This is a genomic window from Prevotella fusca JCM 17724 (assembly GCF_001262015.1).
GTDB lineage: Bacteria > Bacteroidota > Bacteroidia > Bacteroidales > Bacteroidaceae > Prevotella > Prevotella fusca.
In genome coordinates, this window is record NZ_CP012075.1 from 1,095,757 (window position 1) to 1,153,427 (window position 57,671).

Genomic DNA, 57,671 nt, shown 5'->3' on the forward strand with positions numbered 1-57,671 from the left:
CCGCCAGCTACTTCAATGACATACTGGCCGGGCACATCGAAAGAAGAAACCACCTTACCATCACTGTCCTTAACGGTGAACACAGGTGCTTCCGTGAGTTCCACGGCCGTTTCGTTGTTCTGCAGTCCGTCCACAGTGTAGCCGAAGACCGGCGTTTCCCCTATGCCCACAGTCAGGTTCTTTGCACGGAGATTGGCAGTGGCTTTCTGTACATAGAGGTATCCGCTGGAAAATTCCACCTCCTCTTCCGTGATGGAACCACGGGAAACACTGATAACATATCTTCCCACAGGAGAAGCAGGCGTTGCCTCGCATGTCAGCAGAGGCGTACCATCGACATAGTCACCCTTCATCTGCCACCCGAACTTCGGATTTGCCTTGCCATAAGTTCTTGAGGCATTGCGCACCTTAATGGTAGTACCGAATTCAACGACGTTGAAGTCCTTCCACTGGTCACTGCTTTTATAGAGATTCTTTGTACCTGACGGAATCTGGAGCCGGGTAACAATCCTGTTAAGGTCGGCGAACACGTTGCGCCCTAACGCTGGCACTTTCCTTGCATAAAGACGGATAGCAGAGAGGGTGTTATTGCCGGCAAATGCCTCATCACCAATTTCCTTGAGCGTATTGGGCAGCGTTACCTTCGTCAGACTGCTGCAACCTGCAAGCCCATAGCTGTGAATCCTGACAACACCTTTCCTCACTGTAAGTTCTCCTGTATTGCAAGGCAGCACGGATATGATTTCCGTTGTGTCCTTTGTCATCAGTATCCGCCCGTCAAAGATATAGTTCCGGCTGTCGTCTGCAGGTATGGATATGGAGTCAAGGCGTGACAGCTTGCCAAACGCCCCGTCTGCGATGGAAACAGTTGTCTTGGGAAGAATGAGCCTGTGCAGGGTCTTGCAGCCATAGAATGCACGCTCTGGAACTTCATGCTTCACGGTGGTCAGCTGCCGTTTACCATCTATAAGGTAAGGCTCTCCCCCATCAATAATCTCCGCATCACCGAGGTCGAGTTCTGTAAGTGAACTGCGCAGCATCATTCCGTTCACGTCACATCCCGCAATCTGACGGATGGTGCGCAGGTCGGTTGAGTTGATTCTGCCGTTCACCTTCAACTTTGAAATCCTGTTATAGGTGGAATCACTGATGAGTGATGACAGCTTTCCGGGTTCGCTGACACTGACAGTATCCTGGAGCAGTTCGCCATGTATCCCCTCAAAGCCTATAATCATGTCCTGATGTTCCGAAAACTTATTGCCTGTAGGGTTCAGAAGACTTATATCATAGAATCCATCAAAGTTTCCTTCCCATCCCCAGTTAACCCACACCTTGCCGCTGGCATCGTATCCGCACAGCACGAAAGCGTGTCCGCCGTTCTTGGAATCCAGTCCTGTATAGAGGATGGCACGGCGTGCGTTGAGCTCGTTGAACACCATGTCCATCCATGCTTCCTCACTGTAGTCCTCACGCACGAGCATCTGGGTTGTCTCCGAGTAGCCGAAGTTACGCCTTAGTCCTTCACAGGCATTCTGCATATAGGTTCCCGAAGCATCAGTGGCATACATCATATCGGCTGCCACACCGCAATCAAGCATCAGCTTTGCCACAGCCTTTCCCTGCGCCTCGCTGTACTTACCCTTGTAGCTGTCAATCATGTTTGCCCAGTCATACACACTCTCGTCATAGTTGACCGTCACCAGCTTCTTCGTTCCGTCAGCCTGTTTGACGCTCACGGAGTGCGTGCCTGTCCCCTTCTTAGGATAGCCGTTGTAGCTCATTATCTGCGCCATGGCTGTAGCCACACATCCCGTTACGGCTCTTCCCGTACCGCCATAGCCCTGCCAGGCACCTGTTCCTGAGGCTGTTGCTTCAGGACAGAGGTCATTGTAAGGTCGTTCCTGTCCCCATTCCGACGAGATGAACGAGGATACCTGCGGGGCATACTTGTCAGCATTGGGCATGACCATCTTACTTGGAGTGCCCTTTGCCACTATGTTATTGATGGCGTTCTCGGCAGCAGTGAGATACCATTTGAAGCCCTCGTTCTTAGTGTTCTTGTCGAAAACAGTGCTCGAACAGGCAATAACAGCCGGGACGAGGTCGTCATTGCTGATGATAACGAACCCTCCTTTCTTATATCCCATGACGGTATATGCCTTGTTCGCCTGTAGCGTCTTGAGCTCGTCTCTGTGCGCACCGCTCATACTCAGTGCCGGCGACTGGCTGAACACCTGTGCTGCTGCGGCTCTGATGGCAGCCTTTGTTCTTGGTGCGGCTGAGATTGACAAAGCTATGCTTAGTGCCAACAACAGACTCATGGATAATCGTTTTCTGAAGTTCATCATACTGAATGGATGTGATTGTTTCTGACTTTCCTGCCTGCCGACAGCATTCCTGTGGCAACTGGTTCTCAGCAAACAGGTATTTTTCTTATTGTATTTTTACTGCTGTCCTGCCCCCGACACCATTGGTGCTTACCAACAACACCACATGTGACAGGCAAAAACACACTGGTCGGAAACGGTAAGAAAGTTCATTGTTGGCATTATATAGTCGGTTTCTTGTCCGTCTCTGGAACTCGGCGTGATCCGCTACGCCTTCGTTACAAAGACCGACCACCTGCCCGACTGTAGAACAAAACCTGTTCAGGCACTAATGAACGATTGGGGATTACCAGACAGCATAAACTGTAGTTATAAACACGAAGATATGGAACCGCAACCCTTCAATGAGGGTTCCGGTTCCATTAGTGTCAATTATGTGACTGCATCAGATGACTGCATTTTATCTGATGACTGTCTTTCTGCCATTGACGATATAGATACCCTTTGCCAAGGTGCCCAGACTCCGGGCTCCCTTCAGAAGCTGTTTGCCGTCGATGGTATAGACATCGTAGACTACTTCACCGTTGGCATTGACTTTCTGGATGGCTGTCGTAATATCAATCTCCACTGGCTGCGACTCTGCTCCATCCGCATAGACTGCTGTAACGCTGTACTTATGCGCCGCATTGTCATACTGCATCTCATCACTGGTTACCTTGTAGGAACTGCCGATGCACACGCCATCACGGTAGATGTTGTATGAAATCGGACCAGAACCCGTCTCGAAAGTAGCGTCATCAACCATGAATACAAACACGTTGTTCTTACCGGTAATGTGATGGATGGCAAAGAACTTGGTGCCTTCAGGAACATCAACGCTGATTTCCGTCCACTCGCCAGAAGCCTGTACATACGTATCACCCTTCTTGACGAAGTGTGCCGTATCATTGTCTGTCTCTGAAACGAGCACGTCGAAGTTCTCCGTACCATAGCTTGCATCCTGTGCCTTGAGGTTGTTGACCCAGAAGCGTACGGTCTGTGCCTTGCCTGAAAGCTGTGGACTGATGAGCCAGTTGTCAGCATCGACATAGTCGTTAGCCGACTCGTCTACCTGATAAATAGCAACTGCGGCCTTCCCACCGGAGTGTGCATTGAACTCCTTACTTGACTCGAAGATGTCAGCCGGCTGCCAGTTGATGAAAGCAAACTGCTCACCCTGGTGCTGATAGCGTGCCCCCTCGATGAGTCCACCTGCATATCCATGGTCATTGTCGACGGTCGTCCAGTCGCCGAAGTCAGTCCCCCAAGCCTCATAACGCTCGAAGTCATCCGTCCTGTCAGCAGCTTCCGATGCCGGTGCATCCCATGCCAGCTTCACGGTTGAAGCATTCCCACCTACCGCACGGAGATTCTGTGGTGCAGGAACATCAGGTGTCTCTAACTTGACGGTAGCATCCGATTCGTTGTTCTCAAGGTCGAGGTCGCCGTCTACAGTAACCGTTGCCTTGACGTTGAGCTTCTCGGAAGCCTCGAGACTTGTGGTCTTATAGCTGATGAAGACTTCTTCATACTGAAGCAGTGAAAGGCTCTTGCTGACGGTTTCTTCCTTGACAACCTTACCATTGACCGTAAGGGCAACCTTTACATTCTCGATCTTGTCAAGACCGAGATTGGTCACCTTCACATTGAACTTGGCAGTCTGTCCCTTCCTTACACTTTCAGGTGCAGTCAGTTCTACGGCTGCATCCTTCTGGAACGGGTCAGCAATGTTGATATTGTCAACATATACAGGGTCATCGGAAACAGCATCCGCCGTGCCGACAACACGCAGCAGGACATAGTCTTCCTCTGTCAGCTCCTCTGGAATATTCACGGTATAGGTCGTCCATACGCCATTCGTAGAAGCCTGTGTGTTTACCCATATAGGTTCGGTCTTACTGCCATCCTTCTTCTGGAAGAGCATTTCAACCTTTTCCTTCGGTGTACCGTCACCTCGATAGTCGAAGACAAGTTTCGGGCTCATTGCACCACGAAGGCTTATCTTACCTGTGAGGATAGTCGACACACCCGGCTCTGACGGGCGGAAGATGATGGCGCCGTTGTCGTTATCAGAAGATACATCATTCGTGACAGCCCATGTCGTATTTCTTCCTGACGACTCGAGCCCTACAAACTGATCCTCGATGGTACCACCCTTGAAACTGTTGTGGAACGGGAGTGTGTAAGGAGCACCTACGACAACCGCTCCTGCTACCCAGTTACCTGGTCCGGCGACATTCTCAGCATTGACAGCCCATCGCTGGTACTTCTGTTCACCTTCGTTGGTGTTCAATCCGGTAACGGTATATTCCGTCGTACCCTTGATTTTGGCAATCTGATCACTGAGTTTGCCTTCGTCACTGATATTATGAATCTTGTATGATACCTCTGCCGGCAGTATGACACCATCGTGGACTCCTGTCGGAACTTCCCACTTGAGATTGACTGCCGTAGTCAGGTCAGTAGCCTTGACCTTTCCCAACAGCGGGGTATCCTGCCCCACATAGACTTTGGCAGTAGCTTTCAAACCGAAGTCATGAGCATTGTATGCAATGACGGTATAGATATTCTCACCGTTTACGGCAGCCTCATCAACAACTGTCTGCATACTGCCCGGAGCCGGGTTAGAGATGGTCTTCACCATACGGTCGCCACAGCTCACCTTAATCTCCGTGATGTCCGTAAGTGCTGAACCGTCAACCGCCTTGGCAGGAGCATTGAACTTCAGTGTAGCCTTCAGTGCAGCCGTTGCATCGGCAGTAGCAGCCAGATTGTCAACAGCGGCAGGTGCTTTCGCGTCGGCAGCACATTCCACAGAGATGGAATCAAGAACAATCGTATATTTGTCAGGAGCGGAGATAGCATGGAAGCCCAGACAGTAATCACCGTCAGCAGCCGGCTTAATCGTTCCCGTGAACGTCTTGTTGTTGATACCTGTCAGCTCAGTTGCAGGAAGCAGCACTCCTTCCATGTTCTCAACGGAATTTCCTGCGCCCCACTTCACTTCCAGGCGTTCAGCATAATCCTTCAGTCCTGCCGCAGCCGTGAATGAAACGTTATAGGTCTTGCCTTCCTTCATGTGGATTGGAGGTGACATCAACCAGTCATCACCGCTGTTTTCCTTATTGAAATGATACTGGTAGACACCACCCTTGGCACCGGTCCATTCCCATGTACTCCGGTCATTGTTCTCATCGAGAACCGTATAGAGTCTGGCACTTGCAGCAGTCGCAAGGTCATCGAAGAAAGGTACTTCAAGCGCATAGCCGAAAACCCTTCCCTCGGTCGTTGCCAGTGCACTCTTCTTTGTCGTATTGACAGCCTGTACCGAGTAGGAGTAAGATGACAGCTTCCCCTTGGAGATTTCCTCACTGAACATGGTTGCGGAAATACCCTCAGCCACCTTCTCGCTTTCTCCGTTTACGTTGCGGAAGACATCATAGGTGAGACTGCCAAGATAACCCTTGTGGATACCTTCCGTCGGTTCAGTCCATGTCACGACGGCATTACCCGATTCGTCAATATCCAGCAACAGATTGTCAACAACATCCGGCACATCATAGCCGACATAGGTTGTCAGCTTGGCTCTCGGACTCTTACCGGCATCATTGCTGAGGACGATGATGAAGTTGACAACACCCTCGTTTACAGTCACGTTGGCAGTCGCCTGCTTGCCAGCCTCAACACTGCCCTTGGCTACCTCTGCATCATTGGCAAACACGGTGTATGCCAGATTTCCAGTCAGATTACTCCCGTCATACTTCTTGTCAGGAGCCATAAAAGTTACCGTACCGCTGTTGGCTGCCTTAACAAAGTTGGCTGCGATGCCTGTTGCGGCAGCTGGTGCGCCGGCGGCGGTCGGTGCCTTCGGGAAGGTAAGTGCCATGACTGATGCCGTCTCCGAATAACTGCCTACGGGCGTTGCATGACCGTTGGTCAGGTCAATGGTATAAAGCTGGAACTTACCGTCTTTGTCAGTTGAAGCCCAGTAGAACTCATTGGTTCGTGGATCAAACTCTCCACTCTGGGTGTAGTATTTCCCGTTGGCATCAGACACCTGCACGCCTGTTGAGCCTTTCAGCGTCTCAGTACCCGTTGTACGGTCAATCTGGTAGAGGTCGCCATCGCTGGAAACGCCATAGGCAAAGCCGTCATTGGCAATTCCCAACGCCACATACTTATGAGTGGCAGGGGCAATGGAGGTGCGCTTGAGAGTGGCATAATCAATGACACCCCACTCATGTCCGCTGAGATCAGACTTGAAGAACTCACCGAAGATTTCACCCGTAGCAGGGTCGGTGGCAGTCTCGGTGGCAATCAGACTAAAGTCGTTCAGCTCCTCGGGCTCTATCGCCACCTTCCATGTCTCCGTGTCGAAGGCGTAGTGATACAGCTTGATGATACCGAAGCTGGCATAGCTGGTATCAAGGAACATGCCGTGCAGCACACCATCAACCAGTCCACTTCCGGCATTGAAATAGCCTTTGTAGTAGTCGGAAAGAAGTTCAAAGTTAATGGTGGACGTAGGATGGAACGAATAAATTCCCAAGAGGTCATTGGTGAGAAGATTACCCCACATGGTCAGGTCGGGATTGACCATCAGCATGTTCTTCGGTGCCGGGGGCTGGATAGTAACTGTCGGACTACTGAAGGGCGACTTGACACCTCTCGGCAGTGTCTTCGCCAGCAATGTGGGAAAAACCTTCAGCGGGTCAACCTTTTGCTGTACCGCTTTCTGTCCGGACAGCTTTCTGGAAGGACTTAGTGGCGTCTTGTTTACTGGCATCACTTGTGCGGATGCAGGCAATATCGCCATTGCCATGGCAAATACTGCAATCAGTCTGGTAATTTTTTTACTCATGTCCAATTGATTTAATTAACAATTAAGGTTTTCCAGATTAGGGAATATAACTGGCGCAAATATATAAATATATCACAAAACATCCAAGAAAAATTGCAAATTGTTTTATACTCTCCTTAAAATATTATTAAATATTGCTCAAAAACATCTTTCCGTGCTATTTCAGTCCTGCCTGTCCATGCCCTCATAATGCAATATTCAGCCTGTGATTACATCTGGGATAGAGAGCCGAAACAAATTCATAACCTAAGCCGATGCCCTTCCTGTATGCCCCTGCCCCGCCCTCCTTGCAGGCAGGATAATCCGTTACGCTCCGGACAGTGGACTGACATGTCCGTGTTTCGTCATTGTTCTACAATCTGAAATATGGTTCATCCGTTAAATGCGTGGACACATTTCGTATAGCTTTAACGGAAGAACTGGAATTATTCATTAAGCAAAACATAGCCAAGAAGGTCTTGGCTGTCTATCCTGTTATCATCCTCCGACGCAGAAACCTTTTCATCTTAATACGTTGAAAAGCGCAGACAACAGTTTGAAAATTCATGACATAATTCCGGGTAAAACATCTACAGATAAAGGCAAAAATACGCATAAAAAGCAAGTTTGCAACCAACAGTAAATCAGCTGGTTATAAAGCAGTGCAAGAAAAGGTGCTTAATTGGACTTCAAAAGGGCGTCAGTTAGACCTCAAAAGGGCGTCTATTGCAAGTCAATTGGGCGTCTTTTCAAAGCCAAAAGACCATGTATTGGTTTTGAACTGTATGAAAATAGTTTACAAACGTTGGTCGGCATGGCGTAAACAGAGCTGGAGACAATCAAAAAAATCAGCCCGGTTTCTAATGAATGATTGGGGCTAACGGTCTCAAAATCTTGCCTTGTTGGCATAATTTAACGTATATAAAGTTTTGAAAAACAAATAATTCATGTAATTTTGCACCGTAAAAAGATTTTTTAAGGAAGAAAGGGTGCACGTTTTCACACAGGATAAGGCGTGCCCTGCATTTGGGATAACCTGTCAGAAAGAACCATTAAGAGTTATCTACAAACATGATTTTCCATAACTCAGAATTCTCACAGGAAACAGCAATTTGTCCACGTATATAAATCATATAACAATGAGGAAAGAACAAATCATCAGAACAGTTTACTCCAAGCCGGAGGTTGAAATCATGCGCATCCACATGGATTGCCAGTTAATGGAAGCATCCTACCCGGGCGACCACAAAAAAGGAAACCACAAACAGGGACCACAGGAAGAGTCGAGTGAGGGAGCAAAGAAAGCGTTTTTCACCAGCGAAGAAAGCACAAGTATTTCATGGGAGGAATAAAAACAACAACGTAAGACGACAAAACAAAACACGAATGAAAATGAAAATATCATATCACTGGGTGCTGGCAACACTGCTGGCGGTAGCGGCTGTGGGCTGTTCGAACGATGACATGACGACGGAAACACCGACAAAGCCAGAAACCGACAAGGGCGGAACAGCACAGGCAACCTTCCTTGCCGGCAACGAAGGCACACGTACATCGCTGAACTACGACAACAGCAACTTCTACTGGGAAGCTGGAGACAAGATCTTCGTAAAGGATGACGACAACAAGTTCTATGGCAGCTCCAATGCCGTAACGGGCACGAACGTGCCGAGCTTCAAGTTTATGATGCCTGGAAAATACAGCCAGAACAAATACATGGTCTACTATCCAGGTAAGGACAAGACGAATGACAACGTGACAATTGCCGCAACACAAACGCAGAATGGAGCTGACAATACGATGCACTTTGGCACGTCAGGCGACTGTGGTGTCGGCGAGGCAACGCTGGAGGGCGGACAGTACAAGTTCAAGCTGACACACGCTGCCGCATATCTTTGCTTCAAGCCGTCATACGACCACCCGCTGGAGACAAGCTATGTAACCAAGGTTGAGGTGACTGCCGACCAGAACATTGCGGGCAACTACACGCTCGGAAGTGACGGCAAACTGACGGCAAAAGGCGGAGGTAGCAAGACCATCACCCTCACTCCCAAGGAAACAGGCAGCACCGAGGGCTTCCAGCTGAAGAATAATCTGTCTACAACAGGCTGTGAGACAGGTCGCATGTTCATGGTTATAGCACCGGGAAAGTACAAGCTGACAGTTAAATACTACATAAAGGATACACAGACGGGCACCATGGGAACTATCACCAAAACCTTCGGCTCATCTACCTACGAGGCTAATGGCTACTATGACATGCCTGCAAAACTGACCATGAGGGCGTTTGATGCAAAGTACTACACATGGGATGCAAAGCAAGATTACTGGTTCGGACACGAAAATGACCAGCCAAAGGTGAATGGGATGAACAACATCACGACCTACCCGACCAGCGGTGACGCCCAACGCTGGTACAACGCTGTTAAATACAAAAAAGGTACCAATAACTCTGCCAGCAACTCTGCCAAGAACTGCCCGAACATCAACGAGCTTCACTGGTACTGTCTGAAGGGTGGTCCACGCTGGGACACCACAACGATGTGGACAGTATGGGGACATATCTATACAAACGGTATGTGGTTCAAGAAAGCAGAGGTCATTGCCAAAGAGAATAGTAAACCCAATGCTGCTGCACTCAAAGCCGTATCTCCTGATGGGAGAGATCGTGTTAAAGCTGGTATTTACGAAACTCCACCTAACAACAATAATGTTGCAGTGGGTCCACCAACCAATCGCAATGACTATTTCTTCATACCTGCTATGGGATTCTATGAGAAGAATGAGTTTAAGGACTTCAGAACTGCTGGATACTTTTGGACGAGTACGCCAGAGGCTGTCATTTCCAATAGGGCATATAATCTTCATTTTGTAAGCAATAACGTGACAGTAAGTAACCTCCGAGACAGAGAGAACGGACTCAAGTTATGGACTTCTGAATAATATTTTTTATCATCTATATATATTAATGACAGGTGTGTGGTTTGGGGATTTATCCCTGTCCGCACACCTGTTCCTGTCTTCTGAAACAACTGTCAGGAAGGCTGTAACTCCAATACTACGAATGACACTTATTACACTAAGAAAGGATATAACAAAGACTACGAATGACACGAATAGATGTACTAAAAGACTACGGATGGAAATGAGAAGATAAAAACGGTGGAGGCTTCAAAGGATCTGTCATAAGCCATTCTCCGACTGTCATTCGAGTAAGTCGGACAAGTCGTAGTCAGAAGAAACATTCGGGCAATTCGCAATCCGTCAACAGTGGTTTGCAGGAATGAAGAAAGGCTGCCCCAAAGGTATTACCCTTTGAGACAGCCTCATTGCTGTATTGTAAGCCTTTATGAGCACATCAGAAGTCCACACGCCAGACACCTCTGTCAAAGACGAAAGAGATGTTATCGTCGCTGTTGCAGGTCATGCGCAGCATCGTAGGGTTCTTAGGATTATTGGTTGTGAGAGTATAGGTCGTAGGAGCACCGTTGACCAGAAAGGTCTTAGCTATCTCATCCATCTTGTACTTATTGTAGAAGACGGCACCGTTCTTCTCGCCAGTAGTTCCCTTTTTATTGATTTTGAAGCCGCTGATAGTGAGCTGGTCAGTACCACTGACACTATAGAGCGTCCTGATGTCGCCCCAGGCATTCCCCACATACTCTGCCAAGCTAAGGAAGCCCGGCTGCGTGCTGAAGTAGACGGTAAATATCTTCATGTTCTGACTTAAGGCATAGTCAGCTGCCGTTTTCCAGATGTTCATCTCCGCAGTACTGCTATAGCCCACGTTGATGGTCCAGTCATTGGCAAAGAATGCCTCAAGCGGTGTTGTAGGACGAGGCTGGAGCTGGATGGTCTTGTCGTTCTCATCGAGCCACTTATCGTCAGAAGAATACACGAAGGTAGTCAGCTTCTTGCCGTTCAGCGACTTATCCTGCATCGCCCTGAGTCCCTTCGTCGTATAGATGAAGGGGATAGCAACATCCTTTCCTGCAGCATCCGTTACATGCAGGGTGTGCTGGTTCATCCTTGCCGGGAAGGTATCATTGCCGATGATAACATTATAATGTTCGGCATACATTGCCTGAATGACGCTTGACAGCTGGCTGAAGTAGCTGTCCCATGTGAGGTTCTCCGGCATCGGCGTCATGACGACACGGTCGCCGTGCTTGCGCCCCTCCAGTACGACACTGTCCTTGGTACATGACATGACCCGGAACTCGAAGTCGCCAAGGAAGCCTTTTCCGTTCTTCCCGACAGCCTTTCCGTTGAGGTTGCCCACAGGGTCGGAATACTTGTGCAGGGCAGCATTGAAGGAGTCAAAGGAAAGGAGTACGCCCTGTCCCTGCAGCACCGTATAGTGCGATGTGCTCTTGACGTTCTGCGTTTCCTCCTCACAGCTCACACTGTTATCAGCTCCGAACTTGCAGAGGATGTTGTAACCACCGAAGCCGCCAGAGCCCTGATAATCCATCCGCCAGCCGTTCGGGGCAGCCACCAGGACCTCCTTTGTATTCTTGATAGCCTCAGCAATGCGTTCAGCAGACGGCTTGTCGAAAGCGTCATCCACCTCTGGCGTACATGAAGCCACGAGTAAGAATGCCGGCAAAGCAAACAGTAAACAAAATATCTTTTTCATAATCCAAGTCTTAATTTAAAGTTTCGAGATTCAGTGTACTCACTTCATTCGCACGGCGCAGCACGATGGTACGCAGCTTGTCGATGTCGACACCCCATGAATCCTTGAGGTAAGTGCGGATGATGCTCAGCTTGGCAAGGATGGCTTTCTTGCCGCTCTCGTCGCCATTGGCAGCCGTAACAGCCTGCTCAAGCCGCATCTGCCACATGGCATCCGTATCGGTCACATAGCAGGAGAACACCTCGGCAAAGTCCTCATTGTACTCACTGCTGGCATAACCCGTCACGAATCCTTCAGCTCCTGACTTCTTGTCCGTCACGTTCACCCAGTCGGCAGAGTGATACACCTTTGAGATGGTGCGGAAATCAGTTGAATAGTCTTTCAGCTGCGTAAGGATATGCGCAAACTCATGGTGCATCGTATGGAAGTAGGCACGGTTCAGGTCGAACGCACTGGACGTACTGTACGGTGTCGACTGCTCGATATAGATGTTGGCAGGGTCAAGGGCATTCACCTGGAAGAGGTTTACACGGATACCGCCCTCGGCAAATCCAAGGACGATAGACCCGTTGCTGGTATACTCCGCCGAACCGATGAGCTGGAACTCACGGAAGCAGTGCTGCTTGAGGAAGTCGGCACCCATCAGCTCCGTATAAGCATCAAGCCACACGTGTTTGATGATCTTTGCCAGTGCAATGGACTTCTTGATGTCAGCCGGACTGACATTATAAGACATGTCACTGTTCTGGTCAATATAGAGATAGTTGAAGCGGATGTTATAAGGGTCAGTATAGTTCTTCCGCAGCCACTTGTCGAAATCAGTCTGCCCAGCCGTCGTACCCTGCTTCGGGAAGATGGAGTTGGCAGTATCGACATCGTCGTTTGAACATGCAGCAGCCAAAGCAACAACCACTGCGATGAGCAAGAATTTTATTGTTTTCATACGTTATGTCCTCCTCTTGTTTAGTTCGTACGTGGGTTTGGTTCCATACCTGACTCAATGACGTCAGCCGGCAGCTGCAAGGCACCACGCAGGTCGCCAGCCTTGAAGTAGATGGGCTTCTCGCCGTCAATCAGATGAGGGAACTCAATGCCATAGCGTTTGATGTCCATGAAGCGCAGTCCCTGCATGCAGGTCTCTATGCGGCGCATCTGCAGCAAGGCATAGAGCAGGTTGGTCTGTGTCTCGTCAATCGTAAATCCCTGTGGATGCAAAGGCTTCTTGATACCCATGCTTTCGCTCGTATCATACTCGGCAGGGACGGTTGTCTGGGCGTCGAAGAACGACTTGACGGAAGCGACGGTCAGCGTGGGACGCGTCATGTTACCGTAAGAGGGAGAGCAGTGAACCGTTATCCACGTGTTCATATCGTTCAGTGCCTCGGTGTACTTCTTCTGCATGATCTCAGCCTCAGCACGGACAAGGATTGTCTCGTCAGCCGTCAGTACCGGGTTGACCACATGCACATATCCCCTGCTCTTGGCATTATCAATGTACTCCCACTCGTCTGCCAGCTTCGGATAAACCACCTGCTGGTTGGAACCGTAGAGGAGATGTGACTCATAGAGCGTGTTATTGGTCGTACCCACGCCCCAAGGCATCTTAGCCCAATAGATTTCCTTGCCGATGAGGAAGTTGGCGAAATTATATCGGGCAAAGGAACTGTAACGGGTGGCATAACCTAAATAAGAGACAGCCGTCTGGAGCATGAAGTTGGCATTCTCACTGGAACTGATGTAGTTGTCGTGGATTTCCTTACGTCCTCCTGACAGGGTTCTGTAACGTGCCACATTACGCATGAGCGATTCAGGCTGTGTGCCGAGTGCCTTGGAAGCATACTCTGCCGCCTTCTCCCACTTCTGATAATAGAGGTTGAAACGAGCTGCAAAGGCATAGGCAGCACGTGGATTGAAGTGGTACTTGGGAACAGCCATATACTCCTCGCTGACATAAGGCAGTGCAGCTTCTATGTCGGCGTTGATGTTCTCATAGAGTTCACGCAGCGTTCCACGCCTGTCAACCGTCTGGTTCGCCTCTTTCGGATAAGGCAGCCCGAGGAATTTGTCAGCCTTCGACTCATCGTAAGCCATACAGAAAGCATTTGACAGACAGAACAACGCCCATGCACGGCAGAGGAGAGCCTCGGCACGCACAGCAGCCACGTTGCCGTCCGTCACCTTGCTGAGGTCAGCCAGTGCCTGATTGGCATTGCCGACGGCATAATAGGCATATCCCCACACCTGCCGCGGGTCGTCATTACCGTTTGTATTGACATCCTGCCAGCGATATACCTGGTCCTGGCTCGGCTGATAATAGAAAGTCTTACCGTTATCCGTGACGTTGTCGCTGCTCCACTCCATCAGGAAACCCGGAGAAGCCGTCGCATAGGCTGAGGACACGAGCTGCGTAACCTTCTCAAAGGTGTTCACCTCGGCACGGTCATCAGGCAGCTTGTCCAGGAACTCGTTGCATGAAGAAAGGCTCAGAAGCCCTAATCCAAAAAGCAAAACACTTATCTTTTTCATTTTTATTTCTCCTTATAGTTTTTGAATGTATCAGATTCCAAGACGCAGTGTCAGCGTGAACTGACGTGGAACAGGCAGTGCCACACCACCGGAATTGAAGAACTCCGGATCCTGACCGTTGAGTTTCTTGTCAGAATAGATCAGGAAGAGATTGGTAGCCTGCAGCTTCAGACTCAGCGAACTGAGCGCAAGATGGCGTACCAGCTGCACGGGGAAGTCATACGCCAGGGATATTTCCTTCATACGGATGAAGTCGCCCTTTGCAATGCGTTCGGTCGAATAGTTGTAAGCATTGTATGCACGGCTCAGATAGCCGTCCTGCTGGATAGAACGGAGGTCAGCAATGGCAGGGATATTTGTGTAAGCCTCATCGCCCGCCTTTGTCCATCGGTTGCGGAACTCCTTCGGCATGGCTGACATGTCAGAATAGTGTGTGCTGAAGAACGGGTCGAGGCGCACCTTGTTGCCGAAGGCATAGGTGGTGAAGATGCTCAGGTGCCATCCCTTATAGGAGAAGGTGTTGCCGAACGAGCCGGTAACGGTCGGGTCAGTAGGACCTTCATATACAAGATGGTCAAGGTCATAGCTCTGGAAGTCCACCCCACTCGTCGTCAGCTTTCCGTCCTGATTGATTACCTGTGGTATGCCGTGCTTGTCGAGTCCCTTGAAGTCCCATGAGAAAAGGGCACGATAAGGATAGCCCACCATGGTGAAACCCGATCCGCTCACCATTGACATGATGCGTGAACGGCTGTCGAGGTCTGTAACACGGGTCTTCACATGGGAGAAAATGAAGTCAGTTGTCCACTGGAAGTTCTTCTTCATAATGTTCTTGCTCGAGATAGAGAGTTCCTCACCATGCGACTTCATGCTGGCAACGTTGGCATACTCGGTGATGGTTCCCTTTGTTCCGTTGGTTGTACGCGGACCGATGAGGTCATAGTTGTTACGTGTGTACCAGTCAAAGACAATGTTCAGACGGTTGTTCAGGAAGCCGAGGTCGATACCGAGGTTGAACTCATGCTTCTTCTCATAGGTCAGGTCGGGGTTGGCAAAGCGTGAAATCTGCAGTCCCGACTCCTTGTCAACAGCGAACGGACGCCATATATTCTTGCTTCGGATGATTACCTGCGAGTTGGTGACGGCAGGCTTGTCACCCGTCAGCGAGTAGGATGCACGCAGCGTGGCATGTGTCACGGCGTTCTTGAAAGTCTTGCTGAACCACGGTTCTTCATGCGCATTCCATACACCCGAGATGTTCCATGTAGGCAGCCAGCGTGCCGAACGTGACTTGCCCAGACGGTTACTGCCCTCGTAGCGGGTTGTGAAGTTGGCCGCATAGCGTCCCTTCCATGAATAGTTGGCTGTACCGAAGAACGACACATCACGGTTATAACTGTTGTAGAGGTCGTAATACATGTTGTTATCCTCCAGCGCATGCTTGAAATAATGGTAGTCATAGTTGGCAAGATAACCCATGCCGTACTGCATACCTATACCCTCGAAATAGCTCTGTGTGCGGATGGTGTTATTGATTTCCATACCACCATAGAGGTTGAGGATATGCTTCTCATTGAAGACGTCATTGTAACTTGCCGTCGCACGGAAGTCCCAGCTGTTCATGCGGTACTTGGTTTCATTATAGAAACCACCCTTTGGCAGCACCGAGAACTTCAGCGAGTTAGGCTGGTCGGGGTCAAGGTAGAGCCATGGGTTGGCATTGCGGATTGTGGCATCGTCCATGGCACGGTAAGCCATTGCCATGTTGGACTGCTCCCTGATCTGTGAAGCCTGCGATGTGATGGAATACTTATAAGCTCCGAGGACAGCAAGCTGCACCTTGCTGACAGGCTTGTACTTCAGCTCAGCCTGCATCTTCAGGTCGAGGACATCGAAGTCGATGAAGTTGTTTGCCAGCTCATTGTGTATATTGAACGGTGCATAGTTGCGTACGTAGAACGTATTGGGATCCAATGCACGTGATGAGTTGATGGCATAGGAGTAAGGATTAATATCAAAGTTACGGTTTACAGCTCCCGACACGACATCCACCTCCTGGTTCACCGATCCCGGTGCACGCTGCTTGCGGTAGGAAGTATTGCCGATGAGGTTCAGCGTCACCTTCTTGCTGATGTTATAGTTGGCATTGATGGAATAGGTCATGCGGCGCACCTTGCTCTGCTCGCTCCATCCCGGGTCGTCCATGAAGGAGAAGGAGGTGTAGTACTGCGCCTTGTCAGTTCCTGAAGACATTGAAATAGAGTGGTTCATTGATACGGAATTCCTGAACAGCTCCTTAAACCAGTCCGTATTCCGCATCTCAGCCTCCCGGAGATAATCGTTGATGGCTTCCTCCGTATGTGCAATACCGAAACGCCCGTTGGTGGAATCGTAGGTATTGAGGAGGTTGTACATCTTACCGTAGATACCGCTCGTGGCTGCACGGAGCGTACGTGAGAAGGAGAACAGTCCGTCGGCAGCCATCTCCTTGTAGATACCCATCTGCTCCTGGGAGTTCATGATGTTGAACTGGGAGTAGCTCGGACGCAGGCGCATGGTGTATTCGCCGGTATAGCTGATGCGGTTGCTGCCCGCCTTACCCTTCTTTGTCGTTACGACAATCACACCACCCATGGCACGTGCTCCATAGATGGAAGTTGCCGAACCGTCTTTCAAAATCTGGAAACTCTCGATGTCGTCAGCATTCAGTCCTGCAATGGCTGACGAAATCAGCGTGGCAGCATCACCTGACGAGAGGTTGTCAGCATTGACCTCGGTAACGTCTTCCATGATGACACCATCGACAACCCACAGCGGCTTTGACGAGCCGTAGATTGACGTGGCACCACGCACACGGATCTTCGGGGCCGTACCGAACGTACCCGACACATTCTGGACACTCACACCGGCAGCACGTCCTTCGAGCGAACGGCTCACGTCTGCCACACCGTCGAGCTTCGCCTTCGTGGCATCAATCTTCGTGGCAGCACCCGAGAAGAGGCGTTTGTCCTGCTGGGTCATACCTGTCACGACAACCTCGGTGAGCTGGTGGTTGTCATTGGCAAGCCCCACCCTCATGCCATCCTTGGCAGCAAGGGTCTGCGTGACCATACCGATGTAACTGACTACGACTTTCTTTCCCGCAGGGACAACGAGTGAGAAGTTTCCATCGATGTCGGTGACAGTACCCGTCGAAGTACCTTGTACCATGACTGACGCACCGATGATGGGTTCACCATCGTCCTGAGAAAATACAGTACCATTGATTTTTGCCTGACCGAACGCTGTACCTACTGACAGGACGATCCCTAACAAAAAAAGAACAAATCTTCTCTCCATAGATTCTTTAAAATTAACTGAATTCTTACTGTAGCATAATTCAAACGACTTCACCTTTCCTGTACTGACAGGAAAGCAAGACTAACGGAACAGTGGCTAAGATAATAGTCTGTGGGGCTACACCTTATTATATATCGGCATTGTAATATTGATTGTTTAGGTTCCTTTATATTTATCACTGCCGCTGATTGCAAAAATAAATAATATTTGGATAAAAAGCAAGCAATAAGTATAAAAAAATAAGCGGTAGTTATTTTTTCTTAGGACAACTTGTTCCCACGTCATCGGCACTTGTAAACTATTTTCATACAGTTCAAAACCAATACATGGTCTTTTGGCTTCCAAAAGACGCCCAATTGGCTTGCAATAGATGCCCTTTTGAGGTCTAACTGACGCCCTTTTGAAGTCCAATTAGGCACCTTTTCTTGCACTACCTTATAACCGGTTGATTTACTGTTAGTTGTGAACTTGCTTTTTACACGTGTTTTTGTCTTTATCTGTAGGTATTTTACCCGGAATTATGTCATGATTTTTCAAACTGTTGTCTGCGCTTTTCAACGTATTAAGATGAAAAGGTTTTGTGTCGGAGGATGACAATAAAGTAGACAGCCAAAACCTTCTTGGCTATGTTTTTGCTTACAGATAACTTCGGTTCTTCCGTTAAAGCTATCCCGAAAGTCACCCACGCATTTAACCCAAACGGTCATATGGGCTTAACGGAAGAACCCTGTAAAACATTGGTTGAAAAGGGGAAGGGAGGCTCATTATCATGACACATTATATAACAAGACACGCTAAAGACCACCTCATGCGGAAGTGTTTACCTGACTGTACTGACCTTCTTATATGAACAGCATGCCCACCTGGAACACAACGGCACTGACCACCCACGCCAATACCGTGGTGTAGCCGGCGGCAAAGAGTGCCCATCCCCAGCTGCCGGTCTCGCCCTTGATAGCCGCTATCGTGGCTATACAGGGGAAGTAAAGCAGGACAAAAAGGAGGAACGAGAAGGCTGTCAGCGTGGCTACCGGCTCTGCCTCTTCGTAGCTGATGCCGTGGAGACTGGCAACGTCCTTCGTTATCAGCTTGTGCAGCTTGGAGTATTTTCCCGTCTCGCTGCTGTAGCCGTTATCGTCGGAGAAGCTGTCGTCATTGGAGTAGAGCACGCCCATCGTCGATGCCACGATCTCCTTTGCAGCCACGCCGGTCAACAGACCGACATCCAGCTTCCAGTCAAATCCCTGCGGACGGAACACCGGCTCAACCGTCTTTCCTATCCGCCCGATAAAGCTCTGCTCCTGTCGTGCCTGCTTGTCCATGTCCGGATCATCGGGAAGAGGGAAATAGCCCAGCGCCCACACGATGATGGAGGCAACGAGGATGATGCCTCCCATCTTCCTGAGATACTGCTTGCCCTTCTCCCACGTATGCCGTCCGATGGCTTTCCATGTCGGGAATCGGTAAGGCGGCAGCTCCATCACGAACGGCGTGTCCTCACCCTTGACGACGAAGGCGGAGAAGAGGCGGCTCATCACCACCGCCATCAGCACACCTATTACATATAAGGAGAGCATGGCTAACGAGCGGTACTTCAGTGCGAAGAACGAGCCTGTAATCATGACGTAAATGGGCAGACGTGCCGAACAGCTCATCAGCGGCAGGATGAGCATGGTTATCAGGCGGCTCCTACGGCTCTCAATCGTGCGTGTAGCCATCACTGCAGGCACGTTGCACCCGAAGCCCATGATGAGCGGGATGAATGATTTTCCGTGCAGACCCATCTTGTGCATCAGACGGTCCATGATGAAGGCGGCACGCGACATGTAGCCGCTGTCCTCCATATAGGAGATGAAGAAGTAGAGAATCAGGATCTGCGGCAGGAAGACGATGACTGCTCCCACACCACCGATGACGCCGTCGACGAGCATATCCTTCACCGGTCCGGCAGGCATGTACGTTGAAATGAAATCGCCCAGCCAGCCCACACCAGCCTCAATCCAGTCCATCGGATACTGTCCGATGACGAATGTTGCGGTGAACATCACCAGCAGGATGAGGAAGAAGATAGGGAAACCAAGGTATTTGTTCGTAAGAATCCTGTCGATAAGATGTGTCGTCTGGTAGGTGTCTTTCTTGTCACCTGTCGAGAATTCGGCCTCTTCCAGCGCACCGTGTATGAAGCCGTACTTGGCATCCATGATAGCCGTTTCGCTGTCGTTGCCCGTCTCTTCCTTCACACGTGCGGCAGCCTTGTCACGGTGCCGGAATATCTCAGCCGACTCGTCCAGCGGTCTGACGAGCTGTTCCACATCCTTATCGTGCTCCAGCAGCTTGATGGCGAGGTAGCGGGTGGAATAGCGGCGGCACAGTTCAGGGTACTTCTTCAGGTGCTCCTGCATCTCCCTGATGCCGTACTCAATTTCATGTCCGTGGTTGATATGTATATGACGGAACTTCGGCGACTCGTCCTCCTTGCCCTCATAGACGGCGATGACCTGACGGAAAAGCTCCTGCACGCCACGCCCGTTAGTGAATACCGTCGGCACCATCGGCGCACCGAAGAGCTGCGACAGCTGCTGATAGTCCACGTGGTCGCCACGCTGTTCGGTCTCGTCGAACATGTTAAGCGCACAGACCATACGGATGTGCATGTCGATGAGCTGTGTGGTGAGGTAGAGGTTGCGCTCCAGATTGGAGGAGTCGATGACATTGATGACGACATCGGGAGTTTCATCGACCAACTGCTTGCGCACATAGAGTTCCTCCGGACTGTAGGCTGAGAGGCTGTAGGTGCCGGGGAGGTCGACGAGGTTGAACTCGTAGCCCTCGTATTCAGCACGTCCCACCTTCGCATCCACCGTCACACCCGAGTAGTTCCCCACCCTTTCGTGTGCCCCTGAAGCAAAGTTGAAGAGCGAAGTCTTCCCGCAATTCGGGTTTCCCACGAGTGCCACGTTGATGCTGCGGCGTTTGCGTCGGGCAGCATCCGACAGCTCTTCGGGCGTAAGTTCCTTGTCCGTGCTGTCATCCTGTGCAGCGACAACCGCATCGTTGCGGTCAGCACCGTCGCCACCGCTCTCCAATGCACGTGCCTCCTCTTCCGACAACACCTCAATCTGGTCAGCCTCACTGTGTCGCAGACTGACCTCATATCCCATAATCTTATATTTCACCGGGTCCTGCAAGGGTGCGTTGAGCAACACCTCAACGGTCTTTCCCTTGATGAATCCCATCTCAATAATTCGTTTCCGAAAGCCACCGTGTCCCAAAACCTTCACGATGACGCCGGTCTCGCCGGTCTTTAACTCTGATAGTTTCATAAAAACCTACTCGCTCCTCACTACTCGTATTTCAAAACTCATAATTATGATTATTCTGTCAATGCATAATTATGATTACTTCCAATTCACCGTTCAGAACTTGCCATTCAATATTCATGAACCTGTTTCCTTATTGACTGGTCAAGCAACTGGTCCACTTGTCAACCCGTAAATCCGTCAACTTAACAAACAAAGGTAGTTAAAAAAAACAGAATAGAACGCTTTTACCGCTTAAATACCTAATAATGGGTATAACTCAAGTCCACATCAGATGCGTTTGCGCATCATCATACAGAAGTGGTTTCAAAAGCGACAGTTTACTTTTAAGTTTTAATTTTGGTTCTTCCAAAGATGCTTTTCGCATAGCTTTAGCGGAAGAAGCGGAGTTGTTTATTAAATAAAAACATAGCCAAGACGGTCTTGGCTGTCTACTTTATCATCATCCTCCGATGCAGAAAACCTTTCCATTTTAATACTTTGAAAAGCGCAGACAAAAGTTTGAAAAATCATGACATAATTTCGGGTAAAACACCTGCAGATAAAGGCAAAAACACGTGTAAAAAGCTGGTTTGCAACCAGCAGCAAATCAGTCAGTTACAAGGTAGTGCAAGAAAAGGTGCTTAATTGGACTCCAAAAGGGCGTCAGTAAGGCCTCAAAAGGGCATCTATTGCAAGCCAATTGGGCGTCTTTTGGAAGCCAATAGACCATGTGTTGGTTTTGAACTGCATGAAAATAGTTTACAAACGAAGAAATCGGACGCTATCATGGTCATGAATTATGAAAATCTATCGCTGTGCTTTCGCACATTCCAACAATTATTAGTAAATTTGCACGGCATAAAGAAACTTATTCATCCCCATACCTATGGCAGAAAAAATCAGAATAAAAGACATTGCAGAACGTGCAGGCGTAAGTGTCGGAACCGTTGACAGAGTATTGCATAAACGACCGAATGTGTCGGCAACAGCACTGAAACGGGTGGAAAAGGTATTGAAGGAGATGAATTACCAGCCCAACGTCTACGCCAGTGCGCTGGCTTACAACAAGAGCTACACGTTCTATTGTCTGATTCCGAAGCATACCAGCGAGGCTTACTGGGAAGAGATTGAGATTGGTGCAATGAAGGCTGTAGAGGCACGCAGGGACTTCTATATTGACCTGGAAATCATGTATTACAGCCGTCTGGACCCGCACTCCTTTGTCGAGACCTATCAGAAATGTCTCAGAAAGAACCCTGACGGCGTGATTCTTGTGCCGACGACGCTGGAGCTGACACGGCAGTTCACTGACGAGCTGCACGAACGGAACATCCCATTCATACTGCTCGACTCCTATATGCCGTCGCTGCAGCCGCTGGCATTCTACGGACAGGACTCCATTCAGAGCGGGCGTTTTGCGGCAAGGATGCTCATGCTCATCGCACGCAACGAACAGACAATCATGCTCATGAAGCAGACGAAAGACGGGAAGATGGCAAGCCGCCAGCAGGAGAACCGTGAGGTGGGATTCCGCCACTACATGGAAGAACACTTCCCGAAGGTGAAGATTCTTGAGGTGAACCTGCCGCTGGACGAGGAGCGGAAACGCTATGACCATATCCTGGAGAAGTTCTTCAGCGAGCATCCGGAGGTGCATCACTGCATCACACTGAACTCAAAGGCGCACATCGTGGGCAAGTTCCTGCTGAAGACGAAGCGGCATGACGTACAGATTATGGGCTATGACGTGGTACAAAAGAATGCCGACTGCCTGCGGGCAGGGAGTATTTCCTTCCTCATCGCACAGCATGCTTACCAGCAGGGCTACTTCAGCATCGACTCGCTCTTCCATGCCATCGTACTGAAAAAGAAGGTGGAGCCGGTCAACTACATGCCCATCGACCTGCTGACACCCGAGAACATTGACTTCTACCACCGCTCATGGGGATAGGAAATGACCTCCCCAGCCCCTCCGAGGGAGGGGAGTGCCTAACGGGATAAGGGTTCTCCCTCTCCTTCAAAAGACAACATCCCAATGACAGAAAACAGGAAAGGGCTCCTGGCTTTGAGCCCACTACTCGTCTTCATCGTCCTTTATCTGGTCACTTCAATCATATCGGGCGATTTCTACAAGGTGCCGATTACCGTGGCATTCATGGTTTCGAGCATCTTTGCCGTTGCCGTCTCGGGAGGCTATCCGCTCTCAAAGCGCATAGAGATATACAGCAAGGGCGCCAGCACGGACAACATGATGATGATGCTCTGGATATTCGTACTTGCCGGAGCCTTTGCCAACTCAGCCAAGGAGATGGGCAGCATCGACGCTACTGTCAACCTCACCCTCTCCGTCCTGCCTGACAATATGCTGCTGCCGGGGCTCTTCCTTGCCGCCTGCTTCATCTCCATCAGCATCGGAACGAGCGTCGGCACCATCGTTGCACTGACGCCCATAGCCGCAGGAATAGCCGGGTCGACGGGAACTGACCTGCCTTTCGTGGTGGCTGTGGTCGTGGGAGGCTCGTTCTTCGGCGACAACCTCTCGTTCATCAGCGACACAACGGTCGTGGCTACAAGGACACAGGAATGCAAGATGGCAGATAAATTCAAGGTCAACTTCTTCATTGTCGCACCGGCTGCCGTCCTGATTCTCCTCGTCTACATCTTCATGGGAGCTGACATCCACACGACAGGGCAGACACCATCTGTCGACATTCAGAAAATCATCCCTTACATGGCAGTGCTCATCTGTGCGGTCTTCGGCATGAACGTGATGGCAGTACTGACCATCGGACTCGTCCTGACGGGTGCCATCGGCATGCTGGACGGCACTTACGACATCTATGGATGGTTCTCAAGCATGGGGTCGGGTATCACGGGCATGGGCGAACTCATCATCATCACGATGATGGCAGGCGGCATGCTGGAGATTATCCGTGAGAACGGAGGCATAGACTATCTCATCCGAATCATCACACGACACGTCAACAGCAAGCGTGGAGCCGAACTCACCATCGCCTTCCTCGTGAGTCTGGTAGACATCTGTACGGCAAACAACACCGTGGCAATCCTCACCGTGGGCGGCATAGCCAAGCAGATCGGCAACCGATATGGTGTCGACAAGCGGAAAGCTGCCAGCATCCTCGACACCTTCTCCTGCTGTGCACAGGGGCTCATCCCCTACGGAGCACAGCTGCTGATGGCTGCCGGACTGGCGAAGATAAACCCCGTGAGCATCGTCCCCTACCTGTATTATCCCATGGTACTGGGCATCACGGCACTCCTCTCAATCCTCTTACATTATCCCCGCCGCTACTCATAACTGCCCATCAACACCCATCATTCACCACCCAACACCCAACACCCATCACTATGCAACCAATAGAATCATCCGACATGGACGTCATACAGCGCAACTTCTTCCGCATACTATGCTCGGGAGCCTTCGGCACACAGTCAAGCATCGAGCCGATGTCGCCTTTCAAATGGCGAAGACTCATGCAGATGGTGGATGCACAGCAGGTGATGCCGATATTCATCAACGGTGTCGCCAAACTTTCCATGGACGAGGGACTGAACCTGCCTGACAGCATCATCGCCGACATCAAGGCGAAGCAGGGCGAAAGAAAATCACTGGCAGCAAGGATACCGGCATCTGTCAAGCTCAGCAACAGACTACTGAACCGACGACTGCGCAACCTCATGTACAACGAGCTGCACAGCATCGACACCTCCGTCGAGGCACTCGACATGCTGAAACTCATCGTATCGAACTCCGAACTGATGTTTACACGCGGCATGAACTTAGGGGGAATCATCACCATGGGAGAATATCTCAGGACACGTGGTGACAAGGTTGACTTCGTGAAACTTGAGAACTGGCTGAACTCCCTGCAGCTCCACGCCATGGCAGAACTGCAAGGAAACGTCCTCATATCGGTATTCGGATTTGAAGAAGACGAGCTGCCCTTCGTCACAAAGAGCGACCCGAAAGCATACCGCCTGACGCTCCGCAGCATATCGGATCTGGCGAAGGACACGGCACAGGAGTGGCACTTCAAGCAGAACTCCGCCGGCTTCGTACAGAACAACAACGCCGTCCTGCGCCGTAACCTCAGCCGAAGCCTGCGCTACGTGGGCTATGCTCCGATTGAGACGACCAGCAACTTCTTCCACAACTTCGTAAGAAGTCTCTCGGAAATAGAGGAATAGTCACAGATTACCGTCTTGCCAATGCTCTTTTTAAAGACAGAATGACATAATAACAGAATATCATTTCATCGCTACTCTATTAAAGACAGGATGGCATAATAACAGATAACCTTTTACATTTTCCCGTCTTTCTCTGCCCTTTCCTGCTTCTGTGAGAAGATGAAACCCCACGGATTGGTGCAGATTTCTTACAGATAAACACAGAAGAACAGACTGGACGGAGCAAAAGACATACGGAGGCGCGGAGGGAAAACTCACTGCCGCCAACAGTTCATATCAAAGGAAATACCGATGAAAAGCACGGATTATCAATGGTTTTGTAACCGAAAGGAAATCAATGAATTATAATGGTAACGCCCGATGAACATTACCGTATTAGTCAGTCTTTAGTACCTTACAATATGCTATAATGACCTCACTTGCCGTTTTCAGCTGATGTGCTAAGGGCTAACACATGTGGTGTTACTGGTAAGCACCAATGGTGTTGAGGGCTGAACACATTGTAACATGCTACTGAGAAGACAGCAGACCTTGGTTTGCAGGGGGTTACCGGACAGCTATATTACTAAAACCATACCAAGAAAAAAGGGGTTACTTGCAATACAAGTAACCCTCTTTCCATAGTTCAAAGCCCAAGGCTCAGAGTTCCTCTTTACGCCTGCTTCTTGCCTTTCAGCAGGTGCCATGCCTCTCTGACCCACAGAACCAATGAGGAACCGACGAGGATGATGACCCAGTCTTCCAGTGTCAGACCGCCCTTTGCAATATTGAAGAACTCCTGCAAACCGGGAATCTCCACCATAGCTATCTGACCGACGAGGATGACGGTAGCAATGAAGAGCAGCCCACGGCATCCCTTGAAGTGGAGCGCACTCTTCCCTGTCTCGAATGCACGTGCATTGAACAGATAGAAGAAGTGGGTCATCACGAAGACCGTGAAGAACAGCGTCAGCTCGTATGGACTGAGTCCGCCGGACTCGCCAAGCTGGAGATGGAGCAGGTCCTTCAGTGCCGTTATGTGAGCATGCTCGAAGATGTACAGCAGTACCAGCAGCATGACAAAGAAGAATCCGCCCACGCCTATGATGTTCCATCCCATCGGACGGTTGATGATAAAGGCATTCCTGTCGCGTGGCGCATCCTTCATTACCGACTCTGACGGCGGCAGGGAAGCCAGTGCCATCGCAGCGAAGGTATCCATGATGAGGTTCACCCACAGCATCTGCGTTACCGTCAGCGGCGACTCCGTACCCATGAAGGCACCGGCAAGCACAATGAAACATGCTGCCACGTTCACCGTAAGCTGGAAGAGCAGGAAACGCTGTATGTTCTGATAAAGCGAACGTCCCCACATCACTGCCTTGCCGATACTGCTGAACGAGTTGTCGATAATCGTAATGTCAGATGCCTCCTTTGCCACGGAAGTACCGTCACCCATTGACAGACCGACATGTGCTGTGTGAAGTGCCGGAGCATCATTCGTACCGTCGCCTGTCACGGCTACCACCTGATTGCATCGCTGCAGCGATTCCACGAGACGCTTCTTGTCCATCGGACGGGCACGGGAGATGATCTTCATGTCCATTACCCGCTTGTCGAGCTCATCATCTGAGAGGGCTGCAAACTCCGGACCGGTGATGATGTTCCTGTCGCTGTCCGCATCCGTCCAGAGCCCGATCTGCCTGCCTATCTCCTTGGCTGTGCCCGGAGTGTCGCCGGTAACAATCTTCACTGCGATACCTGCGTTCATACATTCAGCTACGGCATCAGGCACATCTGTACGCACAGGGTCGCTGATGGCTACGATGCCTTGGAATGTCAGGTTGTCTGCACACACCTTCCCGTCTTTCAATACGGCAGCATCGCCGTCCAGTATCTGGTAGGCAAAGCCCAATGTTCGCATAGCCTGCTCCTGATATTCCTTCAGCTGACCGTCAATCTCAGCCTTGGAAACATTCCCTTCAGTCTGCTTGCAGAGACCATAGACAATCTCCGGTGCACCCTTCACGTAGAGAATCTGCCTGCCGTCGACCAGTGCTGACTTCACCACCACAGCCATATACTTCCGCTCGGTAGTGAAAGGCAGTTCCTCCAGCACCTCAACGTTCTCCCTCATCTCCTGATAAGACTTCTCCTGATTGTTCAGCCACAGGAGCAAAGCACCCTCCGTCGGGTTGCCCAGTGCCTTCGGCTTGTTCACGTCCGAGAAGTCAATTGAGGCGGTAGAGTTGACCGCAATGCCCTCTTGCAGCAGTCGTGCAGTCTCGCTGTCGTCCAGCTGCTGGTCCTTCAAGGCATAGAATCTGGTCTGGTAGACACGCATCTGATTCTGTGTCAGCGTACCCGTCTTGTCAGTACAGATAACCGTCGTTGCGCCCATCGTTTCGCAGGCATGCATCTTACGCACAAGGTTATTGGTCTTCATCATACGGCGCATACTGTAAGCAAGGCTCAGCGTCACAGCCATAGGGAGTCCTTCAGGAACGGCAACCACAACGACCGTTACGGCAATCATCAGCGTGCTCAGCGTGTGGGCAAGCAGCCCAGCCATACCCGCATCAGGCATGAGATAAGCGTGGAGCGCTATCACACTGCCCATCAGGACACAGAAGTAAGCTATCGTGACGAACGTGTTGACATACCACTTCCAGTCTTCAAACTTCCTGATGACCATCCAGAAGAAAGCCACCGTAGGTATGGCCAGCGTCCATACAACAGGCACCCAGTGGAAGAAAACCATCAGTCTGCCGACGATGATGAGTCCTGCAAAAACATAACTTACCTTGGTGATGAGTTCGCTCAATCCGTCAAGCTGCTCATTGAGCGGCGTCTTGGTGCTGTCGTCAATCTGTGCAGCCTCGAACACCTTGCCGTTCTCGGTCTTGTCGCCTACAGCCTCAACCTTGAACACACCATGTCCCTCCATCACCTTCGTGCCACGCAGCACATGGTCGGTGGGATAGGAAGCGTCCTTCTCAAACTCCTCTTCATGCGTCGACTTATAGGCAGGAACGCTCTCACCGTTCAGCGTCGACTCGTCAACATGCAGTGAGACCGACTCCAGCAGCTTTCCATCAGCAGGGATTTCCGCACCCGTGTTGATAACGACAATGTCACCCACAACAATATCCTTCTTGGCAACCGTCGTGGTGTTGCCGTTTCTTATCACCTCAACTTCCTCATCATCATTCACCTGATTGAGGATGGAGAACTCCTTGTCAGCCTTCAGCTCAAAGACAAAGGCAATGCCCGTAGCCAGCAGGATGGCAACGAAGATGCCCACAGGCTCAAAGAACACGGTCAGTCCCTCTTCGCTATGAAGTCCCCAGTATTCCCAGCAGGATATACAGATAGAGAGAAATCCGGCAATAAGCAGGATGATGATAAGAGGGTCACCGAACTTCTCAAGGAATTGCTTCCATAGCGGCTCTTTCTCGGGAGGCGTCAGAATGTTCGCCCCGTGCTGTTCGCGACTTGCCAACACCTCTGCATCGGTCAGTCCTTTGTAATGTTTCTTTTGTTCCATAATTATTTGTATGTTGTTTTATTATTATTTCCCCAGTAAATGATTTTGTACTGCAAAGTTACGCATAATCCCACAAATTCCCTGCATTTCTGTAACATTGCAGAACAGAACAATCCCCCGTCACTATTACCCCTGCAAGGTTGCAGGACAAACAAGAACGCCCTTCCAAGGGCTCTTACTTCTCCGCTTCATCCATGAGCACCGCATCATAGGCAATCCGCTGATGACTGGTTGAGGGTAAGCCTGAATTAATCATCAGGGCGTTTTGAGGGCATAACGTCACACAAAAAAAATGTTGGTGCATGATGACGGGGCGGACATTCGTTAGCGTGCAGAGGTATAAAAGAGTATTCAAGGAGATGAAATGGGTTCATAGACGAGTGATTTGGGGTAATGAAATATCTTTACATAATATATAGAAAATTATGCTTTTAATCATCAATGGACAACGTTAAAACACCAGCATGCAACCGTCAGACTATCAGGAAATTACAAAGCAGCTGACTTATCAGTGCTTAATTGCGTTCCAAGTAACGCCCTTTAAGCCTTCAATTAAGGCTTAGTTGCAGGTCAATTAAGGCTTAGTTGCAGGTCAATTAAGGCTTAGTTGCAACGTTATCGGGCATCTTTAGTTTTCTTCAATTGATTTTTTTCTTACAAAACAATGCTCTCTCCGTCTGTCCAACAGGATGCCGGAGTAGTGAGGTGATCATGTCATTCCGTCTTTGAGAAAGCCCATCTCCTGCCGTATGAAGTACGGTTCCTTTCACTCCTTACGTCAAAGGCGTCTCCGCATCTTCACCTTTCGCCCCCGTCAACTCCGTGCCTCCATGTGCTTTTTGACATTGCTGATTGTTCCGTATGGGGCTGTTGCGAGTTGACAGGCAGATGGCTCTACAAGTATCTGGTCAAACCTGTAAACCCGTCTACCTGCCAACTTACTTTCGCTCACACGGAGTTGTATGGAGGAATTGAAATAGTATTCGCAACGATCATGTACATCCGCCTGCCCTGACTGTTTAATTATTCACGAGCTGGACAACGATGAGCCGCCCGCCATCCTCTGCCGAAAGCAGAATCTTGCGCCCTTCAGTCAACGGCACATACTGCCCTACAGGTATCTGCTGCTTGGACCCGTCATTTGAAATATCGAACATCCCGGGCAGGCGGCGGTTGATGAGAATCCACTGTCCGTTGTGGAAATGGAAGTCACCCACAGGTTTCTTGTCCTCATCCTTCGTCTTCTCGTTGGGTTCAATGAGGCGGTTGGCGTGCCACATGTAGAGCGTCTGCTTGTCATAGACCATCAGACGTGAATTCTCCGACATGAACTTTCCATGGCTCGGGGAATAATAGAAGTTCAGGACTGGCAGCTGCCCGTGGTAAGCCTTCCCACAGAAAGGACAGCGAGGCTTCGTCGTATTGTCGAATACAAACCAGTGAGCCTCACATCCGGGGTTCTGACACGGCTGCACAAGGTCGGTCGTCCTGACGAGTGCATCCTCCCATTCAGCCGCACTGGGACGCATGGACGGATTATGCAGACCGTCAATGAAGACACGGTCAAACAGGCTCTTCAGATAAGGTCCGCAGAGGGTATAAGGCATCTTCACCGGGTCGCCCTGCGGCAACTGCGAGCTTGCCAGCTGGTCGCTCTTCACCCTGTTGGTGGCATCGGTGGGATGCTCAACGAACAATGCGTGCGAGCCGAAGCGCATGTCATCGTCCTTCTGCGGGTCGGTATCCCACACCTTGCCGCCGTCCAGTGGATGCCTGTTCAGGAGGAAGGTGTAGATGAGCACCGCCAGGGCATATCGGTCAGTCGTTATCTGCGGCAGGTTCTTCTTCGGGTCATCAATCTTCAGCCCCTTCGTCGCCAGCACTTCCGGCGCAATGAAGCCCGGTGTGCCCACAACCTCAGGCGGGAACTTGTGGGGAACGACCAGACCGTCGCAGTCAATGATGCACGCACTGCCCGACAGCGGGTCGACCAGTACATTATTATAGGAGAGGTCAGAGTGCGCCAGACCAGCTGCGTGAAGCCGCCTTATGGCACGTGCAATCTTGATGCACATGTGCAGACGTGTAAGGAACGTACCCTTCTGGCTGGCAGGTACGAACCTGTTAATCAGCTTAGCCGATGAGAACCACTTTCCGTTCTTCTCCTGTCCGTTCTTGATGAAAGCCCATGACGGGTCGATACCACTGAAAAAGAACTTCTTATCGTAGAAAGGAATCACAATGCCCGTCAGTCCCTTCCACTCCACAATCTTCGTAGGCCAGGCAAAGAAGTCAGTCCAGTACTGCCCTGCCTTGTCGGCAGTGAAGATGCGCGGACGGTGAATATTGACGATGTCATTGATACGTGCCTTGTCGTTTGCATTGACAGGCTTACGGTAAAAGGCAACGACATAGGTCTTGTCTACCGAGAAATAGACATCCTTCACTCCCCCCTGCGCCTTTATCTCATCATAGAACTCTACGGTAGAGCCGTCCGTCGCCGTCAGTGTTACTTTATTTGCCATTTCCGATTAATATAAGATTGCAATGGTTCTGTCATCATGATTGCCCGGTGACCAGAAGTCGAGCCAGTCCAGGAGCTGGTCTGCAGCCGCCTCATTGTCGTCCGACAGGTCAACAGGATGCTCCTTGTCGTGCAGGAGATTATCCCACAAGGCATCCCATCTTTCGGGATTATTGAGGTTAGCATCCGTCTCAAACATCGGGTCTGACACACCGTCAGTCATGAGGAAGAGCGCCGTGAAGTCGGGTACTATGCAGAAGCGCAGCCGCTGGTAGATGGCTGATGGGTCCCGGAAGATGTCAGGCATGGTGAGGAAACGGGTCTGTCCGGCATACTCTCCCTCATCAGGAACGCCCAGCAGCTTTGCCGTATGCGTTGCACCCTTGTTGTCATAAAGGCAGATGGCACCGTCACCCACCCAGAAAGAAGCGATGAACCAGCCGAAGCTGAACTTCTTGCTGATGGTCAGGAGGAAGGTCGTCGCATAGTCCTTAGCCCGCATATTGGTCTTATCAGCCTCAGCATAGATGGCCTTCTGCGCCTTGTAGGCAGCCGTAGCCACGATCCTGTAGATGTCATCGCCCACATACTTCCGTGCCTGTGCCTCGTCCTCATCCTTGAACATATCGTACTGCTGGATGTTCTCCTCAAACTTCCTGCAGTCGGCGAGCTGGGTGATACAGTGGCTGACAGCCGTCTCACAGGCAATGCGTGACCCCTCACGGGAGAACCTGGCAGAGCCTGCACCATCGGCAACGGCAATGACATACCAGTTGTTCTCCTCATTATGGAAGAGCTTGAAATGGTCGTCACGCGGCTTGCCTTCCTGTGCATGCGAACGTCCCCGCTTGCTTGCAGCCACAATGTCTTTCTGTGGTGTACCGTCATCGAGGGCAGGCACCTTCACAAACTCCTTCTGTGTGTCCTCCTTCGGATATTCAATATCCTCCGGAACAGGAAGCTCCTTCCACAGGTCACGAGGGTCAGGATTGACAATCAGGAGCAACTTCCTGTAAGGTACATCCTCGGGACTGCAGCCGTCAAACAGGTATCGCAGCTTCAATTCAAAGTCACCTGCCTTTGCAGGCGTGCCCGAGATGGTAAACGACTTCAGGTCGTCAGCCACCTTACATTCCAGCCCTGTCTCCTCCAGTCCTTCTATCCAGTAGCGTGTTATTCCGTCTATTGCAAAGGAAACCTCCGCCACATACTCCTTCTTGTTTGAAGCATTGGGAATATAGATGTTGGCATCATTCACCATTGTTTCAAACATTTTATTTCTATCTGCCATGAAATTATCCCATAAATTTGAAATAGAAGAACTGATAAAATCATTCTTCAACTGTTCTGAAGCACCTGCACAGATGCCGTCAATCATTTCTTTCAGTCCGTTCATCATTATCCCCTTCCCCTGTTGACATTCATTCCTCCTTCACCGATTGAGCCCAGCTGTCCTCTCATACCGCACCAAGGGCACTGCGTGCTGCCGTCAGTTCCGACACACATCACACCGCCGCAGTCGCATATGACGACTCCCCACTGATTGCCGCAGCAAGGACAGGCAGGGAAGCCCACCAGCGAATTCGTGTTTACATACTGGTTGGAACTGCCTTCGGAAAGGCTGTTGTAAGTCTCCTCGTCAACAGGATACCCGCCAACGAGCTTGAAGTCGACTCCCCTGAACTCCTCCAGTCCCGGTATGGGGTTCGTGCGCTTGGCATACTTGACAAGATACATCTTCCTCGTCGTGGAGCATTTCCCGACAAGTACCGTGTAGTTCTCGTCCACGATGCAAGGGCGGGCAACATCCACTTTCTCCAGATTGATGCCTGCGGTAGATGCCAGTCTGACCTCGTCAACTCCCATATCAGCAACCGATACGCTCGTTGTCTTGATAGACGCTGTCACCCACTTGAAGAATGCCTGGAACGACATCTCGTCCGTACTCGTCAGCCGCAGGACATTTTCCGTCATCTGTCCCAGCAGCTGTGTGTTCACGTTATCGCCGATAGAGATGGCTACCAGATTGGCAGAACGGCGATACCTGCTGTTCCACCGGTCAATGGCAGCCCTCGCATCGTCCGTCGGATTGCCATCCGTAAAGAGGAAGATGATGGGCTTCCAGTCACCTTTCCGCTCCAAGGTAGTCTTGACTATCGTCCTGTCCAGGTCATCCATCAGGTAACTCATAGCCACGCCCAATGACGTTCCGCCACCGATCGGGAACACGGGAGGATAGAACTTGTAAAGTTCCGTCAGCGGAGAAAGGCTCTTTGCCCTGCCGGCAAAGGCAATGACGCTGACAAACACCGTCTCCAAGGCATAGGGGTCGGTCCTCAGTTCCTGTATGATGTTTCTCATTCCATCTTCTACTTGCTTGATGGGCTCTCCTACCATAGACTCTGATACATCTATAAGGAAATAAACAGGTAATCTTCTCATTGTTCGGATAGTATTATAATGCCGGGACTTCCTGATGAATGCCTGGCGTTGGGTTGATGGTTCGGTGCTGCCGATGACAGGGCATCAGCGGGTTCTCATGATGATGGGCAAAGGACTCAGATAGACTTTTCCCGGACCATTGATTCTCATCAGGCTGACGCCTTCCCCACGGAGAATGTTCCCGACCGACCAGCCTGCCTGCATCTGATGCGGCCCGATTCCCTGCAAGGCTACGAGGTGGTTCTCATCCACTTCGATACATTCGCCGTTGTTCAGCACCTTCTCCAAGGGTGCGCCTAAAGAGTCAAGGAAGACGGTGGCGTTTCCCGACACCTTCTGGAAGAAGCCGACTCCGCCCAGGAGCCCCTGCAGATTGATGTTCAGGTTCAGGGAAACCTTGTCCGTAGAAGCCACATAGCAGCCACGACGGCATATCAGGCTCTCCCCCTGCAGCTTGATGGGAACGAGGCTGCATTGGCTTCCCGAGAGCACCAGCTTCCGCTCCACATTGGTGTTGTTGTAGAAGCGGAGGATGAGTACCGACTCACCAGAGACAGCCGACCGGATTACTCCACCGAGGATATTTCCCAGTCCGCCGCCATTGCCTTTCCCGTTGAACTCAACGTCACGCTGCAGCTGCTGGTCTACATAAACGATACTTCCACGCTCAGCATAGAAGGTTTCATTAGGCGATAAGGTCACTTCAAGCGTCTTGAACTCATAGCCTACAATCTTACAATTCATAATCGAAAATATTAAATGACAAGATTCACTTCAGCCGGAGGAGTCGGCAACTCTATGTCCTCAGTAGCCCCGACGCTCTTTCCACCCAATCCGATAGTGTCGCTGACCCACTGGAAGAACTTGCGGAAGGTACTGCTGTCCATCGTGTCCAAGGAGAAGACCTTGTCAGTCAGTTCCTGCAGATACTCCTTCTTTGCCTTCGGTCCTGCCGCACAGGCAATGATATTCCCGAACTTCCTTTCCTTTACCTTGGCAGTCATCTGGCTGTAAAGCTGCAGGTCAGAGGGCTTGCCGTCAGTCAGCACGAAGAGCAGCGGCATCCAGTCGCCCTTCTGTGTCGGCGTACTGAGTTGCACCTCCGTGTCATACTTCTCACAAAGGGTCTGTAGAGCCAGCCCCGTGAAGGTGGGTCCGGAGTCAGGAATCGTAATGTCCGGCAGCTGCAGATTCTCCAAGGCAGTCAACGGAACCAGCTGCTTTACGTCCTTGTCGAACGTGATGATGCTCATCCAAACCGTCTCCAAGGCATAAGGGTCCTGACGGAGTGTCGCCAGCATATCAGCCAGCCCCACCTTTACTGACTCGATGGGTTCGCCTTTCATCGAGCCGGAGGTGTCAATCAGTATGTAAACGGGTAAACGTCTCATTTTATAGTAAGGTATATAATGTTAATTATTACAGTCCGATAGTTGCTTCCATCCCGACATCCAATTGCAGCGCGTTCAGTACTCCGCACCACATGTGCTTGCAAGCAGCACCGCATGTGCTTACCAACAGCACCACGTGTGCCGGGCATCAGCACATCGGCAGAAAACGGGAAGAGGGGTTCTTCATGATTATCTTCATGATATATCGCAAGGCTCTGACGAACCGGATCGGGTCCGACAGCGTGCGCCTCAACCTGTCAGAACGCCACCCTTCCACCATCTTCTCAATGAAGCGGGACTGTATCAAGCCCGAAACCACATATCAATGCTGATACAGTCCCGATGTGGACATGCTACACGACAATGTTTACTTCCGGCGGTGGAGGCGGAAGCTCGCTCATCGTCGTAGCTTCAGCTCCTGTGTCCTCAACTGACTTGCTGCTCGTACTGATAGAGGCAGAAACCCACTTAAAGAAAGCCTTGATGGTGGCACTGTCGGTAGTGTCAAGCTGGACGACATTCTCCGTGATCTGCTTCAGCGTATCGGTGCTGGCACCCTGACCGGCAGCACAGGCAACGACCATTCCATACTTGCGCTTCTTGAACTCGGCGAGTCCTGCGTTCAGGTCGTCAGTAGGCGCACCGTCAGTCATGATGAACACCAGCGGACGCCAGTCGCCTTTCGCCTCAGCCGTTGTCCTGCTGACCTCCTCGTCCACCTTCTGTGCCAGCAAGGAGAGCACGCCTCCCAAGGCAGTGCAGCCGCCCGCCTGGATGTCAGGCTGCTGGAAGGCAGCCAGCTCGGTCAGCGGAGTAACCTGCTGTGCAGTGGTATTGAACGTGAGAATACTTATATATGCCGTTTCGAGGGCATAGGGATCACTGCGAAGTGTGGAAATCAGTGTCTGCACACCGTTCTTCACGGCTTCTATCGGCTCGCCATACATGGAGCCTGATGTGTCCAACAATAGATAAACCGGTAATCTTCTCATCTCTTTCTTACTTTGAGTAATCCTTCATGACCCTGCCGATTGTGTCTATGATAGACGGGTCAGGGAAAGCATCACCTATGGCAGCGAACTTCCATTCACCGTTACGACGGTAGAGCTTGCCCATGACGAGGGCACGCATTCCGGCGCATTTTTCCTGCGTAGCTACGTCATACTGTGCGAAAACCTGCTTGGGTGCCTTGTCCGGTGTTCCCTCAAACATACGGATGGAAGCGTATGGGATGCCTGAGAAGTCGCCGCTGTACTCATTGTTGTTGTAGATGTTCAGGAAGAACACCATTGAGTTGATGTTGCTGTTTACCTTGCTGAGGTCAACGGTGATAATCTCATTGTCAAGACCGTCATCGCCTGCCTGGTCGCCCTTGAGGTCGTCACCGGTGTGGTGCAGGGCTCTGTCAGCCGAGTCAAGTTTACCGTTGGGAAGACCGACATTATGGTCAGCAAAACGATACAGTGGTGACCAGATATGGTCGACCGGCTTGCCAGCCTCGTCAAACAGCACGCAGCTTAAATCGAGGTCTACGTCAACTACCTTCGTAGACAGGCCGAAGAAAGCCTTTTTGGTGACAGCACCCCAGTTGCAACCTACACAGAACTCTGTGAGTTTTGAACCATTCTCCTTCTCAAGATTGATTCTTTGTCCTTTTTCTAATTGTATTGCCATATTCTTTTATTGTTTAATCTTTTGATCCTTGTTTGTAATTAAATCCCCTATGATACATCCTGTCGCAGTCAGAATGGGCATCGTGGAAAGTAAGAAGTTTCCTGACCGTCATCGTGTTGTCACTGTCAAAGTCAATCTCTGCAATGGCACAGAAACGCTTGTCGGAAGCCTGCCCTGCTCCAGTCGAGATTGATGATGATCTCACCCTGCCGGCTGTTTCCCTTCTCAAGTTTTATCCGATGCTGGTCGCCGCTCTTCTCCAAAACGATTGCCATAGCCTAAACGTATTTTGCGACAAGCTCTTCCAAGCCTCCACGATGACCATTGCCCAATGCCTGGACCTTCCACGCTCCGTCCCGACGGTACAGGCGGCAGAACTCCACGGAAGCACAGACGGAATAGTCTTCAGTAAGGTCGAAGATGTATTCTCCTTCTCCGTCACCCTGCCCGGGCTTGTACAGACGCACGTACGCACGCTCCACCTGTCCGAAGTTCTGCCTACGTTCCTGATACTTGTAGATGCTGACGCAGATGATAATCTCCTCAACCTCCGGGCTTACCTTTGAGAGGTCGATGTCCATTGTCTCGTCGTCGCCATCGTCAGATGTGCTTCCGTCCTCATCGTCAATGGAACCGATGACCGACAGGTCGGGCGAAACGGGTCTTGACTCCGTGCGCAGCTTGTCATTACTGCTCCATTCTGACGCATTGACTATCTTGGTCAGGTCATTGGGTCTGACTCTCTTCTCCGAATTGTAGAAGACGAGGAAGTCATCCGACGGCACCTTCTTGTCCTTCGTCACCATGAATGCACTCACGTCCAGGTCGAAGTCATAAGAGGAGGTCCTGTCCTCCCTTACGTCCCAGCCGAGTCCTACATGAAACTTGTTCAGGTCAAGCTGGGCATTCTGTCCTTTTACAAGATTTATCATAGCTTACTGAATGTACTTTCCTACCAATGTGTCCAGACCGCCCTTGTCGCCGGTACCGATAGCCTCGAACTTCCATTCACCGTTGCGGCGGTACAGACGTCCGAACTCCACAGCTGTCTCGACAGAGAAGTCCTCATCAAGGTCGTAGCGTGCTATCACCTCATCGGTCAGGGCATCATAGATGCGGATGTAAGAGTTTCTCACCTGTCCGAAGTTCTGGTTTCGCTCTGCTGCCTTGTAGATAGTAGCCGTGAAGACGATTGACTCGATTACAGGGTCAACCTTGGCAAGATCGACTGTCAAGGTCTCGTCGTCGCCGCCGTCGCTGTTTCCGCCAGTCAGGTCATCGCCTGATGACTCGACTGAACCATCGGGAGACTTCTGGTTGTTATAGAAGATGAAGTACTCGTCCTTAGGACATTTCCCCGTTTCACTTAACATAAAAGCTGAAGCATCGAGGTCAAAGTCAAATCCTGTACTCTTGTTAGGGTCCCACCCTAAACCGATTCCAACTTTCTGCAGCCCTTTCTCCATTGAGATGCGCTGTCCTTTTTCAAGATTAATCATATCGTTAAATGTTTTGGTTATTTGTATATGTGCAAAGGTAATGATTGCCTGTCAGTTTATCCCCGATTCCCTAACATTGCAAGTAAAACATGACTGAATGCCGGCAAAAGCATGCAACCTTACAATGCAATGATCCTCTGCCATACTGCGGACGATTCCATCTTCACGGCATCGGGATCGCTGAACGTGCGGCAGAAACAGGAACTGAGGTCGATGCGCAGCCCGTAGTTGCCGTATATGTTCCGCTGTATCAGATAGTCGTCTGCATGATAAAGCGTGTCGCCTAACTTTGAAATCTGACGCTTGATAAGGCTTATCATGGGAAGACGGATCTCGGGTATCTCAAGGTTCGGAGCATTCTGCTTCTCGCCGCCGAACTCCTTATATATAAGACTGTACTTCTCCTGTAGTGCCTTGATTCTCTTCTCATACCTCCCCAGCTGGTGGACATTCTTGGGCTTGTCGAAGTTCACTCCGCCCGACGATGACTCTATCAGGAACAGGGCATAAAGGGCTTTCTCACGACGGTGCAGCTTCTCAATCTTCACATCGGCTTCAGGGAAACATATGTCGCCGCTGACGGTGTCGACGAGTACCGAGCTCTTTATGCCCTTCTGCAGCAGGTGAAGGTCCAGTATCAGCTTGTGGAAGCCGGAATAGACAAACCGCCCCTTCTCCTCCCGCAGGTAATTGAGAATCCTGTTACGGTACATCCCCGAGAAGGTTTCAATGAACTGATGGATGGTGGGAAGCACGTCCTTGTCAAGTCCTAAAATCAGGAAGTTTGCATGACGCCTGTTGTTCACATTCGAGTCGGACAGCTTGATGAACAGCGAAGGCTGCACGTCAAAGAGCTCTTTTATGTTCAACTTCGCTGACAGCTGGTACTTGCAGAAGTCGGTCGTGGACAGGTTCCGTAACTTGTGAATAATCGAAGCCAGCCGCTCATGGCTCACACGGGGGTACAGGAAGGAGATAATCTGACCGAGTGACTCTTCCGGCAGGCTGCTGTAGTGCCCTGCGATTCTGGGAAGATACAGGAAGTCAAAGCCCGACAGCTGTGCCTCGGAATACAGCTCCCTGTAATGGTCCTCGATGATGGCATTGACCTGCTCATCGTAGGAACTTTCAATATACAGCATCTGCGTACCTTCTATATTCAGCCCGGATGCGTCAACCGAAACAATATCGGCATCAACGCCAAGACTGCCCGTCAGGGTAATCATCAGCGACAGCAGCAACAAGGCTTCCGCACGGGCACAGTAGTCGTCGGACATGGCTACGCTCGTAAGGTCGTCCAGCAGGTCGTGGACCATCCCTTCAGGCGACTCCTTGAGAATACTGACTGCCTGCGACAAGGTCATCGAAACGGACTGGAACTCGTCATCTTTCTTTATGTTATACTTCTCCTTCAAGGAATAAAGAAAGCTGATCTCACGCGCATCAATGATTTCATCAGCACTGATCATGTCCGACAGGATTCTCATAATACCAGTCCGCTCACTCTGTTTCATTCTGTTAGGTATGTTTTAGGTTTTATCATTCAATCGCTTCTCCCGTCCCGATTAACCGGCGGTCTTGCCGAGCAGGACTGACGCACCGCCCCGCCCCGCAGCTCTTCATCTCACCATCCTGCCGGAGAACAGCGGGAGAAACAGGACAAAGATAATAAAATCAAGGGAAGAAAAAGAAGAAATCGTTATAAAAAGAACAAATCATCGTAAACACTGCCCCCCGGCATGGATTATCCACCTGCGTAAAACCATCCGTGCAGACATAAAGACAACTCCCCCGCCGCCCCCCTTTTCACCGAAAGCATAGCGGACTGCACTTAGGAAGGGAAGCCGACAGGATGCCTGCAAGGATATAAAAGGTCCTTCCGTTAAATGCATAGATTGGAAACAGAATAAAGACTTATACGCCTGCATGGTAAGACTATCCAGAATCAGATAGTCTCACAAAGGCAGATAAAGCACAAGATAAAATGCAGAAAAGGCAGATAAAAACGATGCCTACCCGTTACCATGTCTTCCCGTCTTCTATGAACAACTTATTCCCATGTCACCCAATATTTGTAAACTATTTTCATGCAGTTCAAAACCAATACATGGTCTATTGGCTTCTAAAAGACGCCCGATTGACTTGCAATAGACGCCCTTTTGAGACCTTACTGACGCCCTTTTGAAGTCCAATTAAGCACCTTTTCTTGCACCACCTTATAACCGACTGATTTACTGTTGGTTGCAGACTTGCTTTTTATGCGTGTTTTTGCCTTTATCTGTAGATGTTTTACCCTGGATTATGTCATGATTTTTCAATCCGTCGCCTGCCTTTTCAAAGTATTAAAATGAAAGGGTTTTCTGCATCGGGGGATGATAATAAAGTAGACAGCCAAGACGGTCTTGGCTGTCTATTTGTTTAACGCATAACTCCGGTTCATCCGTTAGAGCTATGCGAAAAGTGTCCACGCATTTAATGTTAGAACCCTGAAAAGCCACAGTTTGGTGCGGATTTTCTCGCAGATGAACAGATTGGACGGAGCAGAAGGCACAAAGACCTAAATGCCGGGGATGGCGCAGAAGCTGACGCCGTGCGGGCTGTTCCGCAAAGTCACGGAAAAAGGACACCCTGCTACCGAGTGTCCTTTTCTTATTCAGTCCATCACCGTGGATTACTTCAGAGCCTGCTCTATATCCGCAATGATGTCATCTACATTCTCAATGCCCACGGAGAGGCGGATTAAATCAGGTGCTACACCGGCATCCCGCAGCTGTTCATCGGTCAGCTGACGGTGCGTGTGGCTGGCAGGATGCAGCACACAGGTGCGTGCGTCGGCCACGTGGGTGACGATGGAGATGAAGTCGAGACGGTCCATGAACCTGATGGCATCTTCCCGTGAGCCCTTCAGCCCGAAGGCGATGACACCGCAAGAACCGTCAGGAAGATACTTCTGACCCAGCGCATAATACTTGTCTGAAGGCAGACCGCAGTAGTTTACCCACGCCACCTTCTCGTTCCTTTCCAGCCATTCCGCCACTTTCTGTGCATTGGAACAGTGCTGGCGCATGCGCAGGTGCAGGGTCTCAAGCCCTATGTTGAGCAGAAAGGAGTTCTGCGGTGCAGGAATACTTCCGAGGTCACGCATCAACTGGGTGACGAGCTTGGTGATGTATGCCATCTTGCCGAATGACTCGGTGTAGGTAAGCCCGTGATAGCTTTCGTCAGGAGTTGTCAGTCCGTGGAACTTCTCACCGTGGGCTTCCCAGTTGAAGTTGCCCGAGTCAACGACCGCTCCTCCTACCTGCGTGGCATGTCCGTCCATATACTTTGTGGTGGAATGGGTGACGATGTCGCATCCCCACTCAAAAGGACGGCAGTTGATCGGCGTGGCAAACGTGTTGTCGACTATCAGCGGCACACCATGCCTGTGGGCGATTTCTGCAAAACGCTCGATGTCGAACACCTTGGCTCCGGGATTGGAGATTGTCTCCCCGAAGACGCATTTTGTGTTCGGACGGAATGCAGCCTCTATCCTTTCATCGTCCCAGTCAGGGTCGATGAACGTACATTCGATGCCCAGCTTCTTCAGCGTAACGCCGAAGAGATTGAACGTTCCGCCATAGATAGTGTTGGAAGTGATGAAGTGGTCGCCTGCCTCGCAGATATTGAATATGGCGTAGAAGTTGGCAGCCTGCCCGGAAGAGGTGAGCACGGCTCCGACACCTCCCTCAAGGGCTGCAATCTTCTTGGCTACAGCATCATTGGTGGGATTTGCCAGACGCGTGTAGAAATAGCCGCTGTCCTCCAGGTCGAACAGACGTGCCATCTGCTCACTGGTCTCATACTTGAACGTTGTACTCTGATAAACAGGCAGCTGCTGTGGCTCCCCTTTTGCTGGTTTCCATCCGCCATGAATGCAGATAGTGTCAAGGCTCCTTTTCATATTGTATCTATTAATTTGCTTGATATTTACGGTGCAAAGTTAATCAATTTTATATAGTTCTCGTATTTTCTTTCAAACTTTCCGAAATAAAAATCATGAACCTGCTTATATCCGAATAAAAAGCCCGTATGGCGTGAGCTTCTGTGCCATCCCCCGGCATTTAGGTCTTTGTGCCTTCTGCTCCGTCCAATCTGTTCATCCGTGTTCATCTGCTCCGTTCATCTATTCTTCTGTTCCGTTCTATCTGTTCTTCTGTGTTCTTCTGTGTTCTTCTGTGTTCATCTGTGTTCATCTGTGTTCATCTGCTCCGTTCTATCTGTTCTTCTGTGTTCTTCTGTGAGAAAATACGCACCAAGCCGTGGGGCTCATTCTGTAAGTCCTGCACAATAATATTCGAAGAATAAGGATGGGATGATAAGATGCCATCGGTTTACTTTCTTATATGAATGGTTAACTCACGAGAACGAAGCAAGTCACTTCAAAACAAACTTTCCTGTCACTCCTATCATCCGCTACAAGCAGTTAACTATTTGGTTTACAACGGGGTTGTTCAAAATGTTAAAATGACAGCAAACTAAATAAAAAGTAATCTTGTGATAAGTCCGGTAGGTTTCTTCCTATTTTGGGTGGACTTTATCTATCCATATTTTGAAAGAAGTGGAAATAAGACTCCTTTCACTCTTCACGCCCGGCATCTCCGCTTTCTCCATGCCCCCGTGTGCTGTATGATATTGCTGATTGTTCCGTATGAAGACAATATTGCCTCACACAGAGACCATTGCGAGTAGATAAGAAAATAAGTGGATGACTTTACAAACACCTTGTCAACCTGTTTTTCTAACAGAGCCATAAAGCGGGCATCTACTCCACTCTCCCACTTGTGCAAGAACGCAGTAAGGTGGGATGTATCAGGATGCCTGCTGATAAGAATCAACAAAGACACACGGCTCGTACATCCGCAGCAGATTGTTGTCTGCAGATGTACGAGCCGTGTGTCTCAATACGCTACCACCGTCCTGCCATCGCATATTCTTCAGCGGACGGACGAGGCGAACACCTTACTTCCTACCGACAGTCGCTTCTTCTACAGCAGGCTCTCGCCGAAGATAGCGTTCTTGATGTCCTTCTCGTGCTCGAATACAAAGCGGGCAACGATGGCACTGAGCAATGCCGTTGAAGGGAGCTTCACACTCGTAGCCGACTTGAGACGGTCGAGGACGCCCTTGAGGTCAGAATCAATGTAGACGGTTGCCAGACGGGAGTCGCGTGCCTTGTAGTCGCGTGCCAGGTCGAGGAAGATCTGCCAGCTGTCCTCGCCGCTGTCCTTCGCCATCGAGTACTCACGTGCCAGCTGCTTGCCCTCTGCCTTGGGCAGCTTCTTCGCTGCCGGTGCCGTGCGGTCCTTGCCGTCAACAGCCTCCTGCTTGGGGTCAACATATCCGAACTGGCTTGGCGTAGCAGGCTGCGGTTCTTTCCTCTCGACAGTCTCTACAACCTCATCCGGGTGTCTTTCCACCGTCTGACTGGCAGCCGCCTGTTCCATACCGTCGGCATCCTGCTGCACTGCCTGTACACCATTCTCTTCCTGCTCATCGGCAGTATTCTTCTCTTCTATGTTAGTAGCAGGCGCATTCCTCGCACCTTTCTGTACGCTATGCGCCAGGTCGGTCATTGCTCCCGGCATCATAACCATTGTTTTCTTCTTCTTAGCCATTATTTATTTGTTTCTTTGATTTCTATTTATACTTTGACCCTTGAGCTTTATGATATATATTATAAGGTATATCATCCTTTATGCTCTGTCAGGCCATGTTACTTTCAGAACCATGTTACCATGTCTTCAGTTCCCATGTCCTGACCTTATTCTCGACCAGGGAGGCATATCTTGTCAAGCCCGTTCACAAGTTCATCCTGACCTTATCCCGTCAGGCACATCCCCTCTTTCGGAGGGGCTTGGGGAGGTCACTACTTCATCCTCCTCAACATATAGTCAAACGCCTTCTTCACCGCATCGCGCTGTGTCCCGAGCAGTTCATATGTATTCGTACGTTTCAGCGTCGCACGACTGTTGACAACGGGCGTCACCTTGCCGAAGTTGCCGAACACCTCATCCGTCCTGCGCCACATCTCCTGCTCTTCAGCCGTACCGATACGGGGGTCGATGCGGTTGGGAACGAAGAAGAGTTGGGCGGTCATCTGGGGGTTATGCTCACGCAGCACGTTGAGCACCTGCACGAAGACACCTGTCGAGTCCAACGCCTTGTCCTCGTATTCGTAAGGGCAGACGATGTAGTCAGCTCCCACGAAGAGCGGTGCCAGACCGTCCTCGCTGATGTTACCCGGTGAGTCGAAGAGCACGAAACCGTCCACCTGTGACGCCGAGTCAATCAGCGACTGCATCGTCTCCACGTCCGTAACGTCGAAATCCTGCACGTTATAAGGCTCCTCCTCGCCCTCGTAAATCAGTTTATCCTTCCGCCGCTGCATGAGAATTGTCTTCTGCAAGTCGGTATCAATGATACAAACGTCCTTGCCCTTTGCTGCGAGATAGTTGGCAAAGAGAATACACAGTGTGCTCTTCCCTACTCCACCTTTCTGATTCGCAAACACAACTTTCTTATTCTTCATTATTTATATATTTATGTTTTTATTTTCTTTTTTACTTCTTTATTTACGTATTTACGTACTAACGCATTTACATATTTCCGTATTTAGACAGGCAGCGGTTTACTTTCATGACGGCTCATAGCCTTTCCGCTCTCGACGCCTGCCAATCGTTCCGCTCATCAAAACGATAACCCGTCTGGCAACACCGCTCCCCTCAATCCACCACTCCATCCTGCAAACATCAGCCTAAAGGAGCTGAAAATGGGGATTATATCCATTCATTGGTCTTTTCATGCCCTCTTGACGTTTCAAAAACGCTATTTCATCATTTTCAACCATCAGTCTTTAGAGCACCGGAATTGTCTTTTTGCAAGAAAGACGAACCAACATAAAGCAACATCATTCCCAAATGCTTACATTTCAGCAAAGAAACAAAACAAAACATGTCATTATGTCAGAAACGTTCCATTCCTCCGCTGCTTATTTCTTCGATATTTAAGAACTCACAGACCTCTATCCGCAAATTATCAAATTATGAAGCATCATCAGCACGCAGCTTTTCAACTAACATCCGACTCAAATCATGAGCACACTGACATCCACAATCCGCTCACTGCTCTCCCCCTACCCTACACCTCGGTTCCTGCAAGCGGCAGTTCGGGTAAGACCAAATATCTTTACACTTTACAGGTGCAGACAGATCCCGGATTTCATCATCATCCCCTCACTTCCGAAAGGGCTGGTTTTCCATCCCATCGTCCACAACCTCCCAGAACATTTCCGCTCCTCGCAGGGGTAGGGGAAGAACTTCCTTACTAATCATCAGCCACCATCGACCCACGTAACAGGCAGAACGGCAGCAGGTTAAGCGCAAAGCTAAGCAATGAGATGATAGTGCCGTATGTGATAATAGCTGTCATCGTGACACCGCCTACATAATTATATATATAGTAGTAACACATGTTCAAAAGCGAAATCAGCACAGGACAAAGGAAGAGCGATAAACCATACCAGCGAATCATTCCTGCAAACTTACGAATAAGTCCGATACCCATAAAAAGATTGACAAAGAACAAAACGACTGAGCAGCTGCCATAGATACCGGTCAGAAAAGCCTGCTCACCACCTGTCTGCAGTTCCGTAATGCCATAAGGAGTCACACTGACCGACGGAATGAATGAAACAAACGTCATAAGTGTGGTGAGAAGCATTACTACAATCACTGATAATTGTAATAAAAAATGATTACTCCTGCTCAAGCAGCGGCGGAAGATTTCCAGCATCGCCAACTTCGTTAAAAGCAGAACTGCTGACTCTGCTATCTGGATGGCGGAATGCTTCTGTACAGAAGCGAACAACTCGGTCAAAGCTGTTTGTCCGTCATTGGGCGCAGACGTCCAATGGTCTATCAGGCTGATAATACTGAAAGCAAGAAACAAACCCATGCTCCAGTTCAAGACTTCGCCTGCTTTGCCTGAAACAGAAAACTTCTTCAACATAATATATATATTTATATTAAAATAGATTCAAACAAATACACACATAAAAGCGTGGTTATATTTTTATACTTGCAAATATACACCTATTTATTGAAAAAAGCAAATACATCTAAACATTTTTAATGAGAAAAATAAAAAGATAAGAAAACAAAAGTATAATAAAATATCTGTGCTTTTACGCTTTAATCTTTATATATATTTATACATTCATATAAATAGCACTTAAAGCCTAAAACAAAGCACAAACACAAAGAAAACAAAGAGAAGAAGCAAAAGATAGAAAGGAATTAAAACATATTTATATATTTATATTTTTATGACATATAACAGAATAGAAACAAACATTATATAATTATCTATATATAGAAAAGAATAAACACATATCTCAATATAAACATTAAAACGCAATGGCATAAAAACATAAAGGCATAACTGCATAACAAGATTTATAAACAAAAAAAGAAACCGTAGCATTATCCCGGACAGAAACAATCAGGTGAGTGAACTGGAAGGAAAAGACCGGAAACTATCAACCAAAGACAGTTAACGAATAATCATGCACGGATAAAAACATCAGATTGCCGCATAAACGCCCAGGCAAAGACAAGCAAAACAGCATCCAAAGCCCCAATTCAACGCAAAGAACGCCTAATTGAAGCGCAACTAACGTCCTGATGAAATATAAAAAAATCGTCTCCATATAGCACTACGCAACAATCTGACAGTCAAAGCGGAACAAATGATATAGAAAAAAAGCAATAAAACGGGGCATAATTAAGGATGAAGGGGGAAAACCGTGTATAAATATACTAATAGATGAATATATAAAAATGTAAAATATTGACATTCAGCTGTAAATTAAAAACAAATTGCTCCCATATAAAGAAAACATAAGAAAAAAGACAGTCGGACCATAAGAACAAAGAAAGACTTATGAAGGCAGATAAAAGCATCCAACAGAAAAGCTCGATTCCATCGAATAACAAGAAAAGAAAATGACACACGAATAAACAGAAGCAAAAACAAAAAGAGAGAAAACAAAAACATAAAAGTATAAACAAGTAAATAATTAAATATATAGAATACTGATAAACAAAGATATAAAAGAGAAAAAAGGCTCTACTAAAGTTGTACAAGCAATGATAATGCAAAACTGCTACCTTACAGGCAGCCCATCAGACTGCTGAAGGCAGGCAGAAACAAGCTACAGAACAAGTGGTCAGGAACTGCTGGGATGAGAACAAATGACGCGCACTCACCCCACTGATGAAAAAGAGAACACAGAAAAGCAAGATGAAAAACAAATAAAGAGATAAATATATAAACACAAATAAAGATGAAGACATACGAACCCAAAAAAATAACATTCCAAAAACAAGACAAAATATCACACATCCTAAACAACTACGGAGAGTTTGAAACGATAAATACACACACTAAATAAAGGAATTCGGATAGAAAGATTATAAACATATATTTATATAATTATATATTATAAAACTGCATCAAAGAAATAAATTGCATAAATATATAAAAACATAAATACATAATAATAAATATAAATAACTAAAAACACATTTATATATTTACACATAATAAAAAGAAATATTCAACAATAAACAAATAAATAAATAACATGGTGTTTATATTTTTATATACATACACATCAAAATAGATAAGTAAATAAACAATGAAAGAGAAACGGAAATAAGCAAACAGATAAGAACATAAAAGGATAAAAGTATTTTTATATACTTATCTATTTAATGTAAAATATAAAAGAATAGAGAGGCAAAAATACAATTCAGGGGGTCAAAATGAGATAAAAATAAACATCTACCTGCAATAAAAAAGGATGTAGAAAAAGTACCAAAAAACAGCGACAAAAAAAGGAAATGTCGGGTAAGAAAGCAATCAGAAAAAATAAAATGAAGCAGCAAAGAAAGAATAAAGAAAGAATAAAGAATGAACCAGAGAAACTTACTGAGAGAAAAAAAGAAAAGCAACTTAAAAAGGAAATGAACAGTAAAGAAAGTAAAAAAGGGCAGATTAAAAAAGTAAATTAGTAAAGGTTTTTCAAATAAATATCCGATAAAAATGGAGCGTCAAATGAAGAAAAAAGAACGGAAAAAGAAGTTTAAATCTGTGGAAAAAGAAAACGAAAACAGAGAAAAAATGGTTATTCCGCTAAAAGTGTGGACGCCTACGCATATAATGGACATAATATCAAAGTGAAGTGTTCTACATTTCTAAGTCCATATCACTGAGGCAATAGGGGCTTTTAAATTGATCTGCAACTGTTCTCCTGTTCGCTTGTTCACTGTGGGATACGAAAAAAACGAATTTGAAATATATTGACAATATCGAAGCCATCAGACTCAAAAAAAGTATAAAAACAACGGATTTCAGTAACGTTGTAACCTGCAGTAAATCAAAGACTTGTACAACCATGTTTCAAAAGGGCGTTAGTTAGGGTTCAAAAGGGCGTTAACAAGACCTCAAAAGGGCGTCTATTGCAAGCCAATTGGGCGTCTTTTCAAAGCTAAAAGAGCATCAGTTTGATTTCACGGTTTGAAATATTATTACAAAATATTGTTCGGGTAACTACACAGATACGTAATGACAGCTTTTAAAGAAGCATAATTATGAATGTCCACGCATTTACCGGAAGAAACGAAAAAATGGCTTCAAAAACCGCATGAAATAAAGAAACAGGACTGTCCGACGAGAATATTAACAAAATAGAAATGGCGGAAAGAAGCAAAGAATTGCATAAAAGCAGACAAAAACTGGGTGAGGAAAAAGAAACAGGACGAAGAAACGGCTTATTCATCAAAGCAGACAGGAAGAAAACTGAGGGCTGCACAAAGACAATGTGCGAGAGGAATGGCAAGCACAGCCAGTAGAAGTGCGTCAAGGGCAGCTGAACTTTCTGTGGGAAGACAGCGAGGGGCAGTGAAATAAACTGAAAAGGGGGAAGTAAATGTACGACAAATAGGGAGAGAAAACTATTAGCAAGAAAAACAGAAACTACGACAAAAAAGGAAGAAATAATGCAGGTATATATAATATAAGGTGAAAAATGAGAAGCAGAACAGGTGCGACAAAATAGGAAGATAGAAGAAAAAGGGCTGATAGCGACAAATAGGGAAAGTTTTTAGGAGGATGATAATTACTTCATAAATCACTGATAATCAATATAGTTAGATGAGTATATAAAAACAAAGTGCGACAAAAAAGTGACAAGTTTTAGGAAAAATCTGAGCAAAATGAGTATATGTAAAGTATAATAAGCTGAATACTAATACTTTATAAACAAAATAAAAGACTATTCCATGGTAAAAGATTCCCGATTTGTCGCTCCTAAAATCGGGAAAAAAAGCAGATGAAAATGAAGAAAAGAGAAGGGAAAAATAGAGAACAACGACAAAAAGGGAGGGAAAAACTTGAATAAAAATAAAACAAGAGTACAAACAAAAGAAAAACAAAAAACGAGAATAGCGATGGGGAAAAAGGAGCAGAAACAGGTCTGTAAGACAGGAAAAAGGAGAGAAAAAAAGGCGGAAAAGCGCTCAAAACTCGGAAAATACAGGGAAAGAACAGGGAAAAGGAAGGGGAAAAAGACAAGTGCGACAAAAAGGGAGGTTCGCCCCAAAACCTTTGTTTAAAATCATCTTCGCCTACAAGAAAATCTTATTTCTTTTCAAAACACAAAACTTCTTCTCAAGTTAGAATATCACTATACTATCTTTATTAGATATTAGTAAGGGACTTTGAACATATTGATTTACAGATACTTGCAATGATAAAGTGCGACGGATAGGGAAAATAGCGACGACAGATAGGGAAAAGCGGTGCGACAGATTAGTAAGGGTGATGCGACAGATTAGTAGCTGTTTGGGTGGGGTGGTCGACAAGTTAGGAGGTTAGGTGCGACGGATGGGGAAGGAGTTAGGTCCTTTTATGAATTTAACTGACAAAAGGGTGCATTTTAATAGAAAATAAACACTTTTCTAAGAGTTTGTCTGGATGGAGTAGGGGAGTAATGGTGCTTTTAAAGGGTAGTGTATGGATGAATATTCAATGCGTAAAAGATTAATTGATTGGCGGTTATGAATTTGTATGAAAATGTGTGAGACAAATAGGGAATGTTGGCGGCGTGAGCAGGTGTGTTGATGGGCGACAATGTGGGAGTATGATGAAAAATAATTACAATAAACGCCTCTCCAAACCCCTTTGAAGGGTGGGGCAGGTGGGGGATGGGGAGTTAGGAGCGGGAATAGTTGTTGACAGGTTCAGGCTGACTATACTCATCGGGCAGTCTCACTCTTCGGAGGAGGGAGGGTGATGTTTTCTTTCTCGTTCATTCGACATTTTGTGCAATTTCTCAATCACAATAGAGTTGAAGAGTAACTATTCAGCGATAAGGTGTATAATCTATTATTGATTATCAATAAGTTACATAAACAGAACATACAAATTCTGGTGAAGAATGTCATTTCGAGCCTTTTTCTTACAATATTACGTTTATAAGTTCTTGATATTCAACGTTCATTATCGTTGAATAGTTACGTTGAAGAATGAAGTCGTTAAAGGTAAAACGAAAATAGAATGGGTCTTCAGATGTTTGGAGTGATGGGTTTTGTCTCGTGAGTTTATAACTTTGATGAAATATCACACAGAGACAGGGAGTGGACGGATGATTATTTGATACAAAGCTGTGGCAGGCACGGAGGCGCTGTCGGTGCGTAGAGCAAAGGAGGGTCTTTGCGAGCTTTATCCGCAAGGGTCTTTGAATAGCGTTTGTTTTCCAAAGCTATTAGCAAACTTTGCGCTACGGCTCTGTCGCTCTTTGTGACGTTGTCACCTCCGTGGCATTGCTTTCACCTCCGTGTTCTCCCTTTCTCTGTGTGCCTTATTATGAGTAGGCTTACTTCATCACGCCATATTTCGGAAGAACCTAAAAAGTTCATACTCGATAAGCGGTTACTTCAAAGCTGACTTTCCTGTCACTACTGTCATTTATCATGAACGTTTAACTGATTAGTCTACAAGTTGTTTACACGAAATGTTAAAATGACAGCAAAAGGAATTTAAGGATAATCTTGTGATAAGTTCAGTGCTTTCCTTCTTCTTTTCGTAGGCTTTATCGCTTCAAATTTATGAAGACCCCTCTTTCTTTTCGACAGGGTGTAGTCTGCTGCTCACTGTAGTTTGGCAGGTCGATGGGGACAGTGTAGTATGTTGTCCAGTGTAGTTTGGCAGGCAGGCTGATGGGTTGGCAGAGTGTAACAAGTTGGTGGCTTTGTTAAATTATGGGGCAAATATATATCCTGTATGGAAATAAATGCTTACTTTTGTCTTTCAAAAGATAAAAGAGACATGGAACCATTGGCAGAACGGATGCGACCACGCACGCTCGATGATTATATCGGACAGAGCCACCTCGTGGGTGAGGGGGCTGTGCTCCGGCGGATGATTGATTCGGGACGTATAGCGTCGTTCATCCTCTGGGGACCGCCGGGCGTGGGAAAGACGACGCTGGCGCAGATTATTGCGCACCGCCTGGAGACACCGTTCTATACGCTCTCGGCTGTGACGAGCGGCGTGAAGGATGTGCGTGATGTCATTGAAAGGGCAAAGAGCGGGCGTTTCTTCAATTCCGTCTCGCCGATACTCTTCATTGATGAAATCCACCGTTTCTCGAAGTCGCAGCAGGACTCGCTGCTCGGGGCAGTGGAGAAGGGAACGGTGACGCTCATCGGTGCAACGACTGAAAACCCGTCGTTCGAGGTGATACGTCCGCTGCTCTCTCGCTGTCAGCTCTATGTGCTGAAACCGTTGGAGCAGGATGACTTGCTGAAGCTGCTGCAGAGAGCGGTGACGGAGGATGTGGAACTGAAGAAGCGGAACATCGAACTGCGTGAGACGGGGGCAATCCTGCGTTATAGCGGGGGTGATGCTCGGAAGCTGCTGAATATCCTCGACCTCATCGTCGGGGCTGAGTCGGGCGACGATATTGTGATAACCGACAGGATGGTGGAGGAGCGTCTGCAGCAGAATCCGCTGGCTTACGACAAGGACGGCGAGATGCACTACGATATTATTTCAGCGTTCATCAAGTCGATCCGTGGCTCTGACCCTGATGCGGCACTCTACTGGATGGCGCGGATGATTGAAGGAGGTGAAGACCCGAAGTTCATTGCTCGTCGTGTCGTTATCAGTGCGGCGGAGGATATCGGACTTGCCAATCCCAACGCACTGTTGCTGGCGAATGCTGCCTTTGATGCCGTGACGAAGATCGGCTGGCCCGAGGGACGCATCCCGTTGGCGGAGGCAGTGGTCTATCTGGCACGGTCGAAGAAGGATAATTCGGCCTATAAAGCCATCGACGAGGCACTGGAACTGGTGCGGAAAACGGGTAACCTGCCTGTGCCGCTGCACCTGCGCAATGCACCCACGAAGCTGATGAAGGACCTCGGTTACAGCGATGGATATAAGTATCCGCACGACTATCCGGGGCATTATGTGGAACAGCAGTATATGCCGGATGAGTTAGACCACCACAAAGCCCCACCCCGACCCTCCCCAAAGGGGGAGGGAGACAAATAGGATAAAGTGTGGTGTATTGATTGCTTGGAAGTAGTATTCATCAACACCCACCATTCAACACCCATCACCCAACACCCATCACCCACTAATCAATTCATCACCACCCAACATTCAACACCCATCACCCAACCCCCACCATATGAAAATTGTAATTCTCGACTGCCACGCAGTCAATCCCGGCGACCTGTCATGGGAGCCGATAAAGGAAATAGCAGAGTGCGTCATCTACGAACGCACAAGTCAGGAACAAGTTGTGGAAAGAGCTAAGGACGCTGACGGAATCCTTATCAATAAGGTCAACGTCACACGCCAGCTGCTCAGCCAGCTGCCACGTCTGAAGTATATCGGAGAACTGGCAACGGGCTATAACAACATCGACGTTGAAGCAGCACGTGAGCGGGGCATCGTCGTATGCAATATCCCTGCCTACAGCACCGACAGCGTGGCGCAGCATGTCTTCGCCCTCCTGCTGAACGTAACCAACCGTGTAGACCATTATGCGGATGCCGTGCGCCGTGGCGAATGGAGCCGGCAGCAGGACTTCTGCTACTGGGACACGCCACTCATGGAACTTGCCGGAAAGACGCTTGGCATCGTCGGACTGGGCAATATCGGGCAGAAGGTGGCACAGATTGCCCACACGCTGGGCATGGACATCTCTGCCTGCACCAGCAGGAACAGCAGCGACCTGCCGGAGTGTATCCGCAAGACGACGCTCGAGGGACTGCTGAACACGTCGGACATTATCACCCTGCACTGTCCGCTGACAGCCGACAATGCCCGCATGATCAATGCCGAAACGCTGAAGCTGGTGCGCCGTGGAGCCATCCTTATCAATACAGGACGTGGCGGACTCATTGACGAGCAGGCTGTTGCCGATGCCCTTGAGAGCGGACAGCTCGGTGCTTACTGTGCTGATGTGCTTACCGAGGAGCCTCCCCATGCGGACAATCCGCTCTTCCGTCAGCCCAATGCCTACATCACGCCCCACACAGCCTGGGCAACCCGTGAGGCACGTGAGCGTCTGATGGCGATATGCGTTGAGAACATCAAGCAGTTTATGGCAGGAGAACCACAGAATGTGGTGTAAAGCCCCACACAGAAGCCCCACACAGAAGCCCCACCCCGACCCTCCCCAAAAGGGGAGGGAGGCAAATAGGATAAGGTTTGCTATAGTTTCCTTGCGGTACAATAAAGAAATAAGATTTATATACTAAGGTGCTTAATACTTCCATGCGGTCTATGACTATTGGCGGAATAAACTAAGAGAGCTACCCATAGCTATCTGCACTCCCCTCCTTTTGGAGGGGCTGGGGGAGGCTCCAGCTATCTGCACTCCCCTCCTTTCGGAGCGATTTGGTAAGGCTCCACTATCTGCACTCCCCTCCTTTCGGGGCAGTTGGGTAAGGCTCCAGCTATCTGCACTCCCCTCCTTTTGGAGGGGCTGGGGGAGGCTCCAGCTATCTGCACTCCCCTCCTTTTGGAGGGGCTGGGGGAGGCTCCAGCTATCTGCACTCCCCTCCTTCGGAGCGGTTGGGTAAGGCTCCAGCTATCTGCACTCCCCTCCTTTCGGGGCAGTTGGGTAAGGCTCCAGCTATCTGCACTCCCCTCCTTTTGGAGGGGTCGGGGGAGGCTTTTATCAATTCAATATGACTTACACTGATCCTCATCTCGTCCGTACCCTCCAGGTGATTCTGGAGTTTCTCGGAACTTTCGCCTTTGCCATCTCCGGCATCCGGCATGCCGCACAGAAGCGCTTCGACTGGTTCGGAGGCTACGTCTGTGGCTTCGCTGTCGCCATCGGTGGCGGTACCATCCGCGACACCATGCTCGGTGTGCGTCCGTTCTGGACGGCAAACATCATGTACGTTCTCTGTACCGGTCTTGCCCTCTTCCTCGTCATCCTCTCACGAAAGTGGATACAGCGGCTGAACAATGCGTGGTTCGTCTTCGATACCCTCGGTCTGGCACTCTTCACCATTGCCGGCATACAGAAGACCATCGCCCTCGGACATCCCTTCTGGGTGGCAGTCATCATGGGCTGCATCACGGGTGTGGCAGGCGGTGTCATCCGTGACATCCTGCTGAACAACATCCCCGTAATCTTCCACAAGGAGATCTATGCCGTGGCAAGCGTGGCAGGCGGACTCATCTACTGGGTGCTCTTTTCCCTCGGCATGCCGCTCCCCGTGACGGTCATCATCACCTTCCTCGCAATCTGTTTAATCCGCTTTATTGCAGTGGGTTATCACATCTCGCTGCCAACGCTGCACGATGATGATGAAAAAAAATAGGAAAAAAAGATGCCGAAACATTTGGTGGAACGGATAAAAAGCCATACCTTTGCACTCGCAATTCAGAAGTAATGCTCATGCTTACCCTGTTGCAACCATGTTAATGGTTCCGTAGCTCAACTGAATAGAGCACTTGACTACGGATCAAGAGGTTACAGGTTTGAATCCTGTCGGAATCACAAAAAGGAATACTCGCAAGGGTGTTCCTTTTTTTTGTTACCTCCCCCCAGTCCCTCCGAAGGAGGGGGAATGCCTCACGGGATAAGATGATTCTTCCGTTAAATGCGTAGAATGGAAACAGAACAAAGGGCTTATACACCTGTATGGTATGACTATCCAAGGTCGGACGGTCTCACAAAACGGGATAAAGCACAAGATAATAAATGCAGAAAACAAATACCATGTCTTTCCATCTTCTACAAACAACTTATTCCCATATCAACCAATGTTTGTAAACTATTTTCATGCAACTCAAAACCAATACATGGTCTTTTGGCTTCCAAAAGACGCCCAATTGGCTTGCAATAGACGCCCTTTTGAAGTCCAATTAAGCACCTTTTCTTGCACCGCCTTATAACTAACTGATTTACTGTTAGTTGCAAACCTGCTTATTACACGTGTTTTTGCCTTTATCTGCAGGTATTTTACCCGAAATTATGTCATGATTTTTCAATCCGTCGTCTGCCTTTTCAAAGTATCAACATGAAAAGGTTTTCTGCATCGGAGGATGATAACAGAATAGGCAGCCAAGACGGTCTTGGCTATTATTTTGTATAATGCATACCTCCGGTTCTTCCGCTAAAGCTATACAAAAAGCATCCGCTCATTTAACGGATGAACCGATAAAATTCCCCACCTGTCTTCTACTGAACCATAAATCCCCCACCTTTTTTCTACTGACCTCTCATCTCTATGTGTATGATGACATGCAACTTGGTTATTCTGACTGGGTTGATCAGGAGCCGGAGTTTTCATCCAAATGTTTCCACGTTGATAATCCTGGCAGTATCTGTGTTGCCTTGCTGCCTTTAGACGGCAGGGTTATTACGGCAAAAGGAATAATTGAAGGAGGAGTATGCGATTGTCTTCTTCTGACTGAAAAAGAAATGTGTTTCATGGAATTTAAAACCAATGCAACATCAACTGAGACATTGCGAATACTGGACAATGCTGCCAAAGCATCAGAACAGTTATGGCATACTTATAATGTTATCATCAGACCAAGGTGTATAGATGCATTAAAGAGTTCAAAAGAACTCGAACTCCTATATGTCAACTTTCATGTTGTTTTTGATAGAGATCTGGAGGTAACGGGTGCCAACTCATCACTTATGGACTTGCAGGATCAATTTCTGAAGGATAAAAAACATTCTTTGTTTTTTGATTATGGCAAAACATTTGAATAAATCATAAATGTTTGTAGGTAAGAGACTCAAATGCGGTCATTAGTCCACAATGGGCTTATTATCCTTAATTAATCGTATTATTTCCTGACAGATTTTGGGTAAACACACACATAGGTATGACATAATATGAATTTCTTTTTCTCTTACCTTTGTTTTTTTCCTTATCTTTGCACCATCTTTCAAAAGGGAAGGTTCTGACGGAAGAAAACAACGGAATTGTAATCAAACAGCAGTTATATGAAGAAAATCATAACTCTATTTGCCAGTGCCATGCTGGCAACATCATCGTTTGCCATCCCTGCCATGCGGATGTGGCGGACGTTTAAACAGGTGGATGGAACGGTGCTGAAGGTCATGACCGTGGGCGACGAGCATTTCAACTATGCACTCACGGAGGATGGCATCCCCGTCCTGCCCCTCGACGGCAGCTACTACTATGCCCGCATTGACAACGACCGTCTGGTGGCATCGTCGGTGCTGGCACATGCAAAGGCACTGCGAAAGGGTGGGGAGGAACAGGTGGCTGCAGCCCTCCGGCAGGTGAGAAAGCTGGAAGCAAAGAAGCAGGAAGAGGCGGGTGCAAAGCCCTTCGGACTGGGATTCGGCGATACGTGGGAAGGAAAGAAGAAGGGACTCGTCATACTGGTTGAGTTCGAAGATATGGTTTTCAAGGACCCTAAGAACGTGCTGACGCTCAAGCCACGTGAGGATGATGTCAAGTCGCTCTACGAGAACATGCTGAACAAGGCAGGATATACCAATAACAACGGTGCCATCGGCAGTGTGCACGACTATTTCCTGGACCAGAGCAACGGCAAGTTCGACCTCACTTTTGATGTCGTAGGTCCTGTAAAGCTGAAGCATCCTTACAAGTATTATGGTGAGCGTACAGCACGGCAGAACGATGCGAACGCCACGCAGATGATAATGGATGCCTGCAACGCCATCAAGGACAAGGTGGACTTCGGCGACTATGACTGGGACGGCGACGGCGAGGTGGAGCAGGTATATGTCATCTATGCCGGTGAGGGCG

The 57,671-nt window shown here is 48.8% G+C and carries 36 protein-coding genes and 1 tRNA gene (2 of these 37 only partly in view); 14 read left to right on the forward strand and 23 right to left on the reverse strand.

The genetic code is table 11. From position 1 onward, the window contains the following. Together ADJ77_RS11780 and ADJ77_RS11785 are read right to left on the reverse strand one after the other, a co-directional pair. Positions 1-2,348 carry the 5' portion of a C10 family peptidase gene (locus ADJ77_RS11780; RefSeq protein WP_025078221.1) on the reverse strand. 214 nt of this gene lie to the left of the window's left edge, so the window shows 2,348 of its 2,562 coding nt (coding positions 1-2,348); it begins with the start codon at positions 2,346-2,348; the stop codon falls past the left edge of the window. A 439-nt stretch (positions 2,349-2,787) separates the two neighbouring features. Further along, on the reverse strand, positions 2,788-7,227 hold the full coding sequence (locus tag ADJ77_RS11785; protein WP_050696456.1) for a choice-of-anchor J domain-containing protein: 4,440 nt from the start codon (positions 7,225-7,227) through the stop codon (positions 2,788-2,790). 1,118 nt (positions 7,228-8,345) lie between these two features. Between ADJ77_RS11785 and ADJ77_RS11795 the strand changes: the two genes are divergently transcribed. Together ADJ77_RS11795 and ADJ77_RS11800 are read left to right on the forward strand one after the other, a co-directional pair. After that, a complete protein-coding gene (locus ADJ77_RS11795; protein ID WP_025078223.1) occupies positions 8,346-8,558 on the forward strand; it encodes a hypothetical protein in 213 nt (70 codons plus the stop codon). Positions 8,559-8,598: 40 nt separating this feature from the next. After that, positions 8,599-10,149 carry a hypothetical protein gene (locus tag ADJ77_RS11800; protein ID WP_316931913.1) on the forward strand — a complete coding sequence of 517 codons (1,551 nt, stop codon included), beginning with the start codon at positions 8,599-8,601 and terminating at the stop codon, positions 10,147-10,149. 415 nt (positions 10,150-10,564) lie between these two features. Here ADJ77_RS11800 and ADJ77_RS11805 read toward each other — a convergent pair whose 3' ends face one another. The 5 genes from ADJ77_RS11805 to feoB all read right to left on the reverse strand — a co-directional run bounded on the left by ADJ77_RS11805 (position 10,565) and on the right by feoB (position 21,033). Next, positions 10,565-11,845 (reverse strand): DUF4302 domain-containing protein, encoded by a 1,281-nt coding sequence (locus ADJ77_RS11805; RefSeq protein ID WP_025078225.1) that lies wholly within the window; start codon positions 11,843-11,845, stop codon positions 10,565-10,567. Positions 11,846-11,855: 10 nt separating this feature from the next. After that, positions 11,856-12,788 carry a zinc-binding metallopeptidase gene (locus tag ADJ77_RS11810; protein WP_025078226.1) on the reverse strand — a complete coding sequence of 311 codons (933 nt, stop codon included), beginning with the start codon at positions 12,786-12,788 and terminating at the stop codon, positions 11,856-11,858. Between the two features lie 20 nt (positions 12,789-12,808). Beyond that, the gene (locus ADJ77_RS11815; RefSeq protein ID WP_025078227.1) at positions 12,809-14,371 is read right to left on the reverse strand and encodes a RagB/SusD family nutrient uptake outer membrane protein; all 1,563 of its coding nucleotides are present in this window, start codon (positions 14,369-14,371) and stop codon (positions 12,809-12,811) included. A 30-nt stretch (positions 14,372-14,401) separates the two neighbouring features. Then, a complete protein-coding gene (locus ADJ77_RS11820) occupies positions 14,402-17,710 on the reverse strand; it encodes a SusC/RagA family TonB-linked outer membrane protein (protein ID WP_025078228.1) in 3,309 nt (1,102 codons plus the stop codon). Positions 17,711-18,552: 842 nt separating this feature from the next. Continuing rightward, positions 18,553-21,033, reverse strand: coding sequence for a ferrous iron transport protein B (gene feoB / locus ADJ77_RS11825; protein ID WP_050696457.1), 2,481 nt, complete (start codon positions 21,031-21,033; stop codon positions 18,553-18,555). Positions 21,034-21,898: 865 nt separating this feature from the next. Here feoB and ADJ77_RS11830 point away from each other — a divergent pair. The 3 genes from ADJ77_RS11830 (at position 21,899) to ADJ77_RS11840 (ending at position 25,221) form a co-directional block, all read left to right on the forward strand. Then, positions 21,899-22,963, forward strand: coding sequence for a LacI family DNA-binding transcriptional regulator (locus ADJ77_RS11830; RefSeq protein ID WP_025078229.1), 1,065 nt, complete (start codon positions 21,899-21,901; stop codon positions 22,961-22,963). An 84-nt stretch (positions 22,964-23,047) separates the two neighbouring features. After that, on the forward strand, positions 23,048-24,331 hold the full coding sequence (locus ADJ77_RS11835) for a Na+/H+ antiporter NhaC family protein (protein WP_050696458.1): 1,284 nt from the start codon (positions 23,048-23,050) through the stop codon (positions 24,329-24,331). 74 nt (positions 24,332-24,405) lie between these two features. Continuing rightward, positions 24,406-25,221 carry a hypothetical protein gene (locus ADJ77_RS11840; protein ID WP_025078230.1) on the forward strand — a complete coding sequence of 272 codons (816 nt, stop codon included), beginning with the start codon at positions 24,406-24,408 and terminating at the stop codon, positions 25,219-25,221. Between the two features lie 652 nt (positions 25,222-25,873). On the opposite strand, the gene ADJ77_RS11845 is transcribed toward ADJ77_RS11840, so the two are convergent. From ADJ77_RS11845 to ADJ77_RS11915, 15 genes are all read right to left on the reverse strand, one after another. After that, positions 25,874-28,747 carry a cation-translocating P-type ATPase gene (locus ADJ77_RS11845; protein ID WP_025078231.1) on the reverse strand — a complete coding sequence of 958 codons (2,874 nt, stop codon included), beginning with the start codon at positions 28,745-28,747 and terminating at the stop codon, positions 25,874-25,876. Between the two features lie 1,019 nt (positions 28,748-29,766). Beyond that, positions 29,767-31,272: a helix-hairpin-helix domain-containing protein gene (locus ADJ77_RS11850; RefSeq protein ID WP_025078232.1), complete on the reverse strand. Its 1,506-nt coding sequence runs from the start codon at positions 31,270-31,272 to the stop codon at positions 29,767-29,769. A gap of 6 nt (positions 31,273-31,278) precedes the next feature. Further along, positions 31,279-32,670: a PP2C family serine/threonine-protein phosphatase gene (locus ADJ77_RS11855; protein ID WP_234398105.1), complete on the reverse strand. Its 1,392-nt coding sequence runs from the start codon at positions 32,668-32,670 to the stop codon at positions 31,279-31,281. Beyond that, the gene (locus ADJ77_RS11860) at positions 32,670-33,713 is read right to left on the reverse strand and encodes a TerY-C metal binding domain-containing protein (protein WP_050696459.1); all 1,044 of its coding nucleotides are present in this window, start codon (positions 33,711-33,713) and stop codon (positions 32,670-32,672) included. Before ADJ77_RS11860 ends, ADJ77_RS11855 begins: the two co-directional genes overlap by 1 nt. Positions 33,714-33,797: 84 nt before the next feature. Then, a complete protein-coding gene (locus ADJ77_RS11865; protein ID WP_050696460.1) occupies positions 33,798-34,457 on the reverse strand; it encodes an AIM24 family protein in 660 nt (219 codons plus the stop codon). Between the two features lie 11 nt (positions 34,458-34,468). Next, the gene (locus ADJ77_RS11870) at positions 34,469-35,104 is read right to left on the reverse strand and encodes a vWA domain-containing protein (protein ID WP_050696461.1); all 636 of its coding nucleotides are present in this window, start codon (positions 35,102-35,104) and stop codon (positions 34,469-34,471) included. 353 nt (positions 35,105-35,457) lie between these two features. Beyond that, the gene (locus ADJ77_RS11880; protein ID WP_025078235.1) at positions 35,458-36,096 is read right to left on the reverse strand and encodes a vWA domain-containing protein; all 639 of its coding nucleotides are present in this window, start codon (positions 36,094-36,096) and stop codon (positions 35,458-35,460) included. 7 nt (positions 36,097-36,103) lie between these two features. Beyond that, the gene (locus tag ADJ77_RS11885; protein ID WP_025078236.1) at positions 36,104-36,778 is read right to left on the reverse strand and encodes a TerD family protein; all 675 of its coding nucleotides are present in this window, start codon (positions 36,776-36,778) and stop codon (positions 36,104-36,106) included. A gap of 131 nt (positions 36,779-36,909) precedes the next feature. Further along, positions 36,910-37,053: a hypothetical protein gene (locus ADJ77_RS14300; RefSeq protein ID WP_234398107.1), complete on the reverse strand. Its 144-nt coding sequence runs from the start codon at positions 37,051-37,053 to the stop codon at positions 36,910-36,912. A 3-nt stretch (positions 37,054-37,056) separates the two neighbouring features. After that, positions 37,057-37,710: a TerD family protein gene (locus ADJ77_RS11890; RefSeq protein WP_025078237.1), complete on the reverse strand. Its 654-nt coding sequence runs from the start codon at positions 37,708-37,710 to the stop codon at positions 37,057-37,059. 3 nt (positions 37,711-37,713) lie between these two features. Further along, positions 37,714-38,277, reverse strand: a complete 564-nt coding sequence (locus ADJ77_RS11895) for a TerD family protein (RefSeq protein WP_025078238.1) — start codon at positions 38,275-38,277, stop codon at positions 37,714-37,716. A 119-nt stretch (positions 38,278-38,396) separates the two neighbouring features. After that, a complete protein-coding gene (locus tag ADJ77_RS11900) occupies positions 38,397-39,791 on the reverse strand; it encodes a hypothetical protein (protein WP_050696463.1) in 1,395 nt (464 codons plus the stop codon). 1,157 nt (positions 39,792-40,948) lie between these two features. Then, positions 40,949-42,220 carry an O-acetylhomoserine aminocarboxypropyltransferase/cysteine synthase family protein gene (locus tag ADJ77_RS11905; RefSeq protein ID WP_025078241.1) on the reverse strand — a complete coding sequence of 424 codons (1,272 nt, stop codon included), beginning with the start codon at positions 42,218-42,220 and terminating at the stop codon, positions 40,949-40,951. A gap of 1,084 nt (positions 42,221-43,304) precedes the next feature. Beyond that, a complete protein-coding gene (locus ADJ77_RS11910) occupies positions 43,305-43,934 on the reverse strand; it encodes a hypothetical protein (RefSeq protein ID WP_025078243.1) in 630 nt (209 codons plus the stop codon). Between the two features lie 251 nt (positions 43,935-44,185). Beyond that, complete coding sequence (locus tag ADJ77_RS11915; protein WP_025078244.1) at positions 44,186-44,848, reverse strand: ParA family protein; 663 nt, start codon at positions 44,846-44,848, stop codon at positions 44,186-44,188. Positions 44,849-45,361: 513 nt separating this feature from the next. On the opposite strand from ADJ77_RS11915, the gene ADJ77_RS13915 reads away from it, so the two are divergent. Further along, on the forward strand, positions 45,362-45,646 hold the full coding sequence (locus tag ADJ77_RS13915) for a hypothetical protein (protein ID WP_154663404.1): 285 nt from the start codon (positions 45,362-45,364) through the stop codon (positions 45,644-45,646). On the opposite strand, the gene ADJ77_RS11920 is transcribed toward ADJ77_RS13915, so the two are convergent. After that, the gene (locus ADJ77_RS11920; protein WP_234398108.1) at positions 45,643-46,326 is read right to left on the reverse strand and encodes a hypothetical protein; all 684 of its coding nucleotides are present in this window, start codon (positions 46,324-46,326) and stop codon (positions 45,643-45,645) included. The two genes, ADJ77_RS13915 and ADJ77_RS11920, sit on opposite strands and share 4 nt — an antisense overlap. A 1,895-nt stretch (positions 46,327-48,221) precedes the next feature. Here ADJ77_RS11920 and ADJ77_RS13920 point away from each other — a divergent pair. The 8 genes from ADJ77_RS13920 to ADJ77_RS11960 form a co-directional block, all read left to right on the forward strand. Further along, positions 48,222-48,392 carry a hypothetical protein gene (locus ADJ77_RS13920; protein ID WP_154663405.1) on the forward strand — a complete coding sequence of 57 codons (171 nt, stop codon included), beginning with the start codon at positions 48,222-48,224 and terminating at the stop codon, positions 48,390-48,392. A gap of 1,380 nt (positions 48,393-49,772) precedes the next feature. Next, positions 49,773-49,994 carry a hypothetical protein gene (locus tag ADJ77_RS11930; RefSeq protein ID WP_025079206.1) on the forward strand — a complete coding sequence of 74 codons (222 nt, stop codon included), beginning with the start codon at positions 49,773-49,775 and terminating at the stop codon, positions 49,992-49,994. Between the two features lie 1,714 nt (positions 49,995-51,708). After that, positions 51,709-52,938, forward strand: a complete 1,230-nt coding sequence (locus ADJ77_RS11935) for a replication-associated recombination protein A (RefSeq protein WP_025079205.1) — start codon at positions 51,709-51,711, stop codon at positions 52,936-52,938. Between the two features lie 139 nt (positions 52,939-53,077). Next, positions 53,078-54,028, forward strand: a complete 951-nt coding sequence (locus ADJ77_RS11940; RefSeq protein ID WP_050696464.1) for a D-2-hydroxyacid dehydrogenase — start codon at positions 53,078-53,080, stop codon at positions 54,026-54,028. Positions 54,029-54,587: 559 nt separating this feature from the next. After that, positions 54,588-55,232: a trimeric intracellular cation channel family protein gene (locus ADJ77_RS11945; RefSeq protein ID WP_025078585.1), complete on the forward strand. Its 645-nt coding sequence runs from the start codon at positions 54,588-54,590 to the stop codon at positions 55,230-55,232. 105 nt (positions 55,233-55,337) lie between these two features. Further along, positions 55,338-55,411, forward strand: a tRNA-Arg gene (locus ADJ77_RS11950). Positions 55,412-56,008: 597 nt separating this feature from the next. Then, a complete protein-coding gene (locus ADJ77_RS11955) occupies positions 56,009-56,638 on the forward strand; it encodes a hypothetical protein (protein WP_025078586.1) in 630 nt (209 codons plus the stop codon). Positions 56,639-56,875: 237 nt separating this feature from the next. Then, positions 56,876-57,671, forward strand: partial view of a M6 family metalloprotease domain-containing protein gene (locus ADJ77_RS11960; protein ID WP_050696465.1) — the 5' portion only. Its footprint extends 1,004 nt past the window's final position; only the first 796 of its 1,800 coding nucleotides appear in the window; the start codon lies at positions 56,876-56,878; its stop codon lies beyond the right edge, outside the window.

Excerpts from the sequence above, each read along its gene's own strand:
- ADJ77_RS11785 (WP_050696456.1), bottom strand. The coding sequence starts at position 7,227 with ATGAGTAAAAAAATTACCAGACTGATTGCAGTATTTGCCATGGCAATG.
- ADJ77_RS11795 (WP_025078223.1), top strand. The coding sequence starts at position 8,346 with ATGAGGAAAGAACAAATCATCAGAACAGTTTACTCCAAGCCGGAGGTT.
- ADJ77_RS11800 (WP_316931913.1), top strand. The coding sequence starts at position 8,599 with ATGAAAATATCATATCACTGGGTGCTGGCAACACTGCTGGCGGTAGCG.
- ADJ77_RS11805 (WP_025078225.1), bottom strand. The coding sequence starts at position 11,845 with ATGAAAAAGATATTTTGTTTACTGTTTGCTTTGCCGGCATTCTTACTC.
- ADJ77_RS11810 (WP_025078226.1), bottom strand. The coding sequence starts at position 12,788 with ATGAAAACAATAAAATTCTTGCTCATCGCAGTGGTTGTTGCTTTGGCT.
- ADJ77_RS11815 (WP_025078227.1), bottom strand. The coding sequence starts at position 14,371 with ATGAAAAAGATAAGTGTTTTGCTTTTTGGATTAGGGCTTCTGAGCCTT.
- ADJ77_RS11820 (WP_025078228.1), bottom strand. The coding sequence starts at position 17,710 with ATGGAGAGAAGATTTGTTCTTTTTTTGTTAGGGATCGTCCTGTCAGTA.
- feoB (WP_050696457.1), bottom strand. The coding sequence starts at position 21,033 with ATGAAACTATCAGAGTTAAAGACCGGCGAGACCGGCGTCATCGTGAAG.
- ADJ77_RS11830 (WP_025078229.1), top strand. The coding sequence starts at position 21,899 with ATGGCAGAAAAAATCAGAATAAAAGACATTGCAGAACGTGCAGGCGTA.
- ADJ77_RS11835 (WP_050696458.1), top strand. The coding sequence starts at position 23,048 with ATGACAGAAAACAGGAAAGGGCTCCTGGCTTTGAGCCCACTACTCGTC.
- ADJ77_RS11840 (WP_025078230.1), top strand. The coding sequence starts at position 24,406 with ATGGACGTCATACAGCGCAACTTCTTCCGCATACTATGCTCGGGAGCC.
- ADJ77_RS11845 (WP_025078231.1), bottom strand. The coding sequence starts at position 28,747 with ATGGAACAAAAGAAACATTACAAAGGACTGACCGATGCAGAGGTGTTG.
- ADJ77_RS11850 (WP_025078232.1), bottom strand. The coding sequence starts at position 31,272 with ATGGCAAATAAAGTAACACTGACGGCGACGGACGGCTCTACCGTAGAG.
- ADJ77_RS11855 (WP_234398105.1), bottom strand. The coding sequence starts at position 32,670 with ATGATGAACGGACTGAAAGAAATGATTGACGGCATCTGTGCAGGTGCT.
- ADJ77_RS11860 (WP_050696459.1), bottom strand. The coding sequence starts at position 33,713 with ATGAGAAGATTACCTGTTTATTTCCTTATAGATGTATCAGAGTCTATG.
- ADJ77_RS11865 (WP_050696460.1), bottom strand. The coding sequence starts at position 34,457 with ATGAATTGTAAGATTGTAGGCTATGAGTTCAAGACGCTTGAAGTGACC.
- ADJ77_RS11870 (WP_050696461.1), bottom strand. The coding sequence starts at position 35,104 with ATGAGACGTTTACCCGTTTACATACTGATTGACACCTCCGGCTCGATG.
- ADJ77_RS11880 (WP_025078235.1), bottom strand. The coding sequence starts at position 36,096 with ATGAGAAGATTACCGGTTTATCTATTGTTGGACACATCAGGCTCCATG.
- ADJ77_RS11885 (WP_025078236.1), bottom strand. The coding sequence starts at position 36,778 with ATGGCAATACAATTAGAAAAAGGACAAAGAATCAATCTTGAGAAGGAG.
- ADJ77_RS14300 (WP_234398107.1), bottom strand. The coding sequence starts at position 37,053 with ATGGCAATCGTTTTGGAGAAGAGCGGCGACCAGCATCGGATAAAACTT.
- ADJ77_RS11890 (WP_025078237.1), bottom strand. The coding sequence starts at position 37,710 with ATGATAAATCTTGTAAAAGGACAGAATGCCCAGCTTGACCTGAACAAG.
- ADJ77_RS11895 (WP_025078238.1), bottom strand. The coding sequence starts at position 38,277 with ATGATTAATCTTGAAAAAGGACAGCGCATCTCAATGGAGAAAGGGCTG.
- ADJ77_RS11900 (WP_050696463.1), bottom strand. The coding sequence starts at position 39,791 with ATGAAACAGAGTGAGCGGACTGGTATTATGAGAATCCTGTCGGACATG.
- ADJ77_RS11905 (WP_025078241.1), bottom strand. The coding sequence starts at position 42,220 with ATGAAAAGGAGCCTTGACACTATCTGCATTCATGGCGGATGGAAACCA.
- ADJ77_RS11910 (WP_025078243.1), bottom strand. The coding sequence starts at position 43,934 with ATGGCTAAGAAGAAGAAAACAATGGTTATGATGCCGGGAGCAATGACC.
- ADJ77_RS11915 (WP_025078244.1), bottom strand. The coding sequence starts at position 44,848 with ATGAAGAATAAGAAAGTTGTGTTTGCGAATCAGAAAGGTGGAGTAGGG.
- ADJ77_RS13915 (WP_154663404.1), top strand. The coding sequence starts at position 45,362 with ATGAAGCATCATCAGCACGCAGCTTTTCAACTAACATCCGACTCAAAT.
- ADJ77_RS11920 (WP_234398108.1), bottom strand. The coding sequence starts at position 46,326 with ATGTTGAAGAAGTTTTCTGTTTCAGGCAAAGCAGGCGAAGTCTTGAAC.
- ADJ77_RS13920 (WP_154663405.1), top strand. The coding sequence starts at position 48,222 with ATGTCGGGTAAGAAAGCAATCAGAAAAAATAAAATGAAGCAGCAAAGA.
- ADJ77_RS11935 (WP_025079205.1), top strand. The coding sequence starts at position 51,709 with ATGGAACCATTGGCAGAACGGATGCGACCACGCACGCTCGATGATTAT.
- ADJ77_RS11940 (WP_050696464.1), top strand. The coding sequence starts at position 53,078 with ATGAAAATTGTAATTCTCGACTGCCACGCAGTCAATCCCGGCGACCTG.
- ADJ77_RS11945 (WP_025078585.1), top strand. The coding sequence starts at position 54,588 with ATGACTTACACTGATCCTCATCTCGTCCGTACCCTCCAGGTGATTCTG.
- ADJ77_RS11955 (WP_025078586.1), top strand. The coding sequence starts at position 56,009 with ATGCATACCTCCGGTTCTTCCGCTAAAGCTATACAAAAAGCATCCGCT.